This window comes from Furfurilactobacillus curtus (assembly GCF_045862785.1).
Classification (GTDB): Bacteria; Bacillota; Bacilli; order Lactobacillales; family Lactobacillaceae; genus Furfurilactobacillus; species Furfurilactobacillus curtus.
On the sequence record NZ_BQXO01000005.1, the window covers coordinates 52,445 to 110,115 of the forward strand.

General features: G+C 44.7%; 51 protein-coding genes (1 of these 51 cut by a window edge). 32 read left to right on the plus strand and 19 right to left on the minus strand.

Going from position 1 to position 57,671, the window contains the following annotated elements; all coding sequences use genetic code 11:
* Positions 1-72: 72 nt before the first annotated feature.
* A complete protein-coding gene (locus ACKTR2_RS08440) occupies positions 73-2,256 on the minus strand; it encodes a Tex family protein (protein ID WP_407884436.1) in 2,184 nt (727 codons plus the stop codon).
* Positions 2,257-2,561: 305 nt separating this feature from the next.
* On the opposite strand from ACKTR2_RS08440, the gene ACKTR2_RS08445 reads away from it, so the two are divergent.
* The 5 genes from ACKTR2_RS08445 (at position 2,562) to sfsA (ending at position 6,825) form a co-directional block, all read left to right on the plus strand.
* Positions 2,562-3,302 (plus strand): VTC domain-containing protein, encoded by a 741-nt coding sequence (locus ACKTR2_RS08445; RefSeq protein ID WP_407884438.1) that lies wholly within the window; start codon positions 2,562-2,564, stop codon positions 3,300-3,302.
* Positions 3,284-3,961 (plus strand): DUF4956 domain-containing protein, encoded by a 678-nt coding sequence (locus ACKTR2_RS08450; protein ID WP_407884440.1) that lies wholly within the window; start codon positions 3,284-3,286, stop codon positions 3,959-3,961. The genes ACKTR2_RS08445 and ACKTR2_RS08450 overlap by 19 nt, the downstream gene beginning before the upstream one ends.
* Positions 3,962-4,062: 101 nt before the next feature.
* A complete protein-coding gene (locus ACKTR2_RS08455; RefSeq protein ID WP_407884442.1) occupies positions 4,063-4,656 on the plus strand; it encodes a TetR/AcrR family transcriptional regulator in 594 nt (197 codons plus the stop codon).
* 1 nt (position 4,657) lies between these two features.
* A complete protein-coding gene (locus ACKTR2_RS08460) occupies positions 4,658-6,037 on the plus strand; it encodes a CotH kinase family protein (RefSeq protein WP_407884444.1) in 1,380 nt (459 codons plus the stop codon).
* 44 nt (positions 6,038-6,081) lie between these two features.
* Positions 6,082-6,825, plus strand: coding sequence for a DNA/RNA nuclease SfsA (sfsA, locus tag ACKTR2_RS08465; protein ID WP_407884446.1), 744 nt, complete (start codon positions 6,082-6,084; stop codon positions 6,823-6,825).
* Between the two features lie 87 nt (positions 6,826-6,912).
* Here the strand turns inward: sfsA and ACKTR2_RS08470 are convergent, their stop codons facing one another.
* A complete protein-coding gene (locus ACKTR2_RS08470) occupies positions 6,913-7,677 on the minus strand; it encodes a flavodoxin family protein (RefSeq protein ID WP_407884448.1) in 765 nt (254 codons plus the stop codon).
* Between the two features lie 311 nt (positions 7,678-7,988).
* Here ACKTR2_RS08470 and ACKTR2_RS08475 point away from each other — a divergent pair, with 311 nt between their 5' ends.
* The gene (locus tag ACKTR2_RS08475; protein ID WP_407884450.1) at positions 7,989-8,444 is read left to right on the plus strand and encodes a VOC family protein; all 456 of its coding nucleotides are present in this window, start codon (positions 7,989-7,991) and stop codon (positions 8,442-8,444) included.
* A gap of 134 nt (positions 8,445-8,578) precedes the next feature.
* On the opposite strand, the gene adhP is transcribed toward ACKTR2_RS08475, so the two are convergent.
* Positions 8,579-9,601 (minus strand): alcohol dehydrogenase AdhP, encoded by a 1,023-nt coding sequence (adhP, locus tag ACKTR2_RS08480; protein WP_407884452.1) that lies wholly within the window; start codon positions 9,599-9,601, stop codon positions 8,579-8,581.
* 404 nt (positions 9,602-10,005) lie between these two features.
* Here adhP and ACKTR2_RS08485 point away from each other — a divergent pair, with 404 nt between their 5' ends.
* Positions 10,006-11,175, plus strand: coding sequence for an MDR family MFS transporter (locus ACKTR2_RS08485; RefSeq protein WP_407884548.1), 1,170 nt, complete (start codon positions 10,006-10,008; stop codon positions 11,173-11,175).
* Positions 11,176-11,287: 112 nt separating this feature from the next.
* Here ACKTR2_RS08485 and nrdI read toward each other — a convergent pair whose 3' ends face one another.
* A complete protein-coding gene (gene nrdI, locus ACKTR2_RS08490) occupies positions 11,288-11,746 on the minus strand; it encodes a class Ib ribonucleoside-diphosphate reductase assembly flavoprotein NrdI (RefSeq protein ID WP_407884454.1) in 459 nt (152 codons plus the stop codon).
* A 144-nt stretch (positions 11,747-11,890) separates the two neighbouring features.
* Between nrdI and ACKTR2_RS08495 the strand changes: the two genes are divergently transcribed.
* Both ACKTR2_RS08495 and ACKTR2_RS08500 read left to right on the plus strand, forming a co-directional pair.
* Positions 11,891-12,703 (plus strand): HAD family hydrolase, encoded by an 813-nt coding sequence (locus tag ACKTR2_RS08495; protein ID WP_407884456.1) that lies wholly within the window; start codon positions 11,891-11,893, stop codon positions 12,701-12,703.
* A 113-nt stretch (positions 12,704-12,816) separates the two neighbouring features.
* Positions 12,817-14,232 (plus strand): 4-hydroxyphenylacetate 3-hydroxylase N-terminal domain-containing protein, encoded by a 1,416-nt coding sequence (locus tag ACKTR2_RS08500; RefSeq protein ID WP_407884457.1) that lies wholly within the window; start codon positions 12,817-12,819, stop codon positions 14,230-14,232.
* Positions 14,233-14,339: 107 nt separating this feature from the next.
* Here the strand turns inward: ACKTR2_RS08500 and ACKTR2_RS08505 are convergent, their stop codons facing one another.
* On the minus strand, positions 14,340-15,713 hold the full coding sequence (locus ACKTR2_RS08505; RefSeq protein WP_407884459.1) for a hemolysin family protein: 1,374 nt from the start codon (positions 15,711-15,713) through the stop codon (positions 14,340-14,342).
* Between the two features lie 336 nt (positions 15,714-16,049).
* Here ACKTR2_RS08505 and ACKTR2_RS08510 point away from each other — a divergent pair, with 336 nt between their 5' ends.
* The 8 genes from ACKTR2_RS08510 (at position 16,050) to ACKTR2_RS08545 (ending at position 25,072) form a co-directional block, all read left to right on the plus strand.
* Complete coding sequence (locus tag ACKTR2_RS08510) at positions 16,050-16,907, plus strand: aminoglycoside 6-adenylyltransferase (RefSeq protein ID WP_407884461.1); 858 nt, start codon at positions 16,050-16,052, stop codon at positions 16,905-16,907.
* Positions 16,908-16,919: 12 nt separating this feature from the next.
* On the plus strand, positions 16,920-18,065 hold the full coding sequence (locus ACKTR2_RS08515; RefSeq protein ID WP_407884463.1) for a low temperature requirement protein A: 1,146 nt from the start codon (positions 16,920-16,922) through the stop codon (positions 18,063-18,065).
* Positions 18,066-18,199: 134 nt separating this feature from the next.
* Complete coding sequence (recX, locus tag ACKTR2_RS08520) at positions 18,200-19,051, plus strand: recombination regulator RecX (protein ID WP_407884549.1); 852 nt, start codon at positions 18,200-18,202, stop codon at positions 19,049-19,051.
* A gap of 91 nt (positions 19,052-19,142) precedes the next feature.
* Positions 19,143-19,820, plus strand: a complete 678-nt coding sequence (locus tag ACKTR2_RS08525) for a DUF975 family protein (RefSeq protein ID WP_407884464.1) — start codon at positions 19,143-19,145, stop codon at positions 19,818-19,820.
* A gap of 484 nt (positions 19,821-20,304) precedes the next feature.
* Positions 20,305-20,631, plus strand: coding sequence for a bacteriocin immunity protein (locus tag ACKTR2_RS08530; RefSeq protein ID WP_407884551.1), 327 nt, complete (start codon positions 20,305-20,307; stop codon positions 20,629-20,631).
* 215 nt (positions 20,632-20,846) lie between these two features.
* The gene (locus tag ACKTR2_RS08535; protein ID WP_407884466.1) at positions 20,847-21,371 is read left to right on the plus strand and encodes a DUF1836 domain-containing protein; all 525 of its coding nucleotides are present in this window, start codon (positions 20,847-20,849) and stop codon (positions 21,369-21,371) included.
* 346 nt (positions 21,372-21,717) lie between these two features.
* Positions 21,718-24,354, plus strand: a complete 2,637-nt coding sequence (adhE, locus tag ACKTR2_RS08540) for a bifunctional acetaldehyde-CoA/alcohol dehydrogenase (RefSeq protein WP_407884468.1) — start codon at positions 21,718-21,720, stop codon at positions 24,352-24,354.
* Positions 24,355-24,490: 136 nt separating this feature from the next.
* Positions 24,491-25,072 (plus strand): hypothetical protein, encoded by a 582-nt coding sequence (locus tag ACKTR2_RS08545; protein WP_407884470.1) that lies wholly within the window; start codon positions 24,491-24,493, stop codon positions 25,070-25,072.
* A 698-nt stretch (positions 25,073-25,770) separates the two neighbouring features.
* Here the strand turns inward: ACKTR2_RS08545 and ACKTR2_RS08550 are convergent.
* Positions 25,771-26,067 carry a hypothetical protein gene (locus tag ACKTR2_RS08550; protein WP_407884472.1) on the minus strand — a complete coding sequence of 99 codons (297 nt, stop codon included), beginning with the start codon at positions 26,065-26,067 and terminating at the stop codon, positions 25,771-25,773.
* A 106-nt stretch (positions 26,068-26,173) separates the two neighbouring features.
* Between ACKTR2_RS08550 and ACKTR2_RS08555 the strand changes: the two genes are divergently transcribed.
* A complete protein-coding gene (locus ACKTR2_RS08555; RefSeq protein WP_407884474.1) occupies positions 26,174-26,854 on the plus strand; it encodes a CPBP family intramembrane glutamic endopeptidase in 681 nt (226 codons plus the stop codon).
* On the opposite strand, the gene ACKTR2_RS08560 is transcribed toward ACKTR2_RS08555, so the two are convergent.
* Positions 26,837-27,664: a sugar phosphate isomerase/epimerase family protein gene (locus ACKTR2_RS08560; RefSeq protein ID WP_407884476.1), complete on the minus strand. Its 828-nt coding sequence runs from the start codon at positions 27,662-27,664 to the stop codon at positions 26,837-26,839. The genes ACKTR2_RS08555 and ACKTR2_RS08560 overlap by 18 nt on opposite strands.
* A 224-nt stretch (positions 27,665-27,888) precedes the next feature.
* On the opposite strand from ACKTR2_RS08560, the gene ACKTR2_RS08565 reads away from it, so the two are divergent.
* Positions 27,889-28,863, plus strand: coding sequence for a DMT family transporter (locus ACKTR2_RS08565; protein WP_407884478.1), 975 nt, complete (start codon positions 27,889-27,891; stop codon positions 28,861-28,863).
* Between the two features lie 1,146 nt (positions 28,864-30,009).
* Here the strand turns inward: ACKTR2_RS08565 and ACKTR2_RS08570 are convergent.
* On the minus strand, positions 30,010-30,816 hold the full coding sequence (locus tag ACKTR2_RS08570) for a Cof-type HAD-IIB family hydrolase (RefSeq protein WP_407884480.1): 807 nt from the start codon (positions 30,814-30,816) through the stop codon (positions 30,010-30,012).
* Positions 30,817-31,001: 185 nt separating this feature from the next.
* On the opposite strand from ACKTR2_RS08570, the gene ACKTR2_RS08575 reads away from it, so the two are divergent.
* The 4 genes from ACKTR2_RS08575 (at position 31,002) to ACKTR2_RS08590 (ending at position 36,634) form a co-directional block, all read left to right on the plus strand.
* Positions 31,002-31,889, plus strand: a complete 888-nt coding sequence (locus ACKTR2_RS08575; RefSeq protein WP_407884482.1) for a PPK2 family polyphosphate kinase — start codon at positions 31,002-31,004, stop codon at positions 31,887-31,889.
* Positions 31,890-31,904: 15 nt separating this feature from the next.
* Positions 31,905-33,434: a Ppx/GppA phosphatase family protein gene (locus tag ACKTR2_RS08580; RefSeq protein WP_407884484.1), complete on the plus strand. Its 1,530-nt coding sequence runs from the start codon at positions 31,905-31,907 to the stop codon at positions 33,432-33,434.
* A gap of 11 nt (positions 33,435-33,445) precedes the next feature.
* Entirely contained in the window at positions 33,446-35,614 is a 2,169-nt protein-coding gene (locus ACKTR2_RS08585; RefSeq protein ID WP_407884486.1) for an RNA degradosome polyphosphate kinase, read from the plus strand.
* A gap of 90 nt (positions 35,615-35,704) precedes the next feature.
* Positions 35,705-36,634 (plus strand): Ppx/GppA phosphatase family protein, encoded by a 930-nt coding sequence (locus ACKTR2_RS08590; protein WP_407884553.1) that lies wholly within the window; start codon positions 35,705-35,707, stop codon positions 36,632-36,634.
* A gap of 896 nt (positions 36,635-37,530) precedes the next feature.
* On the opposite strand, the gene ACKTR2_RS08595 is transcribed toward ACKTR2_RS08590, so the two are convergent.
* Positions 37,531-38,319 carry an SDR family oxidoreductase gene (locus ACKTR2_RS08595; protein ID WP_407884488.1) on the minus strand — a complete coding sequence of 263 codons (789 nt, stop codon included), beginning with the start codon at positions 38,317-38,319 and terminating at the stop codon, positions 37,531-37,533.
* Positions 38,320-38,443: 124 nt separating this feature from the next.
* On the opposite strand from ACKTR2_RS08595, the gene ACKTR2_RS08600 reads away from it, so the two are divergent.
* Positions 38,444-39,001, plus strand: coding sequence for a TetR/AcrR family transcriptional regulator (locus ACKTR2_RS08600; RefSeq protein ID WP_407884489.1), 558 nt, complete (start codon positions 38,444-38,446; stop codon positions 38,999-39,001).
* Positions 39,002-39,209: 208 nt separating this feature from the next.
* Here ACKTR2_RS08600 and ACKTR2_RS08605 read toward each other — a convergent pair whose 3' ends face one another.
* On the minus strand, positions 39,210-39,902 hold the full coding sequence (locus tag ACKTR2_RS08605) for a GDSL-type esterase/lipase family protein (RefSeq protein ID WP_407884491.1): 693 nt from the start codon (positions 39,900-39,902) through the stop codon (positions 39,210-39,212).
* Between the two features lie 123 nt (positions 39,903-40,025).
* On the opposite strand from ACKTR2_RS08605, the gene ACKTR2_RS08610 reads away from it, so the two are divergent.
* On the plus strand, positions 40,026-40,457 hold the full coding sequence (locus ACKTR2_RS08610) for a MarR family winged helix-turn-helix transcriptional regulator (protein WP_407884493.1): 432 nt from the start codon (positions 40,026-40,028) through the stop codon (positions 40,455-40,457).
* Between the two features lie 53 nt (positions 40,458-40,510).
* Here ACKTR2_RS08610 and ACKTR2_RS08615 read toward each other — a convergent pair whose 3' ends face one another.
* Together ACKTR2_RS08615 and ACKTR2_RS08620 are read right to left on the minus strand one after the other, a co-directional pair.
* The gene (locus ACKTR2_RS08615; protein WP_407884495.1) at positions 40,511-41,206 is read right to left on the minus strand and encodes a DUF4811 domain-containing protein; all 696 of its coding nucleotides are present in this window, start codon (positions 41,204-41,206) and stop codon (positions 40,511-40,513) included.
* Positions 41,206-42,663: an MDR family MFS transporter gene (locus ACKTR2_RS08620; protein WP_407884555.1), complete on the minus strand. Its 1,458-nt coding sequence runs from the start codon at positions 42,661-42,663 to the stop codon at positions 41,206-41,208. Before ACKTR2_RS08620 ends, ACKTR2_RS08615 begins: the two co-directional genes overlap by 1 nt.
* 224 nt (positions 42,664-42,887) lie before the next feature.
* Between ACKTR2_RS08620 and ACKTR2_RS08625 the strand changes: the two genes are divergently transcribed.
* Positions 42,888-43,847 carry an alpha/beta hydrolase gene (locus tag ACKTR2_RS08625; protein ID WP_407884497.1) on the plus strand — a complete coding sequence of 320 codons (960 nt, stop codon included), beginning with the start codon at positions 42,888-42,890 and terminating at the stop codon, positions 43,845-43,847.
* A gap of 715 nt (positions 43,848-44,562) precedes the next feature.
* Here the strand turns inward: ACKTR2_RS08625 and ACKTR2_RS08630 are convergent.
* Entirely contained in the window at positions 44,563-46,185 is a 1,623-nt protein-coding gene (locus tag ACKTR2_RS08630) for an ABC transporter permease (protein WP_407884499.1), read from the minus strand.
* On the minus strand, positions 46,178-47,140 hold the full coding sequence (locus tag ACKTR2_RS08635) for an ABC transporter ATP-binding protein (protein ID WP_407884501.1): 963 nt from the start codon (positions 47,138-47,140) through the stop codon (positions 46,178-46,180). The genes ACKTR2_RS08630 and ACKTR2_RS08635 overlap by 8 nt, the downstream gene beginning before the upstream one ends.
* Positions 47,141-47,327: 187 nt before the next feature.
* Here ACKTR2_RS08635 and ACKTR2_RS08640 point away from each other — a divergent pair, with 187 nt between their 5' ends.
* Complete coding sequence (locus ACKTR2_RS08640; protein WP_407884503.1) at positions 47,328-47,942, plus strand: TetR/AcrR family transcriptional regulator; 615 nt, start codon at positions 47,328-47,330, stop codon at positions 47,940-47,942.
* Positions 47,943-48,022: 80 nt separating this feature from the next.
* Entirely contained in the window at positions 48,023-48,694 is a 672-nt protein-coding gene (locus ACKTR2_RS08645; RefSeq protein ID WP_407884505.1) for an HD domain-containing protein, read from the plus strand.
* A 94-nt stretch (positions 48,695-48,788) separates the two neighbouring features.
* Here the strand turns inward: ACKTR2_RS08645 and ACKTR2_RS08650 are convergent, their stop codons facing one another.
* On the minus strand, positions 48,789-49,625 hold the full coding sequence (locus tag ACKTR2_RS08650; protein WP_407884507.1) for a LysR family transcriptional regulator: 837 nt from the start codon (positions 49,623-49,625) through the stop codon (positions 48,789-48,791).
* Positions 49,626-49,736: 111 nt separating this feature from the next.
* Here ACKTR2_RS08650 and ACKTR2_RS08655 point away from each other — a divergent pair, with 111 nt between their 5' ends.
* Positions 49,737-50,771, plus strand: a complete 1,035-nt coding sequence (locus ACKTR2_RS08655; protein ID WP_407884509.1) for a YeiH family protein — start codon at positions 49,737-49,739, stop codon at positions 50,769-50,771.
* Positions 50,772-51,145: 374 nt separating this feature from the next.
* Here the strand turns inward: ACKTR2_RS08655 and ACKTR2_RS08660 are convergent, their stop codons facing one another.
* Both ACKTR2_RS08660 and ACKTR2_RS08665 read right to left on the minus strand, forming a co-directional pair.
* Positions 51,146-51,943: a hypothetical protein gene (locus ACKTR2_RS08660; protein ID WP_407884511.1), complete on the minus strand. Its 798-nt coding sequence runs from the start codon at positions 51,941-51,943 to the stop codon at positions 51,146-51,148.
* Position 51,944: 1 nt separating this feature from the next.
* Entirely contained in the window at positions 51,945-52,442 is a 498-nt protein-coding gene (locus tag ACKTR2_RS08665) for an aminoacyl-tRNA deacylase (RefSeq protein ID WP_407884513.1), read from the minus strand.
* Between the two features lie 113 nt (positions 52,443-52,555).
* Here ACKTR2_RS08665 and ACKTR2_RS08670 point away from each other — a divergent pair, with 113 nt between their 5' ends.
* The gene (locus ACKTR2_RS08670) at positions 52,556-53,284 is read left to right on the plus strand and encodes a GntR family transcriptional regulator (RefSeq protein WP_407884515.1); all 729 of its coding nucleotides are present in this window, start codon (positions 52,556-52,558) and stop codon (positions 53,282-53,284) included.
* Between the two features lie 129 nt (positions 53,285-53,413).
* On the opposite strand, the gene ACKTR2_RS08675 is transcribed toward ACKTR2_RS08670, so the two are convergent.
* Positions 53,414-53,539 carry a hypothetical protein gene (locus ACKTR2_RS08675; protein WP_407884517.1) on the minus strand — a complete coding sequence of 42 codons (126 nt, stop codon included), beginning with the start codon at positions 53,537-53,539 and terminating at the stop codon, positions 53,414-53,416.
* Positions 53,540-53,701: 162 nt separating this feature from the next.
* A complete protein-coding gene (locus ACKTR2_RS08680; RefSeq protein ID WP_407884519.1) occupies positions 53,702-54,118 on the minus strand; it encodes a pyridoxamine 5'-phosphate oxidase family protein in 417 nt (138 codons plus the stop codon).
* A 915-nt stretch (positions 54,119-55,033) separates the two neighbouring features.
* Between ACKTR2_RS08680 and ACKTR2_RS08685 the strand changes: the two genes are divergently transcribed.
* Together ACKTR2_RS08685 and ACKTR2_RS08690 are read left to right on the plus strand one after the other, a co-directional pair.
* The gene (locus tag ACKTR2_RS08685; protein WP_407884521.1) at positions 55,034-57,421 is read left to right on the plus strand and encodes a phosphoketolase family protein; all 2,388 of its coding nucleotides are present in this window, start codon (positions 55,034-55,036) and stop codon (positions 57,419-57,421) included.
* Positions 57,422-57,598: 177 nt separating this feature from the next.
* Positions 57,599-57,671, plus strand: the 5' end (the start) of a protein-coding gene (locus ACKTR2_RS08690) for a CPBP family glutamic-type intramembrane protease (protein WP_407884523.1). 680 nt of this gene lie beyond the right edge of the window; the window shows 73 of its 753 coding nt (coding positions 1-73); it begins with the start codon at positions 57,599-57,601; its stop codon lies off the right edge, out of view.

Below are 57,671 nucleotides of genomic sequence, written 5' to 3' on the forward strand. Positions count from 1 at the left end.
CAATTGGTAAAGTCCACCAATCACTGCCAACTTGCTAGTGCTCAGGCTCAAAGCGGCTGACTGCACTCTGAATCATTGATTCGGATCCAACATCGTCAGTTGAATGCGTTGCCGTTTTTGGTCAATTTCTTCAACCCAAACGGTGACAATATCGCCAACGGAAACAATTTCAGCGGGATTCTTAACAAAGCGTTTGGTTAATTTAGAAATATGCACCAGGCCATCATGTTTGACACCAATGTCAACAAAGGCACCAAAATCAATCACATTACGGACGGTTCCTTGTAACTTCATCCCCGGCTGTAAGTCTTCAATGGTCAGTACGTCATGGCGTAGTAATGGCGCTGGCATGTCATCACGTAAATCACGACCTGGTTTGAGTAAACTCGCGATAATATCAGTGATCGTTTCGACACCGGCCTTTGTTTCAGCTGCTAGTGCTTGCTGATCAAGGGTCCGCATCGTTTTAATAAACGTTGGTTCGCCGAGATGCGTCACGTCAAAACCGGTTTCGGTCAAAATTTGGTTTGCAGCTCGATAGCTTTCAGGATGAATATCAGTATTATCGAGTGGGTTATCGCCACCGATAATGCGTAAAAATCCGACCGCTTGTTCATAAGCTTTTGGACCAAGCCGGGGGACCTGCTTTAATTGACGTCGATCCGTATAACGGCCGTTTTCATTTCGAAAAGTGATGATATTGGTCGCAATGGTTTGGTTTAAACCAGAAATATGAGTTAACAGTTCGGCACTGGCCGTGTTCAGATTGATGCCGACTTGGTTAACCGCCGTTTCAACCACTGTATCTAATTGTGCCGTTAGGTCTTTGTTAGGCACATCATGCTGGTACTGGCCAACGCCGACACTTTGGGGATCGATTTTGACTAATTCAGCGAGTGGATCCTGCAAGCGCCGACCAATACTGATGGCACTACGTTCTTCAACGTGTAGGTCAGGAAATTCATCCCGGGCCGCCTGACTAGCGGAGTAAACGGAAGCGCCGGCTTCATTAACGATGACGTATGAAATGTCACGAGGGATGCCGCGTAATACTTCCGCGACAAACGTTTCTGATTCCCGCGAGGCGGTCCCATTACCGATTGCAATCATCGTGACTTGGTATTGTTCCAGTAAATCATGAAGTTGGCCTGCAGCGGCTTGACGTTTGGAGGTTGGCGCCGGCTTATGGGGATAGATGACTAATTTAGTCAAAAATTTACCATTAGCATCGATGACGGCAAGTTTACAGCCAGTGCGATACGCCGGGTCGAATCCAAGGACGACCTGGCCTTTCATGGGTGCCTGCATGAGAAGGTGATAAAGGTTTGTGCCAAAAACTTGGATTGCATGTGTATTGGCCGTGTCAGTCAGTTCACGCCGCAATTCGCGCTCAATCGCTGGGCCGATAAAACGCTTGTACGTATCGGTGTAGGCTTCGGTAACCAATGGAACGGCAGGGCCTTGATGATGACCGACAATTCGAAAACGTAAAAAGTTGAGAATCGCTGATGAATCAACAGCGATGTTAACTTTTAGAATATCTGTTTTTTCACCGCGATTGATCGCTAGTGTCTGGTAGGCGGCCATCTTGATCAAGGGCTGTTCAAAGTCGTAATACTGTTGATAGACGCCGTCCTCGTCGAGAGTGGCTCCTTTGGGTTTTACCGTGACGACGAGTTTTGCATGGGAGCGAGTATAGTCACGAATAAACGCGCGAAAGCTGGCCTCTTCGCCAAAGGCTTCTGCGAGAATCTCGTGGGCACCGGCGTAAACATCGGCCAGTGTAGCTAAGCCTTGGTCAGGTGCCAGATAGGTTGTTGCTACTTGATCAAGCGGTTGGTTAGCAAAAGTTAGCAACCACTTGGCGAATGGCAATAATCCTTTTTCTTTAGCAATGGTGGCCTTTGTACGCCGCTTTTGTTTATACGGCAGATAGAGATCTTCAACGGCTTGCAAAGTGGTTGCCGCAGAAATTTGCTGGGCAAGTTTAGGGGTCATCGCCTGCTGTTCGGTGATTTGTTTGGTGACCTCAGCCTTTCGAATGGCCAATTTTTCGAAATGTTGCCAGGTGTCTTGGATGGTTCTGATTTGAACTTCATCTAGGCTACCAGTCATTTCTTTTCGGTACCGGGCCACAAACGGAATGGTGTTGCCGTCATTTAATAACGACAAGGTGGCCGTGAGTTGGTGCTGAGTAATGTCAGATAAAGCGTCGTTGACTTGATGTAATAAGGTTGGATCTAATTCGCTGGCCATAGTACCTCCTAATTCGTGCAACTATAAAAAGTTCTTTAATCATTATACGTGAATTTCCCATTGCCTGTGGCAAGGATTCTTTTATCGCACAGTGTTCGATAGATTTGTAACAGTATTGAGTGTTTTAGTGATAATTATCAATTTAATTAGGCGGGCTAATCATCAAAAACATATAGATTGCGATTAGACCGGCGTTTCGACTCATCGAAACATTTGCGCACACTTACCTATTTTTAATGTACAGTGTTCGAGAGCCGTGTTATACTGATTCGGTTTTTAGATCACGAAGAAAGTAGGCAGTCAAAATGATGGCAAGCGTAGCGACAACACCAACCATACCAATGGTGTTTGAGCGACATGAACAAAAATATGTCATGAGTCAGTCCATTTATCAGCAATTATTAGTGGCGCTAGGTGACGAAATTAGCGTGGACCAATACGGACAGCAGACGATTTCCTCGCTGTATTATGATACCGCCGATTATTTATTTGCGCGGCGACAGTTAGATGACAGTAGCTACCGGGAAAAGCTTCGCTTACGGGTCTATGGTAGTCAGATTACGGCAAAACAAGCGGCATTTGTTGAATTAAAAAAGAAAGTCCAGGGTATTACCTATAAACGTCGGATTCAGCTGTCCTACCAGGCAGGCTGTGATTATTTGGGCCATCGAGGAATGCCAATGAGGCCCCAACACGAAATGAATTATCGAGAGATTGATCATTTTGTTCAGCAAACAGCCTTGCCGACGCGGACGGCTGTGATTTACGAGCGCACGGCTTACTCAAGCCAACGGGGATTGCGGGTAACTTTTGATGAGAATATTCGTTGGCGATCCGGCGACATTGATTTGACCACGACTGCACCGACGAAAGCGTTATTAGCACCGGGAATGGTCGTCATGGAAATTAAAATTCCGCAGGCATTACCTTTAGCTTGGAGCCAAGTTTTTGCGAGATTACATCTGTATCCACAACCATTTTCAAAGTATGGCCTAATTTATAAGTACGGTATTTTGGGGGGCAAACAATGCTTATCAGCTATTTAGGAAAGGCTCATCACTTGGTGACCTTTGAACAGATTTTAATTACAACATTAGTGACATTGGTTTTGGGGCTGATCGTGGCTTTTGTCTATATGTATCGAAACCACTACTCGCGTCATTTTATTTTTGCGGTTGCGATGTTGCCCATTCTCGTCCAAGCGACGATTATGATCGTGCATGGCAATTTAGGGGCCGGGATCACAGTTGCCGGTGCGTTCAGCTTGGTTCGATTTCGGTCAGCACCTGGGAATGCGCGTGAGATGGTGACGATCTTCTTTGCAATGGCAATTGGCCTAGCCACCGGGCGTGGCTATTTACTATATGCCATCTTTTTCACCGTGATCGTTAGCCTCGCCATGCTGTTATATACCATGATTGATTTTGGTTCTGGAAACGAGAACGAACGATTGATGAAAATCGTGGTGCCTGAAGACTTAGAATATGAGCACGCGTTTGATGATATTTTTGAGCGTTATACCAAAGAAGTTGCTCTGAATAACGTACGTACGACTAATTTAGGCAGTTTGTTTGAGTTACAATATCGCGTTATTTTGAAACAAGCGGACCAACAAAAAGCGTTTATTGATGAGCTACGTGAGCGAAATGGCAATTTAGAAGTGGCTTTACGAGCAGACATTTCTGACACTAACAGTGCTTTATGAGTGACTAACGGTGTTGGAGATTTCATGAATTGTCGTGCTGTGCCAGCGCTCAGCTCCTTTCGCACTGGTTCCACACTGATTTTAAAAAAGGAGATCACTTCATGAAGCGAACCTTATCACGAGAATTGATCGTTGCCGAAGCGAATAAACTGGCTGAAAAAGAAACCCTGCACAACTTATCATGGCGAGGAATCGCCCGCCACTTACAGGTTCAGCCACAGACTTTATATCATTATTTTCCTAGTCTAGGCGATTTAAAAGCGGCTGTCGCCGAGTATCAGCGCGGGCAACTGGAACGACAACTGTATGCCAATTTAGTGCCAGTGTCCGGGGCGGATGCATTATATGTTTTTGCCGAAACAATCTTCACCTTTGCGCAAAATCATCCCTCGTTTACTGAAATTATGACCGACCAAATTCAGGGGCGAAATTCGTCAGAGTGTGTCACTGACCAACAAAGTACCGTCGTTAAAATTCTCGATGATATTTTGAAACCAATGATTATGGATGATGATAAACGCTTACAGGTGAAGCGCTTCTTACTAAGCTCGTTGTTTGGGTACGCAAAGCTTTCTTTTAGTGGTTTCTTTGCCGAACAACAGGCGACCGCCGATTCTTTAAAAACAATTGTGACCTTTTTAATTCGAGCGATTCCAATTGATGGGCAAACCCCAACTTCTTTACAAGGAGATTAGCATGTTTCAAACCAAAAAGCAGCGACATCGCTGGGCACTAGCCACTTTGATTGTGGTCATTATTGGCTTACTCATTGGGGCGTTTGTCTGGATTAGGGCGACTTCGACGCGCCAGTTACCCTTAGGCACCCCCCAACCCAGCCACAAATTAGCGACGGTTAAATTAACTGGGCCATTATCACAGACGACTGACACACATCCAGTGGCGACCTTTAAAATAACAGATGCTAAAACAGGTATTAAACAAAAGGCCTATGTCAAAATGCAGTGGCAAGGGCAGAGTTCACGGCGTTATGATAAGAAGAATTGGAAGTTAAAGTTCTATCGTGATAAAAAGCTGAAACATAAATTGAAGTGGCGCGCTCAGCCAGGATGGAAGAAGCAGAGCACGTATGTTTTAAAGGCAAATTATATTGATGCCACACAAGCTAGAAATTTGGTGAACGCTAAGTTGTGGTCATCAATGGTGGCAACGCGTGATGGTGCACCCAAGCAACTGGCAGACGCGCAGAATAATGGTGCAGTGACTGGTTTTCCAGTTAAGGTCAAAACTAACGGCAATCAATGGGGTGTCTATACACTTAACACTGCTAAGAATGCTAAGCTATGGCATATGGACAAGCACAATCGCGAACATATGGCATTGTCGAGTAATGGCTGGACTCGTAGTGACTTGTTTCGAGCAGATGATGTCGACTTTAATGCCACGGGGTGGACGCCTGATGTGCCAAAGACACTAAGTACCGCACAAAAGGATGAATTTCGGCGGTTAGTCCACTTTGTCAACACGAGTGATGACCATCAATTTAAAGCAAAAGCTGGCAACTATTTGGACGTTAACTCGGTGATTGATATGTATTTGTTCACCAACTTGATTCATGATCAAGACGGTCTTGGACGCAATTTTGAATTGGTCACTTATAATGGTCAACGGTGGTCAGCGACCATGTATGACATGGATTCAACTTGGGGATTATACGAAAATGGGCGTCATCTATATCCATCTGGAACAGCTGTCTCACATAATTATCCTAATCACGGCGATCTCAAGACAGCGGAAGGCAATCGGTTGATTCAACGGGTCGTTCAGGCCTATCCCCAGCGGGTACAAGCACGCTGGCGACAACTGAGGAAGCAGACGTTAACGCCGACGGTTGTTAATCAGGATTTCACCACGCTGATGACCCAAATTGGGGAGCAAAACTATCAGCAGACGTTTAAATTAACACCTGGAATTCCATCAAAACGACTGACTAGTTTAATGCAAGTGCGACGTTCAATTAAGCGGCAATTTAAAGACAGCGACGCATTGTTCAATAATTACACAAGTAATGTTCAGCACTTAAAGTTTAACTATGTGCCGCCAACGCCAGTTCAGTAAGAAAGCCTACAAGTTACTAAAGTTAGTCAAAGAAGGTGATGGGGATGCTTTATCAAGACTCACAATTAGCCACATATATCGATCGACCAACTCGGTTTACATGTCGAGTGCGATTATATGGCGTGATGCTTGAGACTCATTTAAAGAATACTGGTCGTGGCGCAGACGTGCTCTTAGCAGGGGCGATTGTGGTCATTGTGCCAGCCATCAATTCAACGCGTAAGACGCATTGGGATCTAGTTGCTGTGCGGAAGCAAACAGAACGCGGTAATTTTTGGGTGAATGTTGATAGTTCAGCTCCCAACCAAGTCACCAAAGAAGCGGTTGCGTCCGGATTGCTGAAATTTCCTGGGTTAACTGGCACGATTACTGAGTTTCGCCCAGAGGTAACCTTTGGCGATTCACGGGTCGATTTTAAAGGTAGTACCAGTACCGGAGAGGAATTTTTTGTCGAAACAAAAGGTTGCACCTTGGAAAATCAAGGGGTAGTCGCCTTTCCTGATGCGCCGACGGTCCGAGCAGTTAAACACGTCTATAATTTGGACAAAGCGATGGCGGCTGGGTATCGAGCCTACCTAATGTTTGTAATTCAAATTGATAACATTGATTTATTGACCTTAAATCAGGCAATGGCACCTAAATTAACGCAAGCGATCCGCGACGCACTTCCACAAGGCTTACAAATTATGGCTTATTGTTCAGCCGTTGATGAATTCGGGATTGCGCTGCATCGTCCAACGCACTTTGAGATTGATGCGCCTTTTGTTGATCCTCAAGCGGCTGGCTGAATTTTTCAATCATTAATTGAATTGTTTAAAATAAAACGATCGCATGTCCCAGATGGGCAATGCGATCGTTTTAGGTTAGTTAAAAAATTAGTGACGGCGGTGCACCATAAAGGTGACAACATGCAAAATGATTGCTAGTAAAGTAAAGAAGATGATGACAAAAACCGCCCAGTTGAGCCAAAAGTTCGTTTGGGCAATGACCGGCGCCAAACCAGTCTGGATTCCCATCGTGATTAATGACATGATTGCAATCATCATAAATAGTTCGACATAGCGCTTCATGGTATTGTCATCTCGTTTCGCTTTGTTTGGAAGTTTGACGCCCCATTTGCGACAGGTGTTCAAGGTTTGTTCAGGAATTCGATCGCCATTTTTTAAGGTGCCAGGGCATACGATTTCATGAATTTTGATCAGACCAGCCGCATTCATCACCGTATCAATTTGTCGAAACGTGGCGTCGGTGACACCCGTAAAGAGGTTATCCAGCGGACTAATATAACAATCGGTGATGCTAAGGTAATGCTTATTTTTAAAACGATCAGGGTGCGCGTCACCAACATGATCAATGCGGACTAAGCGCCAACGAAGGCAGTCTAAAAAGTGCTTCATGATTCCTGATAGGCCACCCCAATAGGTGGGTGCTGCAAAAATCCAGACATCACTAGTCAATAATTTTTCAGTTAATGCATCTAAGACAGGATTAGGAATCCCAGTATCGGGGTGGATGTCATAGTCAGCCAAGTAAATTAATTCTGTTTCATGCGGCGCTGGAACACTAGCCAAAGTGGCCGTCAATAATTGCGCGGTGACACCATGTTCTTTATGGGCGCCGAGGATTCCCAAGACTTTCATGAATGACCTCCGACTGCTTTATTTATCTAATGATAAATAAATTTAAAAAATTAACTATGTTTCTAGGATAGCATAAAATATTGGTAGCTGTCGGCTACTTTGGTAGGTGGAAAAGTGGTTTGCATCCCATAAATCTCGACAATGGTTTATCGGCTAATGGTGTGTGAACTCACCCGGTCTGGCTCACGCTCTGTTTTTAAATTGACACTTTTGTCATTTTTCATTATACTTTGTCATGCATTTGAAATGGGGGACCGACTATCGTAACACGTATACATCCTTATATTCACTTCCCCAACGCCAAAGCCGCAATGAGCTACTACCAAGAAGTTTTTGGGGCAACCGATTTATTTCGGATTCCGGTTACGGAAGCAACTGCGCGGGAATTGGACTTAATTGATCCTAATCTAGAAGATTCAACAATTCATGGTGGTTTTCGCGTTATGGGTTCACAGATTCTGTGTGCGGATGATTTCATGGATCAGCCACAGCACGCAACAAATATTGCGATTATGCTGGACTTTAACGCTGACGACAGTGAAGAAGTTGTGCAAGCACAAAAATTCTTTGATCGAGTGGCAAACTCGGGGCGCGTGCGGGTAACTAATTCGTTTAGTGCTGCTTATTTCACTGGCAAACGTGGTGAATTTACTGACGAGTACGGCGTTAACTGGATCGTTAGTTGTCGACCACACAACTGGATTGAACACACTCCGGTGATTTCTGGCGATCAGAGTATTGCCCCAATGCAGGACACGCCTAGTTAGGGCTAACTAAATAAAGCAGAAGCAAAAAGAGAGCGGGACATAAGTCACTTGACTTATATCCCGCTTTTTGACGATTTAGATTGGAAATGAAATTTAGTTTTTGGTTTTGTCCCAGACTCTTTTATAAATGAGCATTAGTTGTTGTGAACAAAGTCAACCACATTACGCCCAACCACTGTGTTGTCCTTTAATTCTTGAATCATATCGTTGATTTCTGATAACTTGCGGGTGCGAACGATTGGGTGAACCAAGCCTTCAGCACCGAATTGGAATGTTTCAGCTAAATCTTGACGAGTCCCAACGAGTGAACCAGCAACGACGATACCGTCGAGCACTGTCTTAGCAATGTTCAATTGCATGTCACCTTGTGGTAAAGCAACGGCAACTAGCTTACCATCTGGGCGCAATGAGTCAACGGCTTGGTCAAAGGCTGAAGTTGTAACGGCAGTCACTAAAGCAGCGTGAACTCCACCGACTTTTTCTTGAATTTGTTCGTCAACGTTGCCATCGTGACGGTTAATTAAGATATCTGCGCCAGCTTGTTTAGCGGCTTCCAACTTGTCTGGGTTCCCATCAACAGCAATGACGTGCGCGCCAAAAACGTGTTTAGCGTATTGGATGGCCAAGTTACCTAAACCACCGGCGCCAACAACAGAGACCCATTGGCCTGGCTTAACGTCAGCCACTTTAATGGCTTTGTACATTGTTACCCCGGCACAAGTTAAGGAGGTGGCTTCCACTGGATCTAGGCCATCGGGCACCTTAACGGCGTAGTTGGCATCCACAATGACCTGTTCAGCCATGGCGCCATCAACGGTAAAGCCTGAATTTTGCACCTGACGGCAGAATGTTTCGCGACCAGTTAAACAATATTCACAATGACCACAGCCCTTGAAGAACCAAGCGATAGAGACCCGATCCCCTACTTTAACGGCGTCCACGCCATCGGCCACTTTAGAGACGATCCCAACGCCTTCGTGTCCAATGATTCGTCCAGGCTTGTCACCGAAGTCACCGGCGGCAACGTGTAAATCAGTATGGCAAAGACCACAATATTCAACATCAACAAGTGCTTCACCAGGTTTTAAATCACGTAAGGTAACATCTTTAACATCGACGAAGCCATCAACATTATCGCGAACAACAGCAGCTTTCATGAATTGATCTCCTTTTGATTAGAACTAATTTTTGCTTTCAACAGTTTAATCATATCAGGAAGACTCTGAAAATTAAAGTGAATTGATGAGCATTTGCAAACTTTTTTCATCATTTATCTGTCTGTGAAAAACAAAAATGTGGATAAATCGTTTTTTTAATCACAATTAGTAAGGAATTTTCATTATCGAATTTGTGAATAACACTTAAAAGACTCTAATCCACAATTGACCAAAGCTTGGTAGATCTGATTATGATTGTCGACCGAAATCGATACGCACCGCTAGTTTTAAGGCCCAAACTAATTATCCGCGACTGGAATGTGTATGGCGTGATAGAATGGCCTTAAGGACGCGAATCGTGCAAAATTAAGGAGCGGATTTTTCTGAAAGTCCAACGCAAAGACATCAAATTTAGTTGGTTATTTGTTGCCTCACTGTTAAACAATGCGGGTGCGAGTTTTCTTTGGCCATTAACGACCATTTATTTACATAACTACCTCCACGAATCATTAACGTTAGCTGGTTGGGTATTATTAGGAATGTCGCTTATGATGATCGTCGGTGACTCAGTTGGTGGATACTTATTTGATCATTGGAAACCTTGGCAGACTGGGATTATGTCGGCGGCGCTAGCGACCCTCGGCGTCGTTGCCTTGATTTTTTGGCACGGCTGGCCCGTTTATGGCTTGCTACTGTTGGTAATCGGGTTCGGTGATGGCGTCAACATGACGATTTTAAACTCTTTGGCAACGTGGGTGACGACAACTTCAACGCGGCACGTGTTCAATATGCTCTATGTTGCGATGAATATTGGGGTGGTGATTGGCACCTTAATCGTTGGTTACGCGATCAAATTCGGCATCACCACGGTCTTTATCATTGCCGCGGTATGCTATGCTGCGTTGACGTTAGTGGTAACGTTACATTTCAATGTAGCGCCTAAGACACACCGTGCTAAAAGCCAAGTTGCAAGCCAACGTCGCACCCAGATGCCTTTACTGGTGGGCCTGATTTTGTTGCTGCTATTGGCAATTAACTTAGCATATTCCCAGTGGGAGAGTGTTATTTCCGTGCACATGACCAATCTGGGGATTCCCGTGTTGAATTACAGTTTACTGTGGACGCTAAATGGCCTGATTATCGTGATCTGCCAGCCTTTTATCACACGGTTTAGTGAGCGTTTCCGCATTGAAAATGTCATTTTGGTAGGAATTACATTATTTGCAGCTTCATTTTTCATGCTGATTTTTGCTCGCAGTTATGTAGCGTTTATTGTGACCATGATCGTGCTAACGTTCGGGGAAATGATTGGTCACCCAGCTTTACCGGCGTGGATTGCGGTCAAAGCCCCCGCTACCGAGGCTGGAAGATATCAAGGCTTCTCTAACATCGCGATTGCTTTTGGCCGGGCAATTGGCCCCTTATTCGGTGGACTTATGCTGGACTATGCGACATTTTCGAAGCTGTTTTTGGCTGTCGGAATTGTTCAAATGATCGCGCTATTTGCGGTCTATGGCCGGGCGCACTTTGAACGGCAACGAAAAACAGATGTGGCTAAGAATGCCCGTGACTAATCAGGTACCATTGAGAGTTAAAAGAAGCTTAGTTTGGATAACGTTAAAATCGCCGCTTCCCCAGTAATAAGGGAGCGACGATTTTTGGCGTTAATTTAATGCAGCGATAGCTTTAAATCTGATTGGTTCGATCAACTAAAACGTTATAAACTCGTTTAACGTCAGCATTAGTACCACGGAGTTCATAATCGGCCAAGAACGGGAAGCCATAATCATTTGCGTATCGACGCGCAGTTAAACAATATTGCTCGTTGAAGTTACGGTTGCCGGATCCAACAACGCCAAGGCAGTGCTGACGATTGTTACCGTAAGCAATGTATTCACCTAGCACGTTGGTCATCAATTCCTTAACGCCGTTATCAATGCCATTTCCACCGTCTAAATAGGTGGGAACAAAGGCAAAGTAAGGCACTGTTTCGTGTGTAAAATCTGTTTGTTCAGAAATTTCTACAGCGTTAACTTCTGGTTGATTAGTGTCGGCGATATGTTGTTGTTTCGCATATTCAGTCAGGTGTTGGATGAAATTGCGTGTATTTCCTTCGATTGAAATGTAGCGAATGTTTAAAGCCATCGTGCCACGCTCCTTTGCAAAAGTTCAGGACTAATTGTTCAAAGTTTACAGCACGATGTTTTTAGAAACCAGTCTTGACGAAATTAAATCCATGGTCAAGTCATGGTCCAGATGGCGTAAACTGGGTGATAGTGGAGGAATGACATGGAACAATATTTAATTGTGACCGATATCGATGGTACCTTGATTCCTAAGACGCAACAAGTCTCTGATTTGACGCAAGCAGTGTTTCGTAAATTACAGGCACAAGGGCATGAGATTTACGTGGCAACGGGGCGGATGTTGGCCTTGGCACGGTCAATCACCGACCAGTTCACGATTCCGATGGGAATCATTAGCGCTAATGGTGCTGTTATCGCCCAGGATAATCAAGTTAAGACGCACTTATTAGGGCAAGCTGCTGCGCTAGCTGCATACGACATCTGTGATCATTTAGATTTAACGATGCGGTTATTTACGTTAACAGATACGTATCACAACTCTCGCGACGAATCAGCATTAGCACACATGCGATTTTTGCGTAAACGGGTGCCAACTTCAAGAATGATTCCACTGAAATCACGCACCGATGTCTTAGTTATTGCTGATCAAGTGACAAACGGTCTGGCGGTCAATCGGGCAGTCGATAATCGTTTAATTCAAGCCCGTCGTGAGTTTATGGAAACGGGCCTATTTTCGTTATCAGCATCAAGTGAAACCAACATTGAGCTGATTCCCAAAGGGATTAGTAAAGCGACGGCGTTAAAACAAGTGCAACAACAATTAGGGATCGACGGGGATCATACGATTGTTTTTGGTAATGGGTTAAATGATGTCCCGATGTTTAAGGCGGCCACGACCAGCGTTGCCATGGCCGATGCGCCACAGGCGGTTTTAGACGCAGCAACTGCCATCACGGAACCGGTCAATCAAGATGGGGTACCGCGCTTTTTGATGAACCGGTTCAAAATGAATTAAGCCCGTAGACGAAATTTATGCAAACGCTGCCATATTTCTATGTCATACTAGTAAGTGAACTACGGCACAAGGCCGTAGAGCGGGTTTAAATATCAACTTGAGAGGTTACAACAATGATTAATCCAACAGATTTAGATGACGGTCGGACGATCTATTTAGATGGCAGACGAGTGGAAAAACCTTCGTCGGTTAAGTTGTTTACTGATACCTTGACCTATGTAAATGCGTATTATCGTTTGCAACAAGAGCAACCAACCACTCATTTATATGATGACCATGGGACGCCAACCGACATCGTCTTCAAGACGCCTAAGACAGCAGCGGATTTAGCCGCTAAACGCCGTGTCTATCAAGAGATCGCCAGCGTTGCCTATGGCATGTTGGGTCGAACCCCAGATTTTATTGACTCAGGAATGGCCACGCTAGCAGCACATAGTGAGTTTTTAGGCCATAATCAATATACGGACTTTGCGGCTAATGCTAAGGCTTACGCGGAGCGGATTAAACGCGATGACGTGTTTGTTTCTCATGCGTTGCAAAACCCACAAATTGATCGAGCCCAGGATTTGCATGAAATTACTCAAGGCGCACCTGGTGTTCATGCCACTGAAGTGACCGATGAAGGAATTTATGTCAGTGGCGCCAAAATGGTAAATACATTGGCTCCATTGTCTAATGAACTATTGATTTTTAATACGCCTAGCTTGGTTACCGGCGATGATGACTATGCTTTGGCTTTCTGGCTGCCAAATAATGCAAACGGTTTGAAGATTGTGTGTCGCAAACCATTTAATCGACCCGGACACAGCACCAAAGACTACCCACTGTCGAATGCATTTGATGAGATTGATGCGTACATTATTTTTGATCATGTGTTTGTACCATGGACGCACGTCTTTGTCTTCCAGAATGTTGCGATGTCAAACAGATTCTTTATTGACAGTGGGCTATTTCAACACACAACGCATCAAGATCAATCACGGGGGGCCGTCAAATTTGAATTTGTCACGACCCTGGCAATTGAATTAGCTCAAAAACTTGGCGTTGACCGTTACTTGAATGTCCAAGAGATGTTAGGCGGACTGACCGCTAATCTAGAATTGGTGCGCGGCGCACTGATTAATTCAGAATTGACAGGGAAGGTTGACGAGGCTGGGTTGTTTGGGCCTAATGTTCAACCGTTACTGGCGATTCGAGCGCAGTTGCCGAAGATGTATCAGGAGGCAATTCTAACGATTCAAAAAATTGGCGCGGGCTCGATGATGGGAGTGCCCGATTTCCGTGATTTTGGCGGGGATTTGGGTGAAACGTTACGTGCTGTCATGGGAAGCCATTTAATGGATGCGCAAACTCGGGCAAAACTGCTCAATTTAGGCTGGGATGTCACCGGTGAAAGTTTTGGCCAACGCCAATTGATGTATGAATACTATCATGGTGGTGATCCTGTACGGATTCGTGCTTCGCATTATCAAGATGAAGATCTCACAAATGGCCGGAAAATGCTAGCTGACGTGATGAAGAAAAGTTAACGTAAGCAAAAAGAGAGCGGGACATAAGTCACTTGACTTATGTCCCGCGTTTTGACTATTTAGATTTTAGTTTTGTCCCAGACTCATTTTCGATTAGTTAGATTAAATTATGCATCATGTTCATCCGTCGAAGAGTCAATTGCCTCACCTTGACTAACCGGCTTTCGAATCACTTCAAACCAATTGATATAGGCGTTCTCGTAATCAAGGGCAGTAAACTGAAAATCACCAATTTGGTAATGATCACCGGCTTTGATATCAGGTTCTTTTTCGATAATGTAGCCGGTCAAAGTGACCACTTCTGATTCTTCAAAAGCTTTGATATCCGTCTGGAAGTAACGTTCGAAATCGTAGAGTGTCATTTTACCGGAGACGTGATAAGAACCATCGTCTTGTTTAAAGATATATTCATCAGAGACATCGTCGATTTCATCATGAACGGTGCCAAACAATTCTTCGTAAATATCTTTGTCTGTGACAATCCCAGAGGTCCCCCCGTATTCATCGACGACGACGACGATTGGCGTCTGTTTGATAATCATTTGTTGTAAAACATCTTGGATCGGCATCGTTTCAGGTACAGTAATAATATTACGTAAAATCTTGGCAACACTGATGCTGTCATCAGCCTGACTCTGTCGAATGAGGTCGTAGTTGTAGACATAGCCTAGGATTTTATCCTTATCGCCGTCCGCAACAACTGGTAGGCGGCTAAATTGCTCAGTTAGATAAACCTGCAGGGCATCTTTAACCGTGTCGGTAACATCAATCACTTCCAGCTGAGTCCGATCGATCATGATGTCGCGGGCCACTTTATCATTCATTTCAAACGCCCGTTGCATGAAGACGTAATCTTCCTGATCTAATTCACCACCCGTGACAGCATTACGCGACAGATTTAAAATTTCTGCCTGGCTAAAGGCTTCATCACTTTCCGATGCTGGTTGCATCCCTAACATGCGAACAATCCCGTTTGCAGAGGTGTTCAATAGCCAGACGAATGGATAGAAGGCGACATGAAAATACCGCAAGGGAGTTACCACCACCATCATGACCTGAAACGGTCGATCGATGGCGATATTTTTGGGGACGATTTCAGTGACGACGACTTCAAAGTATGTCAACAGAATAATCCCTACGATAGAACCAATTGCATGACCAACGGTGGCGTTTAAGCTCAAATGAGCAGCGCCAAATAGATCCATGAGTAGCTGAGCGACGGTTTCTTCACCGATCCACCCTAAGATAATGCCACACAAAGTTGTCCCGACTTGAGTGGTTGATAAGTATTCATTTAAGTTGTGGACCATCCGTGTGGCCACATCAATTTTCTTAGATTTCTTGTCGCGTTTATCTTGCTCTTCTTCGAGGACACTAGGCCGCGTTTGGACTAACGCGAATTCAGCGGCAACGAAGAAGGTGGCAAACACGAATGTAATTAGCATGATGATCAAATTACTAATTATCTGACCACTATCCAACGAATATTCCCCATTTCTTGTTACAAACCATACAACATTATAACGCGCAAGCAGTGTCGTGGCTATCATGTCAGCAATTAAATCGGGTTCGTTTGATTTTATGGTTGAAGGCTAGGTACATATCCACCGGTCGGATGGACGCAATCTGACCGATCATTTGTAAGCGTGCATGATGTGGGCGAGTTGTTTTGATTCGCGTCAGGGGCTAGTTTGACGAGCGTTTGAATCTAAGATAGACCTGATTTTCAGTGGCCTTTCATGCGGGAAAACAGGTTTTGTGCGGTATAATGCCACTAAACCGGCGTGATTGTGGATCAGTAGAAGGGGGTATTGAAGATGCAACAGCGTAGTGCGGCAACCATGATGCACTTGATTCGGCAAGTTGCTGAAGCAGATGAAAATATTCGAGCAGTTGGCATGGAGGGCTCGCGAAATGATCCTCAGGCCCAACAAGATGAATTTTCTGATTTTGACATTACTTATTTTGTCGAAGACCCGACACCATTTCGACAAAGCGATGATTGGCTAGCAGTATTTGGTGAACGAATCATCATGCAAAAGCCCACGGAGGCCATGTTTTCTGGAACCAAACTGCCATGGTATCCCTACTTAATGCAATTTAGTGATGGTAATCGACTGGATTTAAAGATCGCCAGTGTGAATGACAAAGACGCTTATTTAGCTGCAGAGCATTTGAATCAATTGATTTTAGATAAAGATGTTCCAATTGTCGATCAGCCAGATTTGTCAGATTGGGACTTTCATATCATGGCGCCCTCTGAAGAAGATTATCAGAATAGTGTCAACGAGTTCTTTTGGGTCAGTCTATATGTCATAAAGGGGTTGAAACGTGGCGAACTTCTTTACGCAAATCAGTTTTTTGAACGTCCAGTCCGTGAAGAACTGTTGAAAATGTTGGAGTGGTCAGTGGGCATTAATACGAATTTTCAACTTAGTGCGGGAAAAAATGATCGTCAATTACAAAGTGCGTTGTCAAAAGACGATTACGACAAGTTAATCGCGACTTATCAACTTGAGTCATCAGTAGCAACGTGGCATGCACTACAAACGGCAACGCAACTATTTCTCGCCACTGCCCGAGTCGTAGCAGATCAACTAGGTTTTGATTTTCCTGATTACCCGGCTACAGTAATTGCCTACGAAACTAAGCTGATGGCTGAGCGCAGTGAGTGAGGAACATAAGCGATGACAGAACTACGACAACGTCCCGAGGTTACCAATCTTGAGCTGTTTTATGACTTGATTTTTGCTTATGCGATTAGCCGGATTACGACAGTCTTACACCTCGTGCACCATGAGGTGATTCCTGGACGGTATCTTTTAGAATATTTGATTATGTTTTTTATGTTCTGGACAATCTGGACCTATCAAACAGTACTGGTAAACCGATTCTTTCAGGAAAATGTCCAACATAGTTTATTCATGATTTTTGACATGTTTGTGGTCATCATTTTGTCGCAATCGTTGAACCCTAATTTTGAATCGACGCATCCTACATTCGCTGGATCTACGTCGGTATTACTCTTTAGTATTGCGCTCCAGTACTGGCTGCGAGCACGACATTTGCATGATGATAAGCAGTTGGCGGTTGCTAAGGGACTGGCTAGAACGCTGCTTATTAGTGGCATCATTGGTGCGTTGACGATTATTCCTTGGGCTCCATATTTAATTCGCGTCACGGTGTACGTTGGTTCAATGATTTATGCTAATGTTGGCCCAGCCTTTTTAAAACAAGCGCTAACGGAATTTCCAGCGCTCTTTGAACATTTAACGGAGCGTTATTCATTATTTACGTTGCTGTTATTTGGTGAAGCGATTATTGCGGTTGCTAGTATGATAAATGTGCATCGCTTTAATTGGCTAGTGATCCCTTTCTTTTTAACCATCGTGGCACTGTTCTTGGGCTACTTTGCGATGTACCAGCAGGGCATTGATCGTCATCAGAAAACAGCAGGTATTACGTTAATTAACATCCACTACGCCATTTTTGTCGGTTTGGATTTAGTCACGGCATCGATGGATCTCTTTTTAAACGGTGAACTAATTGGCTGGCAGTTCGTTAGCCTAGTTACGTTGGGATTATGGGGATTTAGCGGCGGTGTCTTAGTGGTTCTGGCCACGTATCCGAAACATGGTTTACAAATTTCTCTAGGCAAGGCGCTTAGTTTGCTGACGGTCGGATTAGTGTTGCTGGGCGGCGTCTTGATGTTAATTAAAGCGCACGTGGCAGTTACGATGGTCTTGCTAGCAGTAGTGACACTTTGCGCTGGCGGGATAACATGGCAATTTTTGCATCATGGCTTTGAGCAGCATATTGAAGATAATGTATAAGGAGGCTAGTCGTGAGTAACGAAGAGAATCGACCGATTCGGATTGGTGATGTTGGGCAACCGCGCCGTTCGGCACCTAAAAAGCAGCCGCAATCTGGAAAAAAGATTGCGGCTGACTTATTGAAACAAGCCCAAATGAAACAAGTTCAATCCAAACAGTCTAAATCACAGCCTGAAGTCAAATCGGCCCGTGTCGTGACCATGATCGAGGCGCAAAAACGCGCGGGTCGATATAATATTTACCTAGACGGGCAGTATGCTTTTCCGGTGAGCGAATCAGTCCTCATTGAATTTCGCTTGTTTAAAGGCATGACCATTACGCCAGAATTGCAAACGCAAATAGGCGATGCTGACGATGTTGCCCGAGCTTATAATCGGGCGCTCGATTATTTATCTGGGCAATTACGATCAGAGCGTGAGATTGTGACAAAATTGACCAGCTTAGATATTCCAGCCGACGTTATTGACGCGACGTTACAACGATTACGAGAACTCCAATTAGTGGATGATTTGGCTTATGCAAAAGCTTATGTGCGAACAATGATTAAGACTTCTGATAAAGGGCCGGTGGTGATTCGCCAGCATCTGCGGCAAAAAGGAATTGGTGAAACCTTGATTGATCAAGCGTTGGTCGAATTTTCTACCGACGATCGATTAGCCAACGGCATTGCGACAGCAACCAAATTAGCGAAGCATTACGCGAACAAGCCTTTTGCGATTCAAAAACAGAAGGTCCGTCAGAGTCTGATGCAAAAGGGTTTCCAACAAGCAATCATTGAACAGATCCTAGCTGAGGTCACCTTTGAACGGGATGATGAGCAGGAAGACGCGTTGTTGCAGCGGGAAGCGACAAAGGTTTGGCAACGTAATCGGAGCTATACGGGTCGCGAGCGTCAGAATCGTACTAAGCGAACGCTATACGGAAAGGGCTATCAACTGACAGATATTAATCGTGAATTAGAACGATTGATCAACGAAGAAGATTAAAGAGCAAGTAAGTTGTGCCACTTCTGCTTGGTTTAGTAAGATCTAATTGAAACACTTATGATAAGTAATGTTAGTAAGGAGATGATTGACCATGAAAACAAGAGCTGAATTAAAGCAGTCAGCTAAAGATGTGCTTCGAGGACATTGGGGACAGGCAGTCGGGCTGAACGCGTTGACGGTAATTTTAGCGTATGGCAGTTTTGGCGTGTCAATGCGACAACAATATGCGAATTTTAACGTGAACGGTCAAGTTGGCAGTAGCAGCTTTTTAGTTAGTGTGTTAGCTGTAGCGATTAATTTTGGGGTCTGGTTTACTTTTTTGAGTTGGATTCGCCAGCCAAATCGTGAGATTCGACCATTGCGGGATGCCTTTAGTGTAATCGCGACACCAGCAGTCTTTGCCTTGTTATTACAATGGCTGATAATTACTTTCGTGGTCGGGATTGGCTTGTTTTTGTTATTGATTCCCGGAATTATTGTTGGTTTAATGTGGAGCCAAGCCGTTTATGTCTATAAAGATCTCCATGATGCCAATCCTGATGCCAGCGTTTGGCAAGGCATGATGCCTGCCTTATCAATAAGCGCTCAGTTAATGCGTGGTCACAAATGGGAATTCTTCGTGTTACAGCTTAGTTTCTTAGGCTGGATTCTGCTAGGAATGGTGAGCTTGGGTATCGGATTCTTCTGGATCACCCCATACATCAATGCGACTTCGGCAGCTTATTATGATGAGTTGGAAGCAAGCAGCGACGTTGACTTAACGATGTGATGTTTCTGTGGCTGAATTTTTTAAACTTTTTGACTAGGTCATAATGAACAGTATTTAAACAAGAGAGTGGGAAATGACGCCGAATTGAGAGCGAGCACAAGCGAAAAAGTGAGCATCTTCCGTACTTTGGAAGGTGAAGTGAACCCCCAGAGTTGGACAAAATCCAACTCTGGGGGTTTTACTATGACCAAATATAATGATGAATTTAAAGCAAAAATTGTCGCAGAATACTTAGCAGGCGTTGGCAGCACGTTTTGACCATGGAGACGTGGTGCACAAAAAACGAAGCCCGACGCCTTTTATAAGTTATGTCCCAGACTCTTTATATTGGTTTTCAGTGAAACTGACCCTAGCAATTAAAATTGCCGAGTTGACCTCAATTGACGTAAGCAGTAAGGTAACTTGTGAAACTGTTGTATTTTTAATATATACATTGGGGGACATAAAATTGACCAAAACAGATGTTTCAGCGACTAAATTTGATATTCAAGCGATTTGTCGTGACCTTTACCAAGTGCTTGATCAACGAAGCAGTAAAAATTCACAATTATTAGATATTTTGGACGTTTTACAACAGGTTACCAAAACAGTTTCAGACACATCGAATCCAGAAGCGCTAGTCAACCGGTTAGTCAACTATATTAGGATTGTTGCTTCAACGGGCAAGCTCCATTTTTCTGGGCCCGCTGAAAAGTTAATGATTCAACTGAGTGGTATTGGACAAAAAGCCGGGTTGAACGGTGCATATATGGCTGATTTTTCAGATAAATCATACTTCTATCGGCCATTTGAAAAATATCCACAACACTAAAAATGATCCGCAACCTTGTGAAGGGCAACAATGACTGAGTCGACTCAATTCTATGGGCGATTCATTTAAAAGATGGTCATTGCCTGAATCAAATGAGCTGAATGACAAGTGATCGTATCAATGTGGTTTTTAGTATCACCTAGTTTACAACACTAGATGATGGTGATATCATTTGCTTAGACGTAAACAGCCAATGATCAGCGGAGGATACAGTGATGGCAGATTCTTTTGAACGGTATCATAAGTGGGAACAACATTTAGCTGAAGTGACCTTGCCAAAGTGGGATGAGTTGCCGAAATTTGATCTGTATATGGATCAAGTGGTGGCCTATGTAAACGATACGTTAGGTCCACTGGACGTGGATTCAGTGACCCCCGCAATGATTAATAATTATGTTAAACACAACATCATCTTGGCGCCAGTGAAGAAAAAGTATCAGGTCATGCAGGTCGCGGATATTTTATTGATCGGCTTGCTGAAACCGACGTATGCGATGGACACGATTCGTCAAGGAATGGATCAAGTCACGGCTAGTCTTTTTCCTAAACGAGCCTATGACACATTTATTGACTTGATGTTATCCGGCTTACGTGGTGACTTACCAGAAGCGCCGGCAGATAATTTGAACGATCAGATGATGGTGACGGCTGTTCATGCCATTCTGGATAAAATGAAGTCAGAACAATTGTTGAGTTTGACCAAAGAAATCGTGACACCTAAACCAGTTGAACAGAAGTAAATAAAATTTTGTCATTCATTAATTGATAATTAACAGGGTGGTCTTTTCTTTTGAGAGAAGGCCTTTTTTTAGTTTGTCGTGAATGCCGATTGTGATACAGCTGCTTAAACCAAGGTTACTAGCGAGAGAAAGTTTCTGAATTCACAATTGGAAAATAAACGTTTTTTCGATAAAATAGAAAAATATTTACAACATAGCAAGCGCATTATCATAGAGTTAAGCGCTTACATTTTTCTAGGTATCAAAAACTTGGATCAAAATGCTTGAAAAGTTTTTACAACGTGTTAGACTACTAATTGTGAAAGAGATAACAAACAGACATCAATCTGATGGAGGCAAACAAAGCATGGTTGTAAAAGTTGATAAAAAAGCTGAAAAACAAACCACGAATGTCGCAAACATGATCCAAAAGTTGGTCGATAAGGGCCAAACAGCGCTCGCAAAAATGGATGGCTACGACCAAAAACGCATTGATCATATCGTGCACGAAATGGCAATGGCTGCCTTAGACAAACACATGGAATTGGCCAAACTGGCCGTTGAAGAAACTGGCCGTGGTGTCGTAGAAGATAAAGCAATTAAAAACATTTACGCGTCAGAAAATATCTGGCACAAAATTAAGGATGACAAGACAGTTGGTATTATCCGTGAAGATGATGTAGAAGAGATCACCGAAGTAGCTGAACCACTTGGCGTGATTGCCGGAATCACTCCCGTCACCAACCCAACGTCAACGGTAGTCTTTAAGGCTGAAATCGCCGTGAAGACCCGTAACCCGATCATCTTTGCATTCCACCCACAAGCTCAAAAGAGTTGTGTAGCAGCTGCGACGATTGTTCGAGACGCAGCAATTGCGGCCGGTGCGCCAGAAGGTATGATTCAATGGATCGACGAACCTTCCATTGAAGCAACGGATGCCCTAATTAACAATGATGGCATTGCTTCAACGTTAGCAACTGGTGGTCCTGGCATGGTGAAGGCAGCCTACTCAACTGGGAAGCCAGCTTTAGGCGTTGGCCCTGGTAACGGTCCCGTGTACGTGGAAAAATCAGCTAATATCAAACGGGCGGTTAACGACATTACGTTGTCGAAGACGTTTGATAATGGGATGGTTTGTGCATCCGAAAACTCAGCGGTGATCGATGCAGAAATTTACGACGAAGTAATGGCCGAATTTCAGCGTTTAGGTTCCTTCTTAGTTAAGAAGGCCGATCAAAAAGCCTTAGCTGACGCTATGTTTAATCCAGTGACACATGGTGTTAAGGGGCCAATCGCTGGTAAATCAGCTTATGATATTGCCAAATTAGCTGGTATCAAAGTCCCAGAAAACACGAAGGTTCTATTGGCAGAAATTGATGGTGTCGGTCCAGATTATCCATTGTCAGCTGAAAAGCTATCACCAGTCTTATCCGTCTACAAAGCAGCTTCTCGCGAAGAAGCCTTGAAGCGCTGTGAAGAATTGTTGAACTTTGGTGGCCTTGGCCACACAGCCGGCATTCAGACAGAGGATCAAGATTTGATGACCGAATTTGGCGTTCGCATGAAGGCCAGCCGGGTATTGGTTAACACACCATCAGCTGTTGGTGGGATTGGTAACATTTACAACAACATGATTCCTTCCTTAACATTAGGAACCGGTTCATGGGGTAAGAACGCTGTTTCGCATAACGTGTCATCCTTTGATTTGATCAACGTGAAGACGATTGCGAAACGGAGAAATAATATGCAATGGATTAAGATCCCAAGCAAAGTTTACTTTGAAAAGAATTCCGTTCGCTATCTAACTGATATGGAAGGCATTGAAAAAGTCTTCGTCGTTGCTTCACCTTCGATGGTTAAGAACGGTTATGTGGATATCGTGCGCGATCGGTTGCGTAAACGACCAAATGGCACAGACATTCAAATCGAAGTCTTTGATCAAGTTGAACCAGACCCATCAACGGACACAGTTGATCGTGGGGTTCGGTTAATGAACGAATTTAAGCCAGACACAATCATTGCCATTGGTGGTGGTTCGCCATTGGATGCAGCTAAGAACATGTGGATGTTCTATGAGCACCCAGGTGCTGACTTCTTCGGTGCTAAGCAAAAATACTTGGACATTCGTAAACGGACTTATACGTTTGAAAAGCCAAACAAGGCGAAGTTTGTCGCGATTCCAACCACTTCAGGCACCGGTTCTGAAGTGACCCCATTTGCCGTTATCACGGACTCACAGACCCATGTCAAGTATCCATTAGCTGACTACGCATTGACACCAGATGTTGCCATTGTGGACCCGCAATTCATTATGACGGTACCTAAGAAGACGATTGCCTACTCAGGCTTAGATGTCTTCTGCCACGCCTTAGAATCTTACGTTTCTAGCTTGGCCTCTGACTACACACGGCCATGGTCATTACAAGCCTTGAAGTTAGTTTTGAACAATTTGACCGCTTCATACAACGGTGACACGCATGCCAAAGAAGAAATGCATAATGCGTCAACGTTGGCAGGAATGGCCTTTGCTAATGCTTACCTAGGCATTAACCACTCGATTGCTCATAAACTTGGTGGGGAATTCGACTTGGCTCATGGACTATGTATCGCCATCACGTTGCCTCACACGATTCGGTACAATGCACAAATGCCAAACAAGTTGGCGATGTGGGCTAAGTACGAATACTACCGTGCTGATGAAGACTACGCTGATGTTGCTCGTTACCTTGGCTTAAAAGGCAACACGACTGAAGAATTAGTTGAAAGCTTAGTCCAAGCCTTTATTGACTTAGCACACAGTGTTGGTGTTGACTTGAGCCTGAAAGCTAACGGGGTCGACAAGAAGCACTTTGATAAAGTTGTCGATCATTTAGCAGAATTGGCTTATGAAGATCAATGTACAACAGCCAACCCGAAGCAACCGTTGATTTCCGAATTAAAGGAAATTATGGAAGAAGACTATGACGGCAAGGGTGTTGAAACAAAAACTCGTGGTGCCTACTAAAAGACATCAGTGGTCGGTAATAAGATAAGTTAAAGAGAATGATCGGGTTCACTCACAACGCTGTGAGTGAACCCGGTTTTTGTTATAATAAAAGTTCATTGAATTATTGGTCAGTCAGATGTCGAGGAGGGCGGTCATGCGTAGCCGAACAAACATTATTTTTATCGTTATTGCGGTATTGGCAATCGGGGTCAGTGTGTTAACAATTCACCCAGTTGCTCGCCAAACTGAGGCGACCCAGCCGTCGACATCAACTAACAAACCTCATTCAACGGTCAAAAAGCCGGCTAAAAATCAGACTCAGCGACCACGAAAGGCGGCCGTCAAACCTAAACCCGCTAAAAAGACTGCTGTCGCGACCCAGACTGTCGGTGGATATACGCTAACCAAGCGAGCAGTTGATTTGCCGACAGGCTTAGCTAATGGACAAGCGACCAACGAATGGTCGTCGCCAATTACGCTAACCTTGTCGACGTCGGCGTTAGCAAGCGGTAGTGATGGCAATTTGGTCCGTTTTGACGGTTTACAGGTAGGCCAATCTTATCGATTGTGGGTGCAACCTTCTGGTAGCGATCAGGCTTATGAAATTAATTACCAGCCAACCAGCGCGTCGCAATATGTTCCTACACCACTATTGCGAACGGTTTATGAAGCAGCGCAAAAGACGTCACCAGATGTTAGTCAACTGACAATTTATAATAGTCGTCGAGTTAATTAGACTGACAAAGCCAAAATCAAACTCCTATCAAGGGGGGATGGCTGCCGACCAACCTGGACTTCACGGGCATTCGGCTGGAACGCCGTGGACCTGCTTTGAACCCGGAAATACGCCGGTTTCAAAGTCAGGTCTTATCGTAAGCGCGTTGCGCTAACGATAACGACACTGGCTGAGCCGATGCCCGCTACGTTCAGGTTGATCTGTCTGTGGTTTAACTCGCTTATCTTTTGGCTTGATGCGTGATCTTATTTTGACACGTTCATTCTCGAATTATCTTGATCTGATCGAGCTTGTATATGCTGTAAAAGCCGCTTACTCTGGTTAGAATTAAGAACACCAAACACTGTTTGTCGGCAAGCAACGAACGAGTAGACTTATCAAGTGAAGTGAGCGTCTCGGTAATGATCGGCCGGAATATCGATGACAAGCGTGATTCCGCCAGAGTGTTGATGACTGATGTGCCAGCGTTAGCGGAATCGTGATTTTAACCGCAAAATGAGGCGCACTTAAACTTTATGCCAACGTATAAAAACGACTTTCACATGATGGATAAACCCCTCATCATGCGAAAGTCGCCTTTAATATCGGTTAATTACCAACTTATGCTTTGCGCTCGTTTTGTCGATTAGAAATCAAATTTATAGTTTACTGTTGATGCCCCAAATGCGTGTTTGCTGTCAGAGCGAATGTTGTTCAAGTTACGGCTTTTTGTGAGTAGCTTGATCGGCAAGTTTAGCAGCTTCTGCTCGCTGAGCTTCGAATTTACGCGCATGATCTGCTGCAATATCTAACTGTTTGTCAACTAGTTGTTTAGCTGCAATCTCGCGAAGATCATGTTTACCAATCGCGGCCTGACGTGGGCCGTCGTCGGCGTCTAAAATGGCTTGTGCGTACGCGGCAAAATCACTTTTGAATTGAGCGGTTACTTTGAAATGGGGACCAAAATACGCGTCCACAGTTTGCCAAAGCGTTGTAATTTCATTTTGAGTCATCATTATCGCCACCGTTTCTATTAGATTAGGCTCATTATAAGTCCGAATTATGGCAGAATCACTAAAACAGGCTTATCATTGGTCGAATTATAAAGGGGGAGATTTGAATATGGCAGATCGAATGCGACGCTATCTATCTGGAGTGGGGGCAATGCTTGGATTGTATCTGTTGGAGCAGTTGGCCATTGCGCCAACTTATTTGCCAACATTATTAAAACTATCCTCCTGGCCTGCTCAATTAGGTATCTGGATCATCACAACAGTTTTATGCGGCTTGGTTTTTTGGTTACTTTGGCGATTGTATCAACATGGGCTAGCTCATCGACAGCCCTCCTATTTTAGGCCACGGCCTACTAGACCACGGCAATGGCTGATTTTTGCTCTAATGCTCGTGGTATTGTCAGCCTTAATTATTAGTCAAGAGCTCATTCATACTAGTTCGTCTGAAAATCAAAAAGCGGTTGAGCAGTTGTTTAATGGCACACCGTGGTTAACTAGTTATTTAGCAGTTTTCATCGGGCCGGTATTGGAAGAAATGATTTTTCGCGGTTTATTTTTCAATTACTTCTTTATGAAGTTGACGACACCATGGGTTAAAGTGCTGGGTGTTGTGATTAATGGCCTTTTATTTGCGCAGATACATACTTCTCTGTGGTCACCAGGTGCATGGGTATACTTTGCTACAGGAATGATTTTGGCGACCACATACCTTGAAACTAAGGATATTCGGTATGACATTAGTTTACATGTCTTAAGTAATGCTTTTTCAACTTTATCGATGTTGTTCTAGTTGGTGCGCTAGATTAGTCAAGTAGCGGTGGGAAGCTAGCATTTCCCGGTCATTTGTTTGATCAGCTAGGTTCACTTCATAGATACTGCTTGCTTGTGGATTTAATCGCGGTAGGACGCGCGCCCAGTCAATCCGCCCAGTTCCTAATGGCAGGCTATCGTGTGTGAGTCCGAATGAGTCCACGAGATGGTAGTGAACGACGTGGGGTGCTAAATGTGTCAATGAGGCCATCAGCACGTCATTGTCACCATGACTTTTGATAAAGCAATGACTGGTGTCAAACGCAAGCCGATAGTGGTGGTTAAAGATCATCTGATCCATGGTTGGGTCACCATAGAAAAATAACGGTGAGATCGAATTTTCAAACATGATGTGAGTGCCACCTTGTTCGGCATATTGATCAAGACGTTCAAAAACGACGGCCTGTGCAGTGGCTAAATCTGGGTACATGTCGATAAATTGTTGAGTTTGGCGCGAATAAGAACCATGCAGTAACAATTGAATGTCATTTGCTTGCGCAAGCGCAATTAGCGTGTCGGAACTATACCGGAGAAATTGGTAGAGTTCCGGCATTTTTTTGGCCGGGGTGACCATCTCCACGAACCAACCCTTGTAACGCATTGGTTGATGTAACACGATTCGGTCCGTGACTTGTTTAACTTCATCAATAGCGGTCTGTAAATGCTTAAGGCCGGCAGTCGTTAAGTCATTTTGATCTAGAAAAAATTCAAAGACATCGGGGTGATCGGCTAAGCGTTGCCGATACTGATCAGGATTAGTACTTCCCTTTAAACCTAACAATGGTTGCATGGTGAATCAGACCTCATTTCTTAAACTGACGCTGATCATTGCGGATACGTAATTGGTCTCAATGATTTCAATCGTCATTCAAGCCAGTTTTGTTAACGTACCGCAGTATGCGGATCAACTTACGCTGCTTTACTGGTATGGTATGATGAAAAGGTAGTTTTTTAATCATCACGGACGTTCGGCAACGCCCGCTTGGCATTTAGAGAGGGGAATTAGATTTAACCGTGAAAGTTAAAACGCTCGTCTACGTCTTAATTTCAACTTTTTTATTTAGCTCAATGGAAATCGCCTTAAAGATCGCTGGGGGTAGCTTCAATCCCATCGAACTTAACTTTATTCGTTTTCTTTGTGGCGGTCTAGCTTTATTACCAATTGCAATTCATACATTACGACGGCGCCAACAACACTTGCATTGGCGAGATTGGTTTGCGTTTAGTGTCACTGGGTTTGCTTGCGTCGTGGTTAGCATGACGTTGTACCAGATGGCGATCCAAGCGACAGCAGCATCCACGGTGGCAATTTTATTGAGTGCGAATCCGGTGTTTGGGATGTTAATTGGCTTAATTTTTCTTGGTGAACGCATGACGCGAACGAACACGATTGCGGTTATCTTGACCCTGATTGGTTTAATTGTCATCATTGATCCGTTTAAACTTACTAATCCGTTGGGGATTGTATTAGGGCTGGCCTGCTCAATCACCTTCGGACTTTACGGGGTGATTTCACGAGTCAACGCCAATCAACGCCACTTTGATGGGCTGACGATGACCTGCTTTTCATTTATCGCTGGGGCCTTTGAATTAGGTGTCTTGATGTTATCAACGCATATTCCCATTGAAGCTAATGTGTTACGCGGGATTAAGGGCTTTAGCGACGTGCCTTTCTTTGCTAATTTAAGCTGGCAAGCACTGCCACTGCTGGCTTATGTCAGCATCTTAGTGACGGGGGTCGCTTTTGGGCTCTACTTTATCGTGATGGATGAAGCGGGAATTCCCGTTGCCTCATTGATCTTTTTCATCAAACCAGCATTGGCCCCGATTTTAGCACTGATTGTGTTAGGTGAACCGATCTATGTGAATACGGTCATCGGAATTGTCATCATTTTGATTGGTTCCGTGGTCACGCTCGTTGGTGAAAAGATTGCGCTTACGATGAGCGATTGGTGGCATCCATTTGGTCATGGACATTCGTCGCATTAGCAAAACTTAACTTTTGAAAACGGCTGAATTGACGCTAAAAAGCGATCTTCCTGAAGTGAACCCCCCGAGTTGGACAAAATCCAACTCGGGGGGTTTTACTATGACCAAATATAATGATGAATTTAAAGCAAAAATTGTCGCAGAATACTTAGCCGGCGTTGGCACTTAATGGTTCGGGGATATATATTGCGGTGGACTTTTGTTCGTTGAGCGGATTGCGTAATGGGGAACCGACTTGGAGTTGGTTGCCTATCCCGCAAATATAAAGTGTGCGACGACCGGCAATGATTAGTAATTTGATCCGAAAATGGACCCACGAACAGACATAGCCAACGAGCAATCTAACAATTACCAACTTGCCACAACAGGTGTGGCATCCCAAGCTAAAAATAAGTCTAAAGCTTGCTAACGCATAACGAACGCGTTACACTTTCAGTGAAGAATTTACAGGGATATGTTCCCTTCAACTCTCGTGTCTTGCAGCACGAGAGTTTTTTTGTATTTAAAAACGCCCCTAGCTTGCAGACTAGAGACGTCATTCGATTACTTAGCAGTAATCGTCGTTAAGCTCAAACAAACTATAATCACAAGGACTACAATCGGTAAGAACTTGAAGAATTTACTAAGGGTAATGTTCACCCTCTTTAGTCAACTTTGAGTTAGTGCAAACTGACCGGACACAATCATACCATGATCGAATAATTAGTAGTTTAAATACTTTTTCGCAAGCGCGTTTCACGAGTGATAATGACTGGTAAAATCACCTAAACTACTGCTTAAAAGTCAACTTCACAAACTTTATAGAACAAAAAAACGGCTTGCGTCCTATTAGATGGGAATTCGCAGGCCGTTCTGTTTTGTTTACTCTGTAATTGTCCCCGTTCATTTTTGGTCTGTCATTCCAATTGTGGATGTTGTTTCCTCTGATTTTAGTCTGTATCCAATTCTCAACTTGGCTGTCTCTGACTCAACGTTTTAGGAGTCCCAGGTCTCGGTTGCTGGAAGTGGTTCCCCGTTTTGGCGATTTAGATTGGAAATGAAATGTAGATTTTAGCGTCGCCCCAGATTCTTTTTGTGAGGCGGGTAAAAATGATCAAAATTTAGTGAGGTTAGTTTAATCAGGCAATAACAAAATTTACTGCTAGTTTACCGACTAAAATCAAACTGTTCTAGGAATTGGGCGACACCGTCTGCATCGTTGGAGGTGGTCACTGCATTGCCCGCCGCCTTGATTTCCGGCTTACCATTACCCATAACGACACCGATGTTAGCGGCTTTAAGCATGCCTAAATCATTTTCAGCATCACCAAAGCTCATCAGGTTATCGAATGTCCAACCATAATGGGCGAGTAGCGCGTTTAGGCCCACACGTTTATCCATGTCTTTAGCGAGAAATTCGAGAATTTTAGGTTGCGAACGCACCACGTGATAGTGATCGTTCATCGTCTGCGTGAGGTTTGCCACCGCTTCATCCAAGACTGGTGCGTCAAAGGACATGACGGCTTTACTGTAGTCGGCATCAGGTAATTGTTCGAAGGATACGTGAGTGAAGGTTAGGTTAGCGTTTAACATCTGCTGATAATAAGAAGGGCGTAGATCAGATAATGGCCAAACCTGCTCAAAGTCCAAGACATCTAGTGGGTAATTATGGGCCACACAGTAATCATGGAGGGGAATTAAATCAGCCTTGGGTAGTCCTTGCTTAAATAGTTCAGCGTGACCGACATTTTGAATCACGAGCGCACCGTTAAACGTAATCGTGTAATCGTCAGGTTGTGTCAGCTCGAGTTGTTCAAGGTAGTGCCAGATGGCATTGATCGGACGACCAGTGCACAGCACGATTTTTAGCCCTTGTTGGTGTAGCTGCTTTAAAATGCGTTCATTTCTGGAACTGATTTTTTTATCACTGGTCAACAGTGTCCCATCCAGATCTAATGCAATCATTTTAATCATTTGAAAGTTCCTCGCAATCATTCATTTTGGTCAGTTTGGCGGCGTTTCATTCTAAGGCTAGCCTAGCATAATTTGCCGAGTAGCGACGCCGAGATCATAAAATTGTGATGTTTCACGCATGATTGATTTATCTTTGCCATGCAAGTCGCTAGAATAAAGGTAATCACAGAGAGGAGCGTGGCGACATGGATTATGAGAAGACTTATCGGTTTGATGAGGGACGACATTTAGATTTGAAGCATGTGCCAACTAGTGTCTCCGAACCGGCACCGGATAAGGAGACTATTAAGCGACAACTAGAAGCTAATTTAGTGAAGCTAGACGCCCTTCAAAGTAAACTTTACGCGCAGGCAACAAATGGCGTGGTCATTTTATTACAAGGGATGGATGCAGCTGGAAAAGATAGCATGATTCGCCACGTTATGAGCGGGTTAGACCCAGAAGGGACATCGGTGGTCAGCTTTAAGCAACCGACCTCAAACGAACTTGCGCACGATTACTTGTGGCGGATTTCAGCTGCGTTGCCGCGTCGTGGTAGTATTCAAATTTTTAATCGCTCACAGTATGAAGACGTACTGATTAGTCACGTTCATCCGGAAATTCTGACAAGTCAGCATATTCCAGGCATTAACCGGGTTGAAGATGTCACCAAGGCATTCTTTGATCAACGCTATGACGATATTGTGCATTATGAGGATTATTTAGCCCACAATGGGTTTGTGATGTTGAAATTTTTCTTGCACTATTCCAAGGCGGAGCAGAAACGTCGGTTTGAAAAACGGATTGAAGTACCGGACAAGAACTGGAAATTTTCGGCGGCCGATATTAAGGAGCGTGGTTTTTGGGATCAATATCAACAGGCTTATGAAGAAATGTTGACGCATACGGCAACTAAAACCAATCCATGGTATATCGTGCCATCAGATTCGAAATGGTGTTCACGGTTAATCGTTTCAGAAATTTTAACGAAACGCTTCGAGGCCTTAAAACCTGAGTATCCAGTGGTGACAGCGGCCCAAAAGCAACAACTTCACCAGATTTTAGATCAATTACAAGCCAATCAAGATAGTTAGGAGATTATCGGCGCGATGGCAAAAAGTAATTTATACGGTGCGATGGTTCTCACTGCGCAAGATATGCAGTTAATGATTATTGATCAAAAAAGTCAGGTCGTTTTAGAGCGGATTAGTGCACCACTACATTTAGGCGCTGACTTATTTGAAGGCCACCGGCTAGATCCGTCCGTCGGCGACGAAGTGATTGTGATTTTGGAGCGATTTTTACAAATACTGCGCGATTATCACGTCACGAATTATCGCTTGGTGGCCAGCCACACGATTGCGCGCGCCGAAAATATTGATTATATCCGTGATCATATTTTTATTATGACCGGTGAAACACTCCATTTCATGACGGTGAATGAAGAATCGTTGTTTGCCTACGAGGCTGCAGCCCAGCTACTACCGGATTTTGATAAACTCATCAGTGGTCATACGGTGCTAATGCAGATTGGGGCCAGTATGGTCCACTTCATGTTGTTTATCGATGGGCAATTGTTGTTAACTCGAGAATTGTTCTTAGGTCCGATGCAAGTGGCGACGCAACTGCAAGATTTAGAGCATCGGGTAGAGTCCTATCAAGAAATGCTTAGTGATTATTTGCATTCAAAATTGGTCAGTCTCTATCAATTCTTACCAGAACAGCGTTTTGATCGCGTGATTTTGATGGGTTCTAAGCTGCACTTGTTAGATCATCTGATTCCGCGCGGTCAACGTTTTGTTGAGTTGAGTCTGGCTGATTTTGATCAACAATTTCAACGAGTGGTGGAGATGACACCGCAAGATTTACTGAACGAAAGCAACATTCCGGCGGATCAGACCAACGAGGTCCTGCCATTATTTCTGTTATTGGATGAAGTCTTCGATCATTTACAGGTGAAGCAAATTGAATTAACGGACTTTAAAGTTATCGACGGCTGTGTCATTGATGAGGTCGGACACCATCATCAAAATGCGCATAACACGGATCCAACCAGTCAGGTTATGTTGAGTGCGGCTTATGAATTGGCCCGACGCTTTCACGTGGACGAACAGCACCAGCAGTCAGTCGTTAAATTTGCGACACAGTTATTTGATCGTTTGAAAAAGTTACATGGGTTAGGCGCCCATGAGCGATTATTGTTACAATTAGCGGCAATCTTACAAGATAGTGGGCTCTTCATTGATAGTACTCGCCATGCGTTTCATTCTGAATACATCATCAATCATTCAGAAATGCTGGGGTTACGAGCAGATGAACAGGTCGCCGTTGCCGCGATTGCACGGTATCACAGCTCTGAAACCGTATCGGCTGATTTGAGTCGATTTAACATCAGCATGGCTAATCGGATGGTCATGGTTAAGCTAGCAGCGATTTTGCGGCTCGCTGATGCGCTAGATGACAGTCGGTTACACAAAATTTCAAGTATTAGCGTTTCGATTAAAAAACCGCAAGTTATTATTCGGGCAACCGCCAATGATGATATTGAATTAGAGACCTGGACCTTCAATAAAAAAAGACGCTTTTTTGAGGAAATTTACGGGTTCACCCCGCAGTTACAACGCACGGGACGCTTTTAAGGAGGATGACCATGGCCTATACAGAGCCAAACTTATATGTAAATCGTGAATTGAGCTGGGTGGATTTTGATGACCGGGTCCTAGAAGAAGCGCGTGATAAAAACAATCCATTGCTAGAACGCGTGCGCTTCTTAGGCATTACGCAAAGCAATTTGGATGAATTTTATATGGTGCGCGTGGCGTCGTTACGAAAGTTGGAAGATGTTAACTACACGATACCTGATGCTTCGGGGATGGATGCGGCGGCCCAATTAAAGGCCATCAGTACCAAGGTTCATCAATTAGTTGAGAAGCAATATAGTACCCTGAATCGTTCATTATTGCCGCAATTAGAAGCGATTGGTGTTCATCTGCGAACCTTCGATGAGCTGACGACAACGCAAATTAGCTACTTAACCCAATATTTTCGGGAAGTCTTGTATCCGGTGTTAACGCCGATGGCCGTGGATGTTTCGCGACCATTTCCATTCGTCAGCAATAATACACTTAACATCGCGATTCGATTGATTAAAAATACTAAAGACGAAGCAAGCGGCAAGCGGGAACATCGGTTTGCGACGATTCAAGTGCCAGACACCTTTGATCGCGTGGTGACACTGCCGGGAACTAATGAGTTTATTCTATTGGAGGAAGTTGTTAAACACTTTCTTGGCGAGCTGTTTACGGGTTTTAAGATTAAAGAAGCGCAGGCCTACCGGGTGATTCGCGACATGGACTTTGACGTTACCGAAGAAGATGCTAGTGATTTGTTGAAAGAAGTCGAGCATGAGTTAGCGGTGCGTGACCATACGCAGGTGATGCGTTTGGAAATTGAAGCGGATATGTCCAAACAACTGCGTAAACAGTTAATCAAGGATTTAGAGACTCGTGATGCTGGCGTGTTTGACATTAATGGTCCGATTGATTTGCGTTTCTTAGGTAAGCTGGTCAAAAAAATCAAGGGACATGATGATCTGTTGTACCCTTCATTTAAGGGCTATACGCAACCCGCATTGCGGCAGGCGGATTTATTCGCAGCGATTAAAGCACATGATATCTTTGTTCAACATCCCTATGACAGCTTTGAACCTGTTGTGAAGTTTGTCCAACAAGCGGCGACTGATCCAGACACACTGGCGATTAAAATGACATTGTACCGGGTGTCCTCGCAATCGCCAATCATCAAGTCCTTAGCTCAAGCAGCGCGCAATGGTAAGCAAGTCACAGTCCTAGTGGAATTAAAAGCGCGATTTGACGAAGAAAATAATGTTAAGTGGGCTCAGATGCTTGAGCGTGAAGGTTGTCATGTTATTTACGGGTTGGTTGGTTTGAAGACCCACTGCAAGCTATTACTGGTTGTACGCCAGGAGCCAGATGGCATCAAGCGCTACATGCACATGGCGACTGGGAATTACAACGATGTCACGGCCAAATTGTATACGGATATGGGGTTGTTCACGGCTGATCCCTTGCTGGGTGTGGATGCCTCTAATGTTTTTAACATGTTGTCTGGTTTTAGCGAACCAGACCATTTCGAACGCGTGGCCATTGCACCAACAACATTGCGCAATTTCTTATATGATCGAATTGATGATGAAATCAACCATGCCAAGGCGGGGAGACATGCCGCAATTCGAATGAAGATGAATTCATTGTCAGATCGTGGCATGATTCAAAAATTGTATGAAGCGTCCGCGGCTGGCGTGTCAATCGATTTATTAGTTCGTGGTATTGTCTGTCTTAAGGTGGGAATTCCTGGTGTTTCGGATCATATTACCGTGCATTCGATTGTCGGACGCCTGCTAGAACATAGTCGAATCTACGAGTTCTACGCGGATGGTGAACAGCGTACGTATTTGGCTTCTGCCGATTTGATGACGAGAAATATCAGTCGACGTGTGGAATTATTGTTCCCCGTTTTGCAGGATGATGTCAAAACGGAAGTTCAGCGTATTTTTGACCTAATGTGGGCCGATAACGTCAAAACGCGTGTTTTACATCCGGATGGTGTTTGGCAAAAGGTCGATCGTCGAGGTTTAGCGCCTTTAAACGTGCAAGAAACGTTGATTAAAGAGGCTGCTCAAAAAAGCACCGCGTTAAACAAGACAGTTGCTCAACGTCCACAGACACCTTTCGTTCCATTGATGCGGCCGTTAGATGAGTTATTAGATGAGGATGAAACAGATACTGACGATGAATGACTTGAACAACTTGACGATTTCTGAGAATGAAAGGGGCCAATTCGAGTGGAAAATTTTGCGGTGATCGATTTAGGATCAAATTCATGTCGTATGACAGTCACTGAAATTGAAGAGGATGGTAGTTTCAAACGTGGCCAGATGACAAAAGCCTTTGTTCGCTTATCAGAGGGCATGGAAGCCAGTGGTGAACTACAAGAGCTACCGATGGCACGGACGATTACAGCTCTGCAAGGCTTTTATGCGGTTTACTCAAAATTAGAGAATCTCACGTTGCGAGCAGTCGCCACAGCGGCTGTTCGTGGTGCTAAAAATCAAGCCGATTTTCTTGAACGAGTGAAGCAACAGGTTCACGGGTTAGAAATTCAAGTGATTACGGGTAATGAAGAAGCTAATTATGATTATTTAGGTGTGATTAACACGCTGCCGGTAACGAATTGCGTCATTATGGACACTGGCGGTGCTTCATGTGAACTAGTTTTGGTTCAAAATGGCCGGGTCCAGAATTTGGTCAGTCTGCCATTTGGCTCGGTTAACCTATCGGAAACATTTTTAGTGCATGGTACCGATCAAGTAGCCGCAGTGGATCTGTTCCGGCTGTCCACAGCTGTCCAACGATTATTTAACGGAATTTGGTGGCTACATCGTGGACAAAATTTGCCAATCGTCGCATTGGGAGGTTCCAACCGGACGATAGCTAAAATCCGCCGTAAAGAAAAAAAGGTTGCTGATTATGAAGATATTCATGGCTTTCGAATGACAGTGGCCGAAGTCGATGATGTATACGCCAATATTATTGGACGAAATCTTGCTCAGCGTAAGGCAATTCCGGGATTGTCTAAGGATCGTGCCGATATCATTGCGGCTGGGATTACCCCGATTGTGACGATTATGCGGACCTTGGATTCGGGGCGTGTCGTTTTCTCAGAAAATGGGGTGCGTGAAGGAATTCTATATGAGCACCTAGCCGATTTGCGCGCGCATGGTCGCATTGGCGAGGTAGATAAATCGGCAAAGAAATGATGGTTGATTGCATTGATCACGGTGTGGTTCGCCGACTGGCTAAAGCGACGACACCGGAAGTAAAATAGTTCAAGCAGCCTTTAGCCCACCTAAAAGCCCCCTAGCAGCGTCATCTGCTAGGGGGCTTGGTATTTCGTGTCTCAATATGTTCTTGAAGAGATATTGTAACCCGACTGTATTGAGCCTTGCAAGCATTAAGATAGCCTTAGATGGTGCCAACCTTTGATGGGTTGGCAGGTAAGACTAATGCTGAATTAAACTTTTACAGGGTTGTTCACTGCCGACCAGGCTGGGCTGCGCGGGTATTCGGCTGGAACGCCGTGAGCCTGCTCTGAACCTGGAAGAGCACCGGTTTCACAGTCAGGCTTTATCGTAAGCGAAGTACGCTAACGATAACGACACTGGCTGAGCCGATTCCCACTACGCCCAGCCTGGTCTACTTGCCGGCCAATTCGCCTATCTTTCGACTTGCGGCGTGATTGCTTCCATCGGGCATACCGAAGGCGACTTTGACCCTATTAGACAAGCTGTGGGCTTGCCATCTTCGCTATACTGTGCCAACACTCGTGTCTAGCGTTCGTTCGCGAATTTCTTTGATTCGATAGGCTTGTCGCCTAGAATCTGATTCGGCAGTTTGTTGATCGGCTTCTTCTTGGGTTCACCCTAAAGCTGCTTGTCCGGTTAAAACAAACCGGGAAAAACACTGTTGAACTTCAAACAACGAAATACCGGAATTTTCAACTGAAGTGATCATTTCGGTGATGCTTTGTTGCCATAACGGAAACAAGTGGTGACAAGAGGCGCCAACCCACTAACTAAAACTTGACACTAACGTCCATCCCCCCAAACCACCATAGCTAACTAGTTCCACATGCCGATCTTTAATTTACGTTGATTTAAATCAGGCCATTGGGAAAGTATTGCGGAATCATGGTCGTGGCTAAGCGATGTTCGGCTGGATCAGGGGCAATTTTTCCTGCTAAACGCATCCCTTTTGATAACCCTGGATTGACGCGCTTTTTATCTTGGTTCATTCCCTTAAGGGCAGCCGTAATTAAATCAGGCAACTTCATGTTTCCTGGGGCAGTCGTTGAGGATACTGATTCTAGATTAGTTTCAGCAACCATTGGCGGTACCAGCTCCATGACGTGTACTTGAGTTGCGCCAATTGATTGTAGTTGTTCGTGTAAAGCATCAGTGAACATGTGTACACCGGCTTTAGAGGCGGAATAACTAGGGTGCGTGGCCACGCCTAAATTAGCTAATCCGGAAGAAATATTGACGATGAGCGCCTCAGGTTGTGTCCGCAGTTGATTGATCAATAGTTTATCCACGGCAATCGTCCCAATTAAATTTGTTTGAATATCACTGACAAGCGCGTTTACGGACACCGATTCATCAAACAAACTGAAAGCGCGCATTGTTCCGGCAGAATTAATGACGATGTTTAGTTTGGGATAATGAGTCTTCAACCAACTCGGTAGGGCAGCGAGTGTCTCGGGCCGACTGACATCGGCTTGATAAGTGGCAAATTTTGGGTGTCGCTGTTGGACTTGCGTTAATTTTGTTTGATTGCGACCTAAGATGATGATTTGATTATCGGCTTCGTCAAGTCGTTCGGCCAACGCTAGCCCGATGCCAGAAGTGCCGCCCGTAATGAGAATAGTATTATTCGTTAATTTCATGATGACCTCCAAAAAGTATCAGATTAGTTTGGTTACAAAAACTGTTTTGCGTAACTTTTATCAAAGCTTAACGCGTTAAGTTACTAAATGCAAGTTTTGTAACAAAAAATGTTATACTAAATGCATGGCGAAATTAACGAAGGCTCAAATTCTCGACACAGCAGAATTATTAGTAGAGCAAAATGGCATTCAAGGCGTTACCTTGGCGGCGGTTGGAGCAACTCTTGGCGTTAGTCATGCCGCTTTATATAAACATTTTAGTAACAAACAAGACCTGTGGACATCGTTAGCGCTGCGGTGGTTAAATCAAGCACTGCAACGATTATTTCCATTTGATACAAGTGATCAAACGGATAAATTAACCATCGCTCACGATTGGTTATGGGCGTTAACGGTGGATAAGATGGCGGCTTATCATGATGACCCACGGATGTTTACGGTATATACAACCTATATTGACGATAATCCCAAGGCGTTAACCATTCATATTACTGATTTAGCACAAAGTTTGGCTGCCGCATTATCGACTGACAAATTGACGGTTGTGGACGCTGTTTTGCAGGCCTTTTCGATGTTTTCCGCACCGGCCTTTGCACCGAGTTGGGGGTCTGCCACTAAAGCTCAATTTGAGGGTGTATGGACACTGGTTGCTCCGGGCTTGAAAGAATCATTAACCACATAGGTTGTTAATGATTGCGATCGTCTTAGATGGAATGAACGTTGGCGATCGATATGCTTTTGAGAGGAACCAAATGGATAAATTGGTTGCCCGTTGGTAGTGATTATTTTCGGCGATGGGCTGTCTTGGGTTGGACTTTAAAAGCCGTTATTTTCTCTTAATTGGGAAAATAGCGACTCTTCGTGTGCGGCCTGTTTTGATTAACTTGAAATTAATTGAAATACGGACGAAGGTTGTTTAATACAAGTTCAAATCCGGCTGGTGATAAATGGGTGCCGTCAAAAGTGAGTTCCTTTTTCAAGTAACCATTTTTGTCTGTCAAACCAGCATTGGCATCAATGTAAGCGATCTTTAGGCTGGCAGCTAAGTCGGCCACTTTTTTATTAGCCTGTGAGAGCTGATCATTTGATCTTGTCTCGTTAAATTGATGGACTGCTCGTTCTTTTTCTGGATTTGACTGACTGAAATCAGCTTGAGCATTCATGGGATAATATTTCATAACATAAATTTGAGTTTTTGGTAGACGTATCTGAATCTGATTGAGGATTTTTCGATAATTATTTAAAAAGGTGGTCTCAGGGACATTAAAGCCTAAGTCATTGGATCCGATGTTGATAAAAATTTTGCTGGGGGCTAAGTCAAAAATTTGGACATCTAAATGGGCTAATAAGTCCGCTGTCGTCGTTGCTCGCACGCCACGATTATAAATGTGTTTCGGTAAATTTAACGCCCGTTCTTTTTCCCACTTTTCAATGGGAAAAATTTCCATGAGCGAGCTTCCGACAAATACGATCTGTCCAGCAGTGACTTGTTGATTGGCAATTGCGTATTTTGCGTATAACTCGGTTTGAAATGCTTTGATTTTTGGATCTAAATTCGTGAGGGATGTTGTCTGATCAGTCATGGCTATTGCCTCTTTTTATGTTAGTATATCTTACAGTTAGATATACTAACTTAGCGACTAACGTTCGTCAAATAATTAGTTCAACCAGTGAAACTTTGATTTGCTTTGGAAGTGAGAATGAGAATGTCAGATAAATTAGTCATGCAAAATTTGCAATTACAGACACAATTATTACAGGCGGCCCGACAACAACGCGCGTTGATTAATCAGCAATTGACAGCAACATTTGATGTGACCGATCAACAGGCTGCCGTGCTGGAATTTGTGCAAGATCATCCTGGACGTATGCAAAAGGATGTCGCAGAAATGTTACACCGCCGTGCCGCGACCGTCTCATCACTGTTAAAAAGACTTGAAACCGGGAACTATTTGATTCGAAAAATTCCAGTCGATAATACGCGCCAAAAAGTTTTATTGATCACGGAGCAAGGCCGAGCGGTGGTCGCTGCTTTCAAACAATCTCGACAGGTGGCGGCAAATAAAATGGGTTCCCAATTAACTGATGATGAACAGCAACTATTCTTGAGCTTGCTGCAAAAACTCACCAATGATTGAGTGAAAACAAATCAAAAACGTCATTCATGATGAATGGCGTTTTTTAGCAAATCCTATTTAACTTGTTGTTCAATCGCACTCTTTGTCAGTTGCTGTTCTAGCAGTAGCCGATCATTAGCTGAGATCTGAGGCTGTCGCTTTAGTGCAGCAGCCATTTTTTGGGCGACAATGGCCTGCAGTGCGTCTTGTTTAGCAGGATCCTTCATAAGTTTAGCCAATTGCTTAGCTTGTGAAGTGCTCAGCGTTAGCCAACTGTTTGGCACTTGAAACACATCTTGTCGGGAAACGAGTTGTCCGCCTTCACCAGACAAGCCAAACAACATTTGGGTCCAGCCATTTTGATATCGCCAGCGGGTGGTCTTAGTCATCAAGGTTGCGTTACTAGTGGCGCTAATGGCACGCACTTTAACGGTCGTATGCTGGCTGGGTGTGGCCTGTGGTTTTGTCTGTGAGGCGTTGGTCCGATAGAGATAAATTTTTTCCTGACCGTTACCCAGGGGTTGATACAGTAAAATGTTTGGTTGACCAGCATGTTGGTTCGGCGTGCTGCTGACCAAGGTTTGCGTGGAGGTGGTGCTGACCTTTTTCAAACCGAAATGGTAATTATCATTCGCAATGAGCAGGCCAATCATGCCCATGAATACGACTAATGAGCTGATGATCGTGATGGTACGAGCCGAACTAGCGGTCATCAAAACGACGCTGAGAAATAAACTCAAGGTGGCGAGAATTAATAACGTAATAACCATTAGCCACGCCTCCTTGAATTACCTGGCTTAATTCGAAAAGCCAAAACCAGCCCAACTAACGCAAAGATGGTTGCCGTTAAAAAGGCAGCGTGATAACCAGATAGGGTCGCGTTGATTGCATGGTTGCGATAAGCCAATGGCGTGGTATGTAACAGTGCTTTGGCCGGCATCTTATTTTGAGTCACATTGGTCAAAATTGAAATTAAAATGGCCGTCCCCATTGATGAAAAGACTTGACGTCCAGTGTTGTTAACTGAAGTGCCATGACTAAGCAAATTAATTGGGAGGGCGTTCATGCCCGTGGTTGTGACCGGCATCATGACCATTGCAATTCCGAACATCCGAATCGTGTAAAGTAACGTCACGAAGATAATTGGTGTGTTTTCCGTCAATGTGACGAAAAAGGCCGTCCCGACGGTTAATAAGAACATCCCAGTAATCGCCAAGCGACGAGCACCAATCCGATCAAAAATTCGACCAGTAATCGGACTCATGATCCCCATCATTAAGGCCCCAGGTAAGAGGATTAATCCAGAATGAAACGCTGATTCGCTGCGAACGGTTTGAATATATAATGGCAGGACCATTTCGGCGCCGACCATTGCCATATTCACGACGGCGACTTCGATAACGGATAATGTGTAGGCTGGCGAGGAAAAGACGCGTAGTTCCAAGAGCGGATTGTCGATGGTTAAGGAACGCCATACGAACAATCCGACAAAGACGAGACCAATCACTAAGGTTGTTAAGACGATTGGATTAGTCCAAGAACTTGAGCCAACACTACTAAAGGCATACAGCATACTGCCAAAACCAATGGTGGATAAAATAACTGAAAGCCAATCTGCGCTCGTCTTTTTGGTGGGGAAAATTTTGCGCATTGTAAACAGTGCAAGGGTAAACACAATCACTGGAAATGGCAGAATAACGACGAACAGAGAGCGCCATGAATAATTGAGTAATAACCAACCTGATAAAGTTGGGCCGATTGCGGGGGCCAAACCGATGACAATTCCGGCTAATCCCATGGCCGACCCACGTCTTTCTGGCGGAAAGATCGTCAACATCGTGGTCTGAAAGACGGGCGCCGTGATCCCCACCGCAATCCCTTCGATGAGTCGACCAGTTAGCAATAGACCGAATGTCGAGGCAGTCATACAGATGAAAGTTCCGACAAAAAAGATTGCCATGGCAGCGAGATATAATAATTTCGAACTAAATCGTTGCAATAAAAAAGCAGACACGGGGATGGTAATTCCCATAACGAGCATGAACCCAGTCGTGAGCCACTGAACAGCATCAGCGTTGATGTTAAAAGTCCGCATCAAGGTCGGAAACGCGGTCGTCAGGGTAGTTTGAACAATAAATGTACTGAATGTCCCGATAAGCATCGTGATGACGAGCAACAGGCGATTAAATGGCTTGCCGTTCGCGTCAACGACCTTAAATTCTGAAATCGATTCTGACACGAAAAGGCCTCCTTTGGCGTAAGATAAGTGTGATTTAAAAAACAAAAAATCCGGCAGCATTCAATTATACACGTTTTACTAATAAAATGTTAGCGACGTCGTATGGGTGATTGATTAAAAAATGAGATAAATAGTTGTTTTTGATTGACCTAAAGGCGCGCAGTTATTAGGATGAACCAGTGTTAGTTAAGGGATAGAGAGAAGGAACTTCAATGAAGAAAACGACAATGGCCAGTCTTGCCGCGCCGTTTGTTTTGGCGACCGGTGTAGCCGGGATTTCTGAACGTTTATATCAATACGCTTTTAAACGGGTTAACCAAGTCCCTGAAACCTCCGCAGAAAAGCAAAAATATGCATCCGTCTACTATGACTATGTCAAGTGGTTACGCGACCAACCAACGGAAACATGGATGTTGCATGAAGATGATCCACAGCAACAATTGGTGGCGACTTACTTAGCTGCAACGCCGGCGAGCAAACAAACGGTGATTATCTCCCACGGTTATAAAGGTAATGGAGAGACAATGGCTAACTACGCACAACTCTTCCATGAATTAGGGTATAACGTGTTGTTACCGGATGATCGGGCTCATGGCAAATCGGCCGGCCGCTACATTACCTTTGGCTGGTTGGATCGCCTAGATTATTTAGACTGGCTAAAACGCATCATTAATCACGACGGCGAAGAGGTGCGCATTGTTTTATTTGGCGTTTCTATGGGCGGAGCCACGGTTGAAATGATGAGTGGTGAGCAGTTACCAGATCAGGTTCGCGCAATTATTGCGGATTGTGGTTATTCTAGCATTGATGACGAGTTAGTTTATCTGTTGAAACGAAACTTCCACCTACCAAAGTATCCCTTTTTGCCCGCTGTAAGTGCCATTAATCGGCGACGATTGGGGTTTAATTTAAACCAAGTGTCTTCGGTAGCTCAGTTAAAGCGCAATCATCGACCGATTTTATTTATTCATGGTGAGAAAGATGTCTTCGTCCCCGCCAGCATGTTAGAAGAAAATTATGCGGCCACTCAAGGACCGAAAGTAAAATGGATCGTGCCCAATGCGACACATGCTGAAAGCTTTTGGGTGGACCCAGCCGCTTATCAGCAACACGTGCGTGACTTTCTCCAACAATATGTCGTGGATTCAACGCCGCTACCAATCGCTGAATAATAATGGCTTAAGCTTTTTGATCGATAAATAATCGATAAGATGAGGCTAAATCTGAATCAAAACCAAAAATTGACTGGTAACTTAAACTTCCATACAGGTGATTACTGCCGGCAATCCGAACTTCGCGGGCGTGCGGCTGGAACGCCGTGGACCTGCGTTGAACCCGGAAAAGCGCCGATTTCAAAGCCAGGTCTTATCGTAAGCGAAATGCGCTAACGATAACAACACAGGCTGAGCCGATGCCCGCTACGTTCAAATTGACCTACTTGCGAATTAACTCGTTTATTTTTCACAATCATGTGGGTGGCGTGTCCGTCTCGGTAATGGCAAAAATTCGCAGCACATAAATTTTACGTAGCGCATAAAGGCGACCTTCACATGATGATTCACTCATCATGTGAAGGTCGCCTTTAATATTGGTCACTAACCAGCTTACTCGTGCTCGACATCACCCAGCTTGTTTCACTCTGATTCATTGTCGAGCTCCGTCAGCCTGCTCCTTGTGCCTAGCCCAGTCTGAGCAATTGGCCAAGATCGCCAACCACTCAGACTCAGCTAGTGCTCAGGATCACCCGGCCGACTCTGCTCTAAGTCTTTGTCGAGTTACACAAGCCTGATGTCTGTGCCTAGCCCAGCCTAGTCAATTGGCCAAGATCGCCAACTGCCTAGCCTCAGCTAGTGCTCGACATCACCCAGCTTGTTTCACTCTGATTCTTTAATTAGCCGCGTCAATATCACGTCTTTGATAGCCGACCAAACCAACGATCACGATGACTAAAGCAATCCCCAACTGCCACCAGAACGTTGGCCATTGGACAGCCACAGCTGGTACGCGGCCGATAAAGCCAAAGGGCGTCAATTTTGTGGCCCAACTTGGTAGATCAAGTAAGCGACCGAAGTAACCGACACCAAAGGTTAAGCCTAAGTATCCCCAGTTGAGGGCGATTAGGCGCGGAAGCCAACCAACTAGACAAACGCTGATGGCCACCATGACTAACATCGGTGCCAAGTTGGCCGTAAAGGCGTTCACGAATAATTTTGTGGCTAAGGGGTGCTTCAGAACACTGTTGGCCGCAATTTCTAGACCAGCAACACTGGCGGCTAACGTTATCGTACTAGTGAGGAGGCCCAGGCAGGTTAAGGTGCCATTCAGGCGTAGCCGACTGATCGGCCGAGCGTGCAAAGATTCAAAGAACCCTTTTTTCTCGTCACCAACGAGTCGATTGATGATTTGAATGCCAGGAATAGCAGAGACGACGGCGAAGATAATCATTAACATAGCGATGAATGATTTAAGAATTTGGGTTTGCGCAGCGGCAGCGGCATGTGGATCGGCCAATAAGCGCATGGTCAAAGGATTCGTTTTCAAAATGCCAGCGACAGTGTCAAACACTGAGCCATACATGGCGGCAAAAAGAAACATGCCAATAACCCAGATAAGAATGGTGTTGCGTTCTAGGCGCCAGAACAAGCCAATGGGCCCCTGCAACATGAAGGAAGCCGATTTTCGACCGGGACGAGTCGCAATAATCCCGGCATTCAAGTCGCGGTGGGATCGCAGGAAGATGGCACCCCCAATAAAGATCGCTGAAGCAATTAACATGAATAAAGCGGGCAGCCAGTTGTTCTGCCGATAAGTTTGAAATTTTTCCACCCAACCTAATGGTGACAGCCAGGTGTATTTCGGATGAGAAACGTCGGCTGCCATACGACTGAGATAGGCAAGTCCAAAAATCGCATAGGAGAGACCAGTGGCTGCGCGGCTACTTTCAACGAGTTGAGCTAAGAGAATGGCAAGTACGCCGAACATCAGACCGTTGAGTCCTAGCCCAATGCCTAAGACAAAATTACCGGCAGTATCGGTGCCACGCAGGCCAGCAAATTGCAGTCCAAACGAATACAATAGGGCTAATGTACCATTAAGAACCAGTAGCTCGGTGATGGCGGCGGTTAGCGTCGCATAAGGACCAACGGCGTGAGCAGAAACCAATTCGGTGACGCCTGAGTCTTCGTCACCACGGGTGAGCGAAATGGCAAAACTAAAATTCATAATCGCCCCAAAAATGGCCATAAAGACCGTCATTTCCGACGCAAAGATGTCTGCGGTGGTATAAGGCCCACCTGGCAGCCGTCCGAATAATGAAATCATTGCTGGTGTTTTAAGGGTCGTAATAATTTGGGCGATCGCTGTCTTAGTCCCGTAAAGGTCGTTGAACTTAAAGGCGACACTAGCAAATAGACCAGCCATGACGAGCATCCAAGTGGTCATTTTTAGCCAATCGCGACGTAAATTGATCGCTAGTATACGACCAGTTCGAAAATAAGCACGTTTAGGCATGGGGTCTCACGTCCTTTGCGGTTGGCTGATCAATTGGATCTGTGGTCGTTTCCCCATAATAACGGAGGAATAAGTCTTCCAAAGTTGGCGGCGTACTCTGCAAGCTAGTGACATTATGAGCCGCTAGATAATCTATGATCTTAGGCATCGCCTCGGAGTCGGTTGCAAAAGTGGTGGTGTGATGTGCGGCATCGGTAGTGACTTGATGCACACCTGTTTGTTGGGCGAGGTCAGTGAGCGGCTGCTCGGTGGCGACAGTAATTTGTGTGCGGGTTAAATGGCGCATTTCGGTTAAGGTACCTGTTTCGATAATTTCTCCGGCGCGGATGATCCCAATCCGATCACACATGCGCTCCACTTCAGACAGAATGTGACTGGACAAGAGAACCGATTTGCCTTGTTGTTTTAACGCCAGGACGGCGTCTTGAAAGACACGTTCATTAAGTGGGTCTAGGCCCGATGTCGGTTCATCAAAGATATAGAGATCCGCATCTTGAGAAAGGGCGGCAATCAAGGCCACCTTTTGGCGATTTCCTTTCGAATAAGTACGTGCTTTTTTAGTCGGATCGAGGTCAAATTTCTTGAGTAGTTCATCTGTGCGGACGTTGTGTGCTTGGCCGCTCAGCTTTAAGAAGAGATCAATAATTTCGCCACCAGTTAAGTTTGGCCACAAGTACACATCACCGGGAACGTAGGCCAACTGACGGTGAATGCTGACCGCGTCGTGAAAGACATCCTTGCCAAAAATAGTGGCTGATCCTGATGAGGCCCGCAATAGTCCCAGTAATGTGCGAATAGTTGTTGATTTCCCGGCGCCGTTGGGACCGATAAAGCCGAAGACTTCCCCCGGACGTACATCAAACGTAATATTTTTAAGCGCCTGAAATTTGCCGAAATGCTTTTGGAGATGATCTAGGTGGACCACTGGGTTTACAGTTGGATTTGAACTTGCCATGATTGTCACTCCTTATAATTGAACTAATAAACAATCGATAGTTCAATTTTTAACGCCAGTGTAGAGCTGACGACAGGTGGTGTCAATAAAATCACTTGTAAAAAATGAACTATTGATGTATACATAATTCAAAAGTGGATAAAGTCGACTTAGAAAATGAACTATGCCCAGAAAAAAGGTGATTAAGATGGACGGGAACCAATTGCGCAAGGTTCGTAAACGCCAAGCAATTCTGAAGGCGGCCAATCAGCTGTTCATTAAAAAGGGTTATCAAGAAACTAGTGTGGCTGAAATTGCCAAAGCAGCCGGTGCATCACAAGTGACGGTTTACAAGTATTTCCCAAGCAAGTTACAACTTGGGCGGGCGGTTGCCATTGCATTGATTGAGGATGGGTATCAGTATTACGGGGCAATGTTGGTTGATCCGCAATTAGATTTTATGTCAAAAATGAAGAAAATGATGGTTGAGGCCGCTCAAGAATCCAACACGTTATCGCCAAGCTTTTATCGGTTATTAGTGGCAGAAATGCGGGGCGATAATGGCGATCATTCAGTACAACGTAGTTACGACCGTCAGAAAGCAGCTTTCTGGCATCGATTGTTTGAACAGGGTCGTGCTGAAGGCAAAATTGATGATGCCATTACCGATCGCGCACTCATGATCTACGTTGATATGTACGTCACTTATGTTCAGCGTTTAAACGGAAAAGCAAAGGATTCAACCGTGCTAGATGCTCTACATGCGGATGGTGAGCAAATTATTCAGCTGTTTTTTTATGGGTTGATCGGGGACGTAGGATAATCGTGGTTTGTTTGAACGTGCTAAGGTATGGGGATAAGTGATCATTATAGGCGCTGAACAGAATGGAGAGGAGTGTTCAAATGGGTGAACCACAAGTCGCGTCTGAACAACAGCAGTTGGTACAAATTATTAATTATTCACGTCATATTTTGGGTACTGATCGGTCTGGACATGATTTCTTTCACGTTCAACGGGTTGCCAAATTGGCGGAGCGCATTGAGGCTAGTGAGCAAACCGGACAGCGGCTCGTGATCTTGGCGGCAGCGTATTTGCACGATGTCGTGGATGATAAAGTGGTTACCGATTCGATGGCCGCCCACCAACAATTAAGTGATTATTTGAATCATATTGGTGTGAACGCAGCCCAAATCACAGCCATTTTTGAAATTATTGATCATATGTCATTTAGCGATAACCTTGAGCATTCACAAGCCTTGAGTCAGGCCGGACAGGTTGTCCAGGATGCGGATCGCATGGATGCCATTGGTGCAATTGGCATTGCTCGTGTCTTTACTTATGGTGGTCGACATCAGCGGGTGCTCTACGATCCCGACATTGCGCCACGCACGCAACTCACTAAAGCGACGTATCGCAACGAACAAGGCACGACGATCAATCATTTTTATGAAAAATTGTTGCTGATTAAAGACCAACTGAACACTGAGACAGCCAAACAATTGGCAACCGTTCGCCAACAAGTGATGCTCGATTTTTTGGCCGAATTTAAACAAGAGTGGTCTGGTGAAGCTTGAATCATCGGTCAAATAATAGTTTCGTTATAAAACGTGCCCGCAACAGGACAGGCTTTCAAGCCTATCCTGTTGCGGGTATTTTAACGTGTTTAACTTAGCGCTGCTGAGGCGATTCCGTTGTTAATTGATCTTGAAGTAATTGGGCTAGTTGATTTAATGGCGACGTGGGTGGTAATGGACGGCTCAAAAAGTAAAATTGGCGGGTGAATTGGGGTCCTAGCGATTGATAGGCAACCTGCTGTGGCAGGACGTTTTGCGACACGATTGTTTGTCCAATGCCTTGGGTTAAGAGGCGAACAATGATGTCATTGTTATTGACAACCATGACTTGTTTTGGCGTGAGGTTGTGCTGGGCTAGGTAACGATCAGTGTAATGGCGGACGCCGGATCCAGCCTCACGTAGCAACCACAATGGCCGCTTGGGATCACCAGCATGAACAAGTTGATCGGTGAAAAAAGCCCGTCGAGCAATACCACTGGCCGTCAGTGGTTGTTCGATGAAGCCAAATTCCAAATTATGAGCCACAAGTTCGTCGACAATCCCCGCCGAATTCATGAGTAAGAGTTGACAATCAAATTCTTGTAGCGCAGTTTGTGGCAATTCGGCGATGATCGGTGGCAGTTGGGTCGCCGCGATGGTGTTTGAAACGCCGATCCGACAAGTGACGTGTGGCTTAGTCGCGTGTTGAACCTGATCGACCAATTCTTGCCAACGATCCGTTAAGACTAAGCCCTCCTGATACAAAAGGTCGGCCGCGGCGGTTGGTGAAACACCGTGATGATTGCGGGTAAACAGTGGTGTTCCTAGCGTCTGTTCGAGTTGTTGAATCTGAACGGAGACGGTTGGCTGCGAGATGTATAGTTGCTCGGCGGCTTGCGAGAAGCTGCGGGTCTCATAAACAGCTTGAAAGACATTGAAAAATTTAATCATGGGTTCCCTTTCATAGATAAATGTAATAACAAGAATTTAGCATATGTATTTCCACTTGTAACGCGTTTTGGCTACGATAAGACCATCAATTAACGATGGGAGTCAGGATCAATGAAACAGCCAAGTGTTGATCGAAGTAGTATGGGGCGCAAGATTGGGCCCGGTTTGTTGGTTGCGATTGTCATTGCAGTCATTAGCCAAGGCCTAGCCCAAGTGATTCCATTAGTCGGGGGGCCGACCATTGCCATCTTACTTGGCATTGTGTTGGGTAATACGTTTATTCGTCAACCACAATTGGAACCTGGTACGCGTTATGCGGAAAGTAAATTGTTGGAATTTTCGGTGGTTCTGTTAGGGGCGACCGTGACGGTGCAAACGATCAGTCAAATTGGCTGGTCTGGCGTCCTATTTATTTTATGTCAGATGACGATTACGATCTTGGCGGCCATCGGTTTAGGTAAGGCGCTACATTTTAACGAAGGCACGACCTTGTTGATGGCTGGAGGTAATGCGGTCTGTGGATCCTCTGCAATTGCCGCAATTGCACCAGCGATCGAAGCTGATGAAGCGGATCGCGGGATGGTGATTACTTTGGTCAACTTGATGGGGACGATATTGATGTTAGGCCTGCCAGTTGTCGGACAACTTGTCTTTGGCAGCATAGCCTTAACTAAAGGGGCGCTTATCGGTGGCACCCTGCAATCAGTTGGTCAGGTGGTGGCCAGTGCCAGTATGATCAATCCGGCGACAGTTCAATTCGCGACGTTGTTTAAAATTATGCGGATTATGATGCTTGTCGTTGTGGTCTTCTTATTTGCTCGGATCCATGCCAAACATTTGGCTACTGAAGCACAAGAAGGTGCCTCAATTAGTGGAAATGGTAGTGGCAAAGTGTTGCCTTGGTATGTGGCGGCCTTTTTGGTCTTTTGCTTAATCAACAGTTTGGTGCGTTTGCCTCAGATGGTCAGTGTCAGCGCACATTGGCTGAGTGGTTGGTGCGAAATCACCGCGTTAGCAGCGATCGGTTTGCGGCTAAACTTGCAAGCCTTCCTGCGTGCTGGTAAACGGTTTGCGTTATACGGACTTGGCGTTGGGATCGTACAAGTGGTGACCGCATTATTGCTCATTGCGCTGTTGATCCACTAGTTAATGGCTGAGTTTTAACGTACCGATCGAGGGAAAAACATTGTTGCAAAAATGAGTTAGCGGACGTGCTAGCAGCTTTATTGTTTGGTAATTTTATTGATGAGGTGGCGTGACATGGTCAAGAAGTATTAAGCCTTGCCTTATGTGGTAGGAGGAACTAAATCGTTATCTTAATCACAGCAGCTTTAAACAATAAAAATGTCAAAGCTTCCACCGTACATTAAAACGTACCGGTGATGGTGGAAAGGGTTTCGCATTGAGTTGTTTTGACCATTAACTTTATTGAATCCTCCTTATATTTAAAGACGATAAACCCCCTCAACCAACTTTAACTGGCTGAGGGGGTTCATTGTATAGTAAGGATGTTCCTAATTTTAAAATTTAGTCTTGGTGATCCAATGAATGGCGATATTCACCACACCAGAAATGGCCACGACAACACTGAGTGCCAAGTAAATTGGCAGTAAATGGTGTTGGGCCCAAGTGGCGACTGGCCATTGCAACAAACCAGCACTCAAACCAATGAGGCCGAGCAATAAGGTATAGGTCGCCAAACCAGTGCTAGAATTACGTAAATCGGCACTACTGAGGTCAAAACCGCCGACACTCAAATTTGTGACAAACACCAACCACACTAGTATGTGGATCATGGCTGCCCCGATGGGGATATTGGTCACCGGTGCGTGAAACAAGGTGCCAACCTGCGGGTTGACCGCAAAGGCGAGCCAGTTAGCTGATACGGTTGGTAGTAACCAAGCAGTCAGACCGAAAATTAAAACGCTGACACCGACAATGGGCGCAAAGCCGATAAAAAAGTTGCCCATTGTTTGATAGGTACTTCCACTGTTCCAACGATGATTGACGTAGCCGAGGGTGAGCGCTTCTGGGTCATCAGGGGCTTGCTGCGGATGTGCAAATTTAATCAACCGAACACCGGTTATTTTGTGGGCGAATAATAACGCCATTAACAAATGGCTGGATTCGTGGATAATGATGCCTAGTGCACCGAGGTAGACCTGCGAATTGATGCCAAAGTGACTGGCTAGGACTTGTTTGCTATTGCGATTAATGATTGTCAGTACCCAACTAAAGAAAAGTGGCAGCCCTAAGCCATAGAAAAAGGTGGTCAGCAGACTAATCAGAACTTGCTGACCAAAATCGGCAATCGTCATGTTAATCCTCTTCTAAATCGGTAAAGGTGCCATGAACTAATTGCGCGACTGCGGCAGCATTAACTTTAACAGAGCGACCAATTTTACCGGAAGAGACAATGATATCGCCTTGAACTTGGGCAGCGTGATCAAAGTAAATCGGATATTGGTATTTTTCCCAGATACCGATCGGTGTATTAGCGCCGTGTTCGTAGCCGGTTGTCTTTAGCAGGTCTTTTAATGGCACCATGCCGACTTTTTTATTGCCAGAAGCGGCGGCTAATTTTTTGTAGCTCAGGTGGGTGTCTAACGGGACAACGCCGACTAAAGGACCAGTGACGTTGCCGGTTAAGACTAATGTTTTATAAATGTGATGTTCATCATAGTCTTCGTGGTTAACATCTAACTGAGCGACGTCACCGGCTTGGTGAGTGGCAAATTCAATTTGTTGATAAGGAATAGCCGCCTTATCTAAAATTTTTTCGACCAAGGTTTTTTGAAGTTTCTTTTTCTTTGCCATAACAGATAACCCTCTTTTAATTGGTACGGACCTAAACATAAATTGGATGGACCAATATTTTTCTGGTATACTCACACTAGACAGTATACAAGAGAAAGGAACCGAGCGTCGACATGGCAGACCTAGTTTATAAAAACGTTATGCAGGATCTGAAGCGCCGGATCAATGACAACCAGTTTCCGGATAAACGGTTGCCTGACGAACGCAGCTTAAGCGACGAGTATCAAGTGAGTCGTTCTTCGGTGAAGCGCGCCTTAAACGTGCTCGCCCAACAAGGGATTATTTTTAAGAAACGTGGCTCAGGGACCTTCGTGAACCCATTGTATTTAAAGAATCAGGCCGTGTTTAGCTATGAAGGCCGTAATTTAGGGGTCACAGACTCTATGCGAGTCGACGGCAAACATCCGGGCATTAAGCTACTAGATTTCCAAGTTGTGCCAGCGACTACCGAGCTACAACAGGATCTCTTCTTAAATGACGATGATTTCGTTTATCAAATTAAACGGCTGCGGCTGCTTGATGATGAGCCGGTAATGATTGAAACAGGCTTTATCCCGATTAAGATTATGCCCGAGTTATCTTCGACCGTGGCATCCAGCTCAATTTTCAACTACTTAGAAGACATTAAGCACGTGTCAGTGACCAAGTCTTTTATGACTGTTGCTGCTGAACCATCGACGAGTGAAGACCAACACCTATTAAGCTTGAAAGCAACTGAGCCAGTGGGTGTCCTTGGTGGGATTTTTTTCTTGGATGATGGCACGCCCTTTGAAGTCTCGAATATGCGGATTCATTATCAATTCATGAAATACAATACCTTCGTGGATTTGGATGCTGATTGATGATTTTTAAATTGAAAATATTTTTGGCTATTCCATTTCTTTGTCTGGCTCGATCAGTGTAAGTGAAGTAGTAGAGACCTTCTTCGATTAGTGTTCTGAGCTCCTTCAATCTCGTTCAAATAATTTTTGTCACTTAGTTAGTGCATTTGTAGAAACGTCGTAGGAAGCAACATAATCCTGAATGGTTAACTCTGTCTTCAACACATCTTGGATGATTTTGTACTTTTCTTCAGCATTGTACTTGGTTCTAGGCATAGAAAAAGCCCCTTTAAGTTGATACAGATGAATTATTATTTTCATCCATCAACTTAAAGGGGACTATAGCAGTTGCAGCTTCCAAGGCACTTTTATTAGTTAGCGTGGTTATTCGGTATTTTCAAAGATACAAAGGATAAATAGTTTGTGCAAATTCGATTGCTAATCATCTAAAGGTGCGTCCTCAATCACGGTGCCGGCTTCTGGACCAGCATTCAATGTCAGCGTGCGATCGATACTGATGACCACCGCCGCAATGGCTTTTGGTAATTTATTTTCAGTTGCATAAGCAGTCGCGTCGTCAAAAATCTGCCCACTTTCGTAAATCTTGACATGACCTTCAACCCGAAAGCCCTTTAAGCCAGGAAATGGATGGAAAGCAACGGCAATCTTCCCGTTAGTTTGCAAATTGTGCCAAGCTTGTCGACCGGTTTCTTCGTTGTAAATCAAATGTTCGTCGTCAAGAATCCGCATCGTACCTTTAGGGCCAACCTGTGGGTTACCATTTTCATCAACAGTTGCAATAAAAGCAAAGGCCCGGTTAACGAGGTCCTTCATCTCATCATTTAATTTTGCCATGTGAAACCCTCCAAATTATAAGCAATTAATTCGATCTAGGCTGAGTATAAATCACCTTCGAATTGGCGACCAATATTTCGCCTTTTGATTTCCGAGTTGGCACCATTAAGCAAATTAAGCTTTGCAACGCGATATTACGCCGGCGATGACTTAGTAAAAAAGGTATCGCACCGAATTTGGTTTGTGATTAATGGAACTGGCATAAGCTGGTGCTGAAAATGCGGCGCGGCTGTCTTGGTGATGAAAAATCGAAGTTTGGGCGAAAGTCTGAAAGCTCGCGCAAACTGCGAAATATAGATGAGTTAACCGTAAAGTAGATCAATCTGGACGTATCCCAGATTGGTCGGCAGTGTCTCTTTCTGTAAAAATTAAATCTGATGTTAAGTTGCGCAGGTTTGTTAATACTTTGCTTTGGTTAAAACGCGCTTGCCAGAGCTAAGTCCTGTGTACAACCAGCAACCACTACCGGGTGAAACCCACCCGTCCGTGGTTTCCAGTTGTACCCGGTCTGGCTCACGCTCTTTCCTAAACGCGCTCGCCATTGCTGAAGGTTGCGCCCAACTAACAATTGTAACCGGGCCAAGACCGCCCAATTATGATTGTCTGTTGGTGCCCACCTTCACTCACGATGGTTCACGCTCTCCGATTTTAAACCTTTTTATGTTCCTTTTAAGCTGCAATTTGTTAGGATAAGGGCAGATTAGCGGGTCAACTGAACACGTGAATCCCAGTTGATTTTCACTATGACGTAAGCGGTGAAGGTACCTTTTGATAATTGGGTCGTACCAATTTTCTAAAAGGTTGACTTTTATTCAAAAGTGTCTATCATAGAGACTGTAAATTAACCGGAAAAATGTCGGCTGATTTCACAGCAAATTTCGTATTATTAATCTATTTGAAGGAGTGTACCTATTCATGGCAGTTGATTACGACTCACAAGAATACTTGGACACAGTTGACGCCTACTGGCGCGCAGCTAACTACCTTTCTGTTGGTCAATTGTTCTTAAAGGACAACCCATTATTGAAGGGCGACTTAACCGCTGAAGACGTTAAAGTTAAGCCAATTGGTCACTGGGGGACAATCGTACCTCAGAACTTCATTTACGCACATTTGAACCGTGCGATCTTGAAGTATGACTTGAACATGTTCTATATCGAAGGTTCAGGTCACGGTGGTCAAGTGATGGTTTCAAACGCCTACCTTGATGGTTCATACACTGAACGTTACCCACGCATCACCCAAGACGAAGCGGGGATGCAACGTTTATTCAAGCAATTCTCATTCCCAGGTGGGGTTGCTTCACATGCTGCTCCTGAAACACCAGGTTCAATCCACGAAGGTGGGGAACTTGGTTACTCACTTTCACACGGTGTTGGTGCGATCTTAGATAACCCAGATGTTATCGCTGCTGTTGAAATTGGTGATGGGGAAGCTGAAACTGGCCCATTAGCAGCATCATGGATGTCCAGCAAGTTCATCAACCCAATTCACGACGGTGCTGTATTGCCAATCGTGCAAGTTAACGGGTTTAAGATTTCTAATCCAACTATCCTTTCACGGATGAGCGATACTGATGTAACCAAGTACTTCGAAGGTCTGGGCTGGTCCCCAATCTTTGTTGAAACTGATGGTGACGATCACAAGCAAGCTCACCAAGACATGGCTAAGGCCATTGACCACGCTGTTGAACAGATCAAGGCGATCCAAAAGAACGCCCGTGACAACAACGATGACTCATTACCTGTATGGCCAATGATCGTGCTTCGTGCACCTAAGGGTTGGACGGGTCCTAAGAAGGACTTAGATGGCAACCCAATTGAAAATTCATTCCGTGCGCACCAAGTGCCAATTCCGGTGGACTCAAACCACATGGAACACGTTGACATGTTGATGGACTGGATGAAGTCATACAAGCCAGAAGAATTATTCAACGAAGATGGTTCACCAAAGGACTTCTTGTCAGCTGTTGCACCTAAGGGTGACCAACGGATGGCGATGAACCCAATCACTAATGGTGGTATTCACCCAGAACCATTGAACTTGAACGATGTTCGCAAGTTTGCTGTTGCTGATGCAGACTTGAAGGACAACAAGAAGCAACGCATGGACATGGAAGTTCTTTCCAAGTTCACTGCTGACACGATGAAAGAAAACGAAAACACGTTCCGGATCATGGGACCTGACGAAACGATGTCAAACCGTCTCTGGGATGTCTTCGGTGTCACGAACCGTCAATGGATGGAAGACATTCATGAACCAAATGATGAATTCGTTGCGCACTCAGGCCGTGTCTTGGATTCACAATTATCTGAACACCAAGCTGAAGGTTGGTTAGAAGGTTACGTTCTGACTGGTCGTCACGGTTACTTTGCAACTTATGAATCATTCGGTCGTGTTGTGGACTCCATGTTGACTCAACACTACAAGTGGTTACGTAAGGCGCAAGAACAAAACTGGCGTCATGACTACCCATCATTGAACATCATCAACACTTCCACTGTTTTCCAACAAGATCACAATGGTTACACTCACCAAGACCCAGGTATGATCGGTCACTTGGCTGAAAAGGGTCATGAATTGGTTAACGAATACTTGCCAGCCGACGCTAACTCCTTGTTAGCTGTTATGAACAAGGCTTTGCAAGGTCGCGAAGAAATCAACTTGATCGTTGCTTCCAAGCACCCACGTACGCAATGGTTCTCCATTGATGAAGCAACCGAATTGGTTAACAACGGTTTGGGGATCATTCCTTGGGCTTCAAACGATGATGGTGCAGAACCTGACGTTGTGATCGCTTCTGCCGGGACTGAACCAACGATGGAAGCTTTGGCATCCATCACGCTGTTACACGACAGCTTCCCAGACTTGAAGATTCGTTACATCAACGTGGTTGACTTGCTCAAACTTCGTAAGAAGGGTGACGACCAAGACGACCGTGGTTTGACGGACGAAGAATTCGACCGTTACTTCACCACTGACAAGCCAGTTATCTTTGCCTTCCATGGCTTCGAAAACACCTTGCGTGGTTTGGTTTACGACCGTCACAACAAGAATATCCACTTCCACGGTTACCGTGAAAATGGTGACATCACCACACCATTTGACATGCGTGTCTTGAACGAATTGGACCGCTTCCACTTGGCTAAAGATGCTATCAACGCAACGCAGTACGCTGAATCTGCTGGCGAATTTACTCAACACATGGACGACATGGTTGCCAAGCACAACCAATACATCCGTGACGAAGGTACTGATTTACCAGAAGTCAACGCATGGCAATGGGAAGATATCACTAAGTAAGCTCAAAATAATTTTGAAGAGCGTCACTGTTCAATTACTGAATAGTGACGCTCTTTTGTGTAATTTGGTTTGTTTCTCCAATAGCCATTCTAGGAACTTTTTGATTTTCTGAGAACAGATGTTAGCTTTTGCTAAGTATGTCTCCTATTATTTGAACATCACATTGGAGGAATTTTTATGGCACAAGGTAACTTACTTGAACGGAAGGGTGATAAACGGCCCTTTCCAATTATTGATGATCACATCGCTG

What these genes read in the sequence shown, in the direction of transcription:
- ACKTR2_RS08665 (WP_407884513.1), bottom strand. Translation starts at nt 52,442, where the DNA reads ATGGCAAAGAAAAAGAAACTTCAAAAAACCTTGGTCGAAAAAATTTTA.
- ACKTR2_RS08585 (WP_407884486.1), top strand. Translation starts at nt 33,446, where the DNA reads ATGGCCTATACAGAGCCAAACTTATATGTAAATCGTGAATTGAGCTGG.
- ACKTR2_RS08600 (WP_407884489.1), top strand. Translation starts at nt 38,444, where the DNA reads ATGGCGAAATTAACGAAGGCTCAAATTCTCGACACAGCAGAATTATTA.
- ACKTR2_RS08660 (WP_407884511.1), bottom strand. Translation starts at nt 51,943, where the DNA reads ATGACGATTGCCGATTTTGGTCAGCAAGTTCTGATTAGTCTGCTGACC.
- ACKTR2_RS08595 (WP_407884488.1), bottom strand. Translation starts at nt 38,319, where the DNA reads ATGAAATTAACGAATAATACTATTCTCATTACGGGCGGCACTTCTGGC.
- ACKTR2_RS08685 (WP_407884521.1), top strand. Translation starts at nt 55,034, where the DNA reads ATGGCAGTTGATTACGACTCACAAGAATACTTGGACACAGTTGACGCC.
- ACKTR2_RS08670 (WP_407884515.1), top strand. Translation starts at nt 52,556, where the DNA reads ATGGCAGACCTAGTTTATAAAAACGTTATGCAGGATCTGAAGCGCCGG.
- ACKTR2_RS08655 (WP_407884509.1), top strand. Translation starts at nt 49,737, where the DNA reads ATGAAACAGCCAAGTGTTGATCGAAGTAGTATGGGGCGCAAGATTGGG.
- ACKTR2_RS08500 (WP_407884457.1), top strand. Translation starts at nt 12,817, where the DNA reads ATGATTAATCCAACAGATTTAGATGACGGTCGGACGATCTATTTAGAT.
- ACKTR2_RS08535 (WP_407884466.1), top strand. Translation starts at nt 20,847, where the DNA reads ATGGCAGATTCTTTTGAACGGTATCATAAGTGGGAACAACATTTAGCT.
- ACKTR2_RS08440 (WP_407884436.1), bottom strand. Translation starts at nt 2,256, where the DNA reads ATGGCCAGCGAATTAGATCCAACCTTATTACATCAAGTCAACGACGCT.
- sfsA (WP_407884446.1), top strand. Translation starts at nt 6,082, where the DNA reads ATGCTTTATCAAGACTCACAATTAGCCACATATATCGATCGACCAACT.
- ACKTR2_RS08590 (WP_407884553.1), top strand. Translation starts at nt 35,705, where the DNA reads ATGACAGTCACTGAAATTGAAGAGGATGGTAGTTTCAAACGTGGCCAG.
- ACKTR2_RS08550 (WP_407884472.1), bottom strand. Translation starts at nt 26,067, where the DNA reads ATGATGACTCAAAATGAAATTACAACGCTTTGGCAAACTGTGGACGCG.
- ACKTR2_RS08515 (WP_407884463.1), top strand. Translation starts at nt 16,920, where the DNA reads ATGACAGAACTACGACAACGTCCCGAGGTTACCAATCTTGAGCTGTTT.
- ACKTR2_RS08610 (WP_407884493.1), top strand. Translation starts at nt 40,026, where the DNA reads ATGTCAGATAAATTAGTCATGCAAAATTTGCAATTACAGACACAATTA.
- ACKTR2_RS08510 (WP_407884461.1), top strand. Translation starts at nt 16,050, where the DNA reads ATGCAACAGCGTAGTGCGGCAACCATGATGCACTTGATTCGGCAAGTT.
- ACKTR2_RS08470 (WP_407884448.1), bottom strand. Translation starts at nt 7,677, where the DNA reads ATGAAAGTCTTGGGAATCCTCGGCGCCCATAAAGAACATGGTGTCACC.
- ACKTR2_RS08680 (WP_407884519.1), bottom strand. Translation starts at nt 54,118, where the DNA reads ATGGCAAAATTAAATGATGAGATGAAGGACCTCGTTAACCGGGCCTTT.
- ACKTR2_RS08545 (WP_407884470.1), top strand. Translation starts at nt 24,491, where the DNA reads ATGCGTAGCCGAACAAACATTATTTTTATCGTTATTGCGGTATTGGCA.
- ACKTR2_RS08615 (WP_407884495.1), bottom strand. Translation starts at nt 41,206, where the DNA reads ATGGTTATTACGTTATTAATTCTCGCCACCTTGAGTTTATTTCTCAGC.
- ACKTR2_RS08455 (WP_407884442.1), top strand. Translation starts at nt 4,063, where the DNA reads ATGAAGCGAACCTTATCACGAGAATTGATCGTTGCCGAAGCGAATAAA.
- ACKTR2_RS08570 (WP_407884480.1), bottom strand. Translation starts at nt 30,816, where the DNA reads ATGATTAAAATGATTGCATTAGATCTGGATGGGACACTGTTGACCAGT.
- recX (WP_407884549.1), top strand. Translation starts at nt 18,200, where the DNA reads ATGAAACAAGTTCAATCCAAACAGTCTAAATCACAGCCTGAAGTCAAA.
- nrdI (WP_407884454.1), bottom strand. Translation starts at nt 11,746, where the DNA reads ATGGCTTTAAACATTCGCTACATTTCAATCGAAGGAAATACACGCAAT.
- ACKTR2_RS08445 (WP_407884438.1), top strand. Translation starts at nt 2,562, where the DNA reads ATGATGGCAAGCGTAGCGACAACACCAACCATACCAATGGTGTTTGAG.
- ACKTR2_RS08650 (WP_407884507.1), bottom strand. Translation starts at nt 49,625, where the DNA reads ATGATTAAATTTTTCAATGTCTTTCAAGCTGTTTATGAGACCCGCAGC.
- ACKTR2_RS08635 (WP_407884501.1), bottom strand. Translation starts at nt 47,140, where the DNA reads ATGGCAAGTTCAAATCCAACTGTAAACCCAGTGGTCCACCTAGATCAT.
- adhP (WP_407884452.1), bottom strand. Translation starts at nt 9,601, where the DNA reads ATGAAAGCTGCTGTTGTTCGCGATAATGTTGATGGCTTCGTCGATGTT.
- ACKTR2_RS08560 (WP_407884476.1), bottom strand. Translation starts at nt 27,664, where the DNA reads ATGCAACCATTGTTAGGTTTAAAGGGAAGTACTAATCCTGATCAGTAT.
- ACKTR2_RS08460 (WP_407884444.1), top strand. Translation starts at nt 4,658, where the DNA reads ATGTTTCAAACCAAAAAGCAGCGACATCGCTGGGCACTAGCCACTTTG.
- ACKTR2_RS08625 (WP_407884497.1), top strand. Translation starts at nt 42,888, where the DNA reads ATGAAGAAAACGACAATGGCCAGTCTTGCCGCGCCGTTTGTTTTGGCG.
- ACKTR2_RS08525 (WP_407884464.1), top strand. Translation starts at nt 19,143, where the DNA reads ATGAAAACAAGAGCTGAATTAAAGCAGTCAGCTAAAGATGTGCTTCGA.
- ACKTR2_RS08630 (WP_407884499.1), bottom strand. Translation starts at nt 46,185, where the DNA reads ATGCCTAAACGTGCTTATTTTCGAACTGGTCGTATACTAGCGATCAAT.
- ACKTR2_RS08555 (WP_407884474.1), top strand. Translation starts at nt 26,174, where the DNA reads ATGGCAGATCGAATGCGACGCTATCTATCTGGAGTGGGGGCAATGCTT.
- ACKTR2_RS08495 (WP_407884456.1), top strand. Translation starts at nt 11,891, where the DNA reads ATGGAACAATATTTAATTGTGACCGATATCGATGGTACCTTGATTCCT.
- ACKTR2_RS08605 (WP_407884491.1), bottom strand. Translation starts at nt 39,902, where the DNA reads ATGACTGATCAGACAACATCCCTCACGAATTTAGATCCAAAAATCAAA.
- adhE (WP_407884468.1), top strand. Translation starts at nt 21,718, where the DNA reads ATGGTTGTAAAAGTTGATAAAAAAGCTGAAAAACAAACCACGAATGTC.
- ACKTR2_RS08575 (WP_407884482.1), top strand. Translation starts at nt 31,002, where the DNA reads ATGGATTATGAGAAGACTTATCGGTTTGATGAGGGACGACATTTAGAT.
- ACKTR2_RS08645 (WP_407884505.1), top strand. Translation starts at nt 48,023, where the DNA reads ATGGGTGAACCACAAGTCGCGTCTGAACAACAGCAGTTGGTACAAATT.
- ACKTR2_RS08450 (WP_407884440.1), top strand. Translation starts at nt 3,284, where the DNA reads ATGCTTATCAGCTATTTAGGAAAGGCTCATCACTTGGTGACCTTTGAA.
- ACKTR2_RS08580 (WP_407884484.1), top strand. Translation starts at nt 31,905, where the DNA reads ATGGCAAAAAGTAATTTATACGGTGCGATGGTTCTCACTGCGCAAGAT.
- ACKTR2_RS08675 (WP_407884517.1), bottom strand. Translation starts at nt 53,539, where the DNA reads ATGCCTAGAACCAAGTACAATGCTGAAGAAAAGTACAAAATCATCCAA.
- ACKTR2_RS08640 (WP_407884503.1), top strand. Translation starts at nt 47,328, where the DNA reads ATGGACGGGAACCAATTGCGCAAGGTTCGTAAACGCCAAGCAATTCTG.
- ACKTR2_RS08475 (WP_407884450.1), top strand. Translation starts at nt 7,989, where the DNA reads ATGAGCTACTACCAAGAAGTTTTTGGGGCAACCGATTTATTTCGGATT.